Annotated in this window: 38 protein-coding genes and 1 rRNA gene (1 of these 39 running past the window's edge); 23 read left to right on the plus strand and 16 right to left on the minus strand. The window is 64.4% G+C overall.

Going from position 1 to position 57,671, the window contains the following annotated elements; translation table 11 throughout:
• A 16S ribosomal RNA gene (locus FRC96_RS05295) occupies window positions 1-102 on the minus strand; the annotation flags it as partial.
• Window positions 103-1,010: 908 nt separating this feature from the next.
• On the opposite strand from FRC96_RS05295, the gene FRC96_RS05300 reads away from it, so the two are divergent.
• From FRC96_RS05300 to FRC96_RS05315, 4 genes are all read left to right on the plus strand, one after another.
• Window positions 1,011-3,713, plus strand: coding sequence for a bifunctional serine/threonine-protein kinase/formylglycine-generating enzyme family protein (locus FRC96_RS05300; protein WP_146973467.1), 2,703 nt, complete (start codon window positions 1,011-1,013; stop codon window positions 3,711-3,713).
• Window positions 3,714-3,892: 179 nt separating this feature from the next.
• Entirely contained in the window at window positions 3,893-6,358 is a 2,466-nt protein-coding gene (locus FRC96_RS05305; RefSeq protein ID WP_146973468.1) for a hypothetical protein, read from the plus strand.
• A gap of 144 nt (window positions 6,359-6,502) precedes the next feature.
• Window positions 6,503-8,407 (plus strand): PAS domain-containing sensor histidine kinase, encoded by a 1,905-nt coding sequence (locus FRC96_RS05310; protein ID WP_230469903.1) that lies wholly within the window; start codon window positions 6,503-6,505, stop codon window positions 8,405-8,407.
• Window positions 8,408-8,542: 135 nt separating this feature from the next.
• Window positions 8,543-10,651 (plus strand): tetratricopeptide repeat protein, encoded by a 2,109-nt coding sequence (locus tag FRC96_RS05315; protein ID WP_146973470.1) that lies wholly within the window; start codon window positions 8,543-8,545, stop codon window positions 10,649-10,651.
• Between the two features lie 33 nt (window positions 10,652-10,684).
• Here the strand turns inward: FRC96_RS05315 and FRC96_RS05320 are convergent, their stop codons facing one another.
• From FRC96_RS05320 to FRC96_RS05330, 3 genes are all read right to left on the minus strand, one after another.
• The gene (locus tag FRC96_RS05320) at window positions 10,685-11,866 is read right to left on the minus strand and encodes a helix-turn-helix transcriptional regulator (protein ID WP_146973471.1); all 1,182 of its coding nucleotides are present in this window, start codon (window positions 11,864-11,866) and stop codon (window positions 10,685-10,687) included.
• Between the two features lie 217 nt (window positions 11,867-12,083).
• Window positions 12,084-13,934, minus strand: a complete 1,851-nt coding sequence (locus tag FRC96_RS05325) for an acyl-CoA dehydrogenase (protein WP_146973472.1) — start codon at window positions 13,932-13,934, stop codon at window positions 12,084-12,086.
• A 166-nt stretch (window positions 13,935-14,100) separates the two neighbouring features.
• Window positions 14,101-14,874, minus strand: a complete 774-nt coding sequence (locus FRC96_RS05330) for a type III pantothenate kinase (RefSeq protein ID WP_146973473.1) — start codon at window positions 14,872-14,874, stop codon at window positions 14,101-14,103.
• A 230-nt stretch (window positions 14,875-15,104) separates the two neighbouring features.
• Here FRC96_RS05330 and FRC96_RS05335 point away from each other — a divergent pair, with 230 nt between their 5' ends.
• From FRC96_RS05335 to nagZ, 3 genes are read left to right on the plus strand one after another with little or no spacing between them, the layout of a single operon-like run.
• Window positions 15,105-16,034, plus strand: a complete 930-nt coding sequence (locus tag FRC96_RS05335; RefSeq protein WP_146973474.1) for an ABC transporter permease — start codon at window positions 15,105-15,107, stop codon at window positions 16,032-16,034.
• 10 nt (window positions 16,035-16,044) lie between these two features.
• Window positions 16,045-16,914: an ABC transporter permease gene (locus FRC96_RS05340; protein WP_146973475.1), complete on the plus strand. Its 870-nt coding sequence runs from the start codon at window positions 16,045-16,047 to the stop codon at window positions 16,912-16,914.
• Window positions 16,915-16,954: 40 nt separating this feature from the next.
• Window positions 16,955-18,094: a beta-N-acetylhexosaminidase gene (nagZ, locus tag FRC96_RS05345; RefSeq protein WP_146973476.1), complete on the plus strand. Its 1,140-nt coding sequence runs from the start codon at window positions 16,955-16,957 to the stop codon at window positions 18,092-18,094.
• 123 nt (window positions 18,095-18,217) lie between these two features.
• On the opposite strand, the gene thiE is transcribed toward nagZ, so the two are convergent.
• From thiE to FRC96_RS05365, 4 genes are all read right to left on the minus strand, one after another.
• Window positions 18,218-18,895 (minus strand): thiamine phosphate synthase, encoded by a 678-nt coding sequence (gene thiE / locus FRC96_RS05350; RefSeq protein ID WP_146973477.1) that lies wholly within the window; start codon window positions 18,893-18,895, stop codon window positions 18,218-18,220.
• On the minus strand, window positions 18,892-19,923 hold the full coding sequence (lipA, locus tag FRC96_RS05355; RefSeq protein ID WP_146973478.1) for a lipoyl synthase: 1,032 nt from the start codon (window positions 19,921-19,923) through the stop codon (window positions 18,892-18,894). Before lipA ends, thiE begins: the two co-directional genes overlap by 4 nt.
• Window positions 19,924-20,054: 131 nt before the next feature.
• Entirely contained in the window at window positions 20,055-24,872 is a 4,818-nt protein-coding gene (locus tag FRC96_RS05360) for a pre-peptidase C-terminal domain-containing protein (RefSeq protein WP_146973479.1), read from the minus strand.
• A 288-nt stretch (window positions 24,873-25,160) separates the two neighbouring features.
• A complete protein-coding gene (locus FRC96_RS05365; protein ID WP_146973480.1) occupies window positions 25,161-25,658 on the minus strand; it encodes a hypothetical protein in 498 nt (165 codons plus the stop codon).
• 439 nt (window positions 25,659-26,097) lie between these two features.
• Here FRC96_RS05365 and mtnB point away from each other — a divergent pair, with 439 nt between their 5' ends.
• Complete coding sequence (gene mtnB, locus FRC96_RS05370) at window positions 26,098-26,778, plus strand: methylthioribulose 1-phosphate dehydratase (protein WP_146973481.1); 681 nt, start codon at window positions 26,098-26,100, stop codon at window positions 26,776-26,778.
• Window positions 26,779-26,895: 117 nt separating this feature from the next.
• On the opposite strand, the gene FRC96_RS05375 is transcribed toward mtnB, so the two are convergent.
• On the minus strand, window positions 26,896-28,044 hold the full coding sequence (locus tag FRC96_RS05375; RefSeq protein WP_146973482.1) for an acyl-CoA dehydrogenase: 1,149 nt from the start codon (window positions 28,042-28,044) through the stop codon (window positions 26,896-26,898).
• Window positions 28,045-28,457: 413 nt separating this feature from the next.
• On the opposite strand from FRC96_RS05375, the gene FRC96_RS05380 reads away from it, so the two are divergent.
• The 6 genes from FRC96_RS05380 (at window position 28,458) to FRC96_RS05405 (ending at window position 33,024) form a co-directional block, all read left to right on the plus strand.
• On the plus strand, window positions 28,458-28,982 hold the full coding sequence (locus FRC96_RS05380) for a peroxiredoxin (RefSeq protein WP_146973483.1): 525 nt from the start codon (window positions 28,458-28,460) through the stop codon (window positions 28,980-28,982).
• Between the two features lie 189 nt (window positions 28,983-29,171).
• On the plus strand, window positions 29,172-29,810 hold the full coding sequence (locus tag FRC96_RS05385; protein WP_230469904.1) for a carboxymuconolactone decarboxylase family protein: 639 nt from the start codon (window positions 29,172-29,174) through the stop codon (window positions 29,808-29,810).
• 255 nt (window positions 29,811-30,065) lie between these two features.
• Complete coding sequence (gene mtnP, locus FRC96_RS05390) at window positions 30,066-30,950, plus strand: S-methyl-5'-thioadenosine phosphorylase (protein WP_146973485.1); 885 nt, start codon at window positions 30,066-30,068, stop codon at window positions 30,948-30,950.
• Window positions 30,951-31,007: 57 nt separating this feature from the next.
• On the plus strand, window positions 31,008-31,256 hold the full coding sequence (locus FRC96_RS05395; RefSeq protein ID WP_146973486.1) for an anti-sigma factor family protein: 249 nt from the start codon (window positions 31,008-31,010) through the stop codon (window positions 31,254-31,256).
• A 64-nt stretch (window positions 31,257-31,320) separates the two neighbouring features.
• A complete protein-coding gene (locus tag FRC96_RS05400; protein WP_146973487.1) occupies window positions 31,321-31,635 on the plus strand; it encodes a rubredoxin-like domain-containing protein in 315 nt (104 codons plus the stop codon).
• Between the two features lie 39 nt (window positions 31,636-31,674).
• Window positions 31,675-33,024 (plus strand): replication-associated recombination protein A, encoded by a 1,350-nt coding sequence (locus FRC96_RS05405; protein WP_146973488.1) that lies wholly within the window; start codon window positions 31,675-31,677, stop codon window positions 33,022-33,024.
• Between the two features lie 322 nt (window positions 33,025-33,346).
• On the opposite strand, the gene FRC96_RS05410 is transcribed toward FRC96_RS05405, so the two are convergent.
• Window positions 33,347-34,117: a hypothetical protein gene (locus tag FRC96_RS05410; RefSeq protein WP_146973489.1), complete on the minus strand. Its 771-nt coding sequence runs from the start codon at window positions 34,115-34,117 to the stop codon at window positions 33,347-33,349.
• A gap of 279 nt (window positions 34,118-34,396) precedes the next feature.
• Between FRC96_RS05410 and FRC96_RS05415 the strand changes: the two genes are divergently transcribed.
• Window positions 34,397-36,592: a sulfatase-like hydrolase/transferase gene (locus FRC96_RS05415; RefSeq protein WP_146973490.1), complete on the plus strand. Its 2,196-nt coding sequence runs from the start codon at window positions 34,397-34,399 to the stop codon at window positions 36,590-36,592.
• 520 nt (window positions 36,593-37,112) lie between these two features.
• Here FRC96_RS05415 and FRC96_RS05420 read toward each other — a convergent pair.
• The 3 genes from FRC96_RS05420 to FRC96_RS05430 all read right to left on the minus strand — a co-directional run bounded on the left by FRC96_RS05420 (window position 37,113) and on the right by FRC96_RS05430 (window position 40,626).
• Window positions 37,113-38,438: a radical SAM/SPASM domain-containing protein gene (locus tag FRC96_RS05420; RefSeq protein WP_230469905.1), complete on the minus strand. Its 1,326-nt coding sequence runs from the start codon at window positions 38,436-38,438 to the stop codon at window positions 37,113-37,115.
• Complete coding sequence (locus FRC96_RS05425) at window positions 38,428-38,835, minus strand: hypothetical protein (RefSeq protein WP_146973492.1); 408 nt, start codon at window positions 38,833-38,835, stop codon at window positions 38,428-38,430. Before FRC96_RS05425 ends, FRC96_RS05420 begins: the two co-directional genes overlap by 11 nt.
• Before the next feature lie 195 nt (window positions 38,836-39,030).
• Window positions 39,031-40,626, minus strand: a complete 1,596-nt coding sequence (locus FRC96_RS05430) for a hypothetical protein (protein WP_146973493.1) — start codon at window positions 40,624-40,626, stop codon at window positions 39,031-39,033.
• Window positions 40,627-41,178: 552 nt separating this feature from the next.
• Here FRC96_RS05430 and FRC96_RS05435 point away from each other — a divergent pair.
• Both FRC96_RS05435 and FRC96_RS05440 read left to right on the plus strand, forming a co-directional pair.
• Window positions 41,179-43,242 (plus strand): LTA synthase family protein, encoded by a 2,064-nt coding sequence (locus tag FRC96_RS05435; RefSeq protein WP_230469906.1) that lies wholly within the window; start codon window positions 41,179-41,181, stop codon window positions 43,240-43,242.
• 94 nt (window positions 43,243-43,336) lie between these two features.
• The gene (locus tag FRC96_RS05440; protein ID WP_146973495.1) at window positions 43,337-45,109 is read left to right on the plus strand and encodes a hypothetical protein; all 1,773 of its coding nucleotides are present in this window, start codon (window positions 43,337-43,339) and stop codon (window positions 45,107-45,109) included.
• Window positions 45,110-45,726: 617 nt separating this feature from the next.
• Here FRC96_RS05440 and FRC96_RS05445 read toward each other — a convergent pair.
• From FRC96_RS05445 to FRC96_RS05455, 3 genes are all read right to left on the minus strand, one after another.
• Window positions 45,727-48,924 (minus strand): tandem-95 repeat protein, encoded by a 3,198-nt coding sequence (locus FRC96_RS05445; RefSeq protein WP_230469907.1) that lies wholly within the window; start codon window positions 48,922-48,924, stop codon window positions 45,727-45,729.
• Between the two features lie 327 nt (window positions 48,925-49,251).
• Window positions 49,252-49,905, minus strand: coding sequence for an endonuclease III (gene nth / locus FRC96_RS05450; RefSeq protein WP_146973497.1), 654 nt, complete (start codon window positions 49,903-49,905; stop codon window positions 49,252-49,254).
• The gene (locus FRC96_RS05455) at window positions 49,902-50,444 is read right to left on the minus strand and encodes a hypothetical protein (protein ID WP_146973498.1); all 543 of its coding nucleotides are present in this window, start codon (window positions 50,442-50,444) and stop codon (window positions 49,902-49,904) included. The genes nth and FRC96_RS05455 overlap by 4 nt, the downstream gene beginning before the upstream one ends.
• 191 nt (window positions 50,445-50,635) lie before the next feature.
• On the opposite strand from FRC96_RS05455, the gene fumC reads away from it, so the two are divergent.
• The 6 genes from fumC to FRC96_RS05485 all read left to right on the plus strand — a co-directional run.
• Entirely contained in the window at window positions 50,636-52,033 is a 1,398-nt protein-coding gene (fumC, locus tag FRC96_RS05460) for a class II fumarate hydratase (RefSeq protein ID WP_146973499.1), read from the plus strand.
• Between the two features lie 163 nt (window positions 52,034-52,196).
• On the plus strand, window positions 52,197-52,796 hold the full coding sequence (gene aat / locus FRC96_RS05465; protein ID WP_146973514.1) for a leucyl/phenylalanyl-tRNA--protein transferase: 600 nt from the start codon (window positions 52,197-52,199) through the stop codon (window positions 52,794-52,796).
• 242 nt (window positions 52,797-53,038) lie between these two features.
• Window positions 53,039-53,662, plus strand: a complete 624-nt coding sequence (locus FRC96_RS05470) for a macro domain-containing protein (RefSeq protein ID WP_230469908.1) — start codon at window positions 53,039-53,041, stop codon at window positions 53,660-53,662.
• Window positions 53,662-54,579 carry a mevalonate kinase gene (gene mvk, locus FRC96_RS05475; RefSeq protein ID WP_230469911.1) on the plus strand — a complete coding sequence of 306 codons (918 nt, stop codon included), beginning with the start codon at window positions 53,662-53,664 and terminating at the stop codon, window positions 54,577-54,579. Before FRC96_RS05470 ends, mvk begins: the two co-directional genes overlap by 1 nt.
• Window positions 54,580-54,587: 8 nt before the next feature.
• Window positions 54,588-55,628 (plus strand): diphosphomevalonate decarboxylase, encoded by a 1,041-nt coding sequence (mvaD, locus tag FRC96_RS05480; protein WP_230469909.1) that lies wholly within the window; start codon window positions 54,588-54,590, stop codon window positions 55,626-55,628.
• Window positions 55,629-55,816: 188 nt separating this feature from the next.
• Window positions 55,817-57,671: the 5' portion of an ATP-dependent Clp protease ATP-binding subunit gene (locus FRC96_RS05485; protein WP_146973502.1), read on the plus strand. Its footprint extends 764 nt past the window's final position; the window shows 1,855 of its 2,619 coding nt (coding positions 1-1,855); its start codon is at window positions 55,817-55,819; the stop codon falls past the right edge of the window.

Raw genomic sequence — 57,671 nt, forward strand, 5'->3', positions numbered from 1 at the left:
TTCGCCGCTCTACTCAGGACCGAAGTCCCTTTCTCGCTCGACTTGCATGTGTTAGGCACGCCGCCAGCGTTCATTCTGAGCCAGGATCAAACTCTCCAGTTTGATTAGGATCCCCATCACCCTCGCTGCACCTAAGCAGTCGAAGTGGTGTGATGGATTTCGTAGTGCAGGTTGTATCGGTGTTGATTTATTTTACGAACACTTTCGACTTTAGCGACGCGGCCCGATACGACCCTGCCGGATCATAGTGTTGCCGCTTCAAATAAAGCCTCGCGCTCGTGTCACATGCGCTTGACGAGAACCTGTCGTTCGTACGCTCACGTCATGTAACTTCAACCCGCCTGCACAGCATAAGCTCTTGACATTGCTTTGCTTGTAAAAACGCTTGCTGTCCGACAAGGCATTGAACATGCCCTGTCTGGATTCCTATGAACTTTTCAAAGAGCGTCGAGAGCTTGACTCGACTTCGCCTCGCGTTTCGCCGTGTTTCTTTCTGGCGCCCCGTCGAGGGATGCGGAACTTACTGTCCGCGTTTGCGACCGTCAAGTTGTTTTTCGAGAATTTTGAAAGTTTTCAACGTTTCGAAAAACCGTTCTGACGTTGCTCGCTGCGGCCCGTGTTGGCGTCGCGTTGAACGGAGGCGGGCACTAAGCCCGGACCTCGTTGGCGTCAAGCCCGATTTCGAAAAAGTCTCGTCATCGTCGGTGGCTGTCGGCCTCTCTCAGCGAGTGGCTCCGAGGAGCAGCACCGCGTCGAGGAGCCGGAACCTAAGGGGTGGTGGCCTTGATGTCAACGTCTTTTTCGGCAAATTTTGAAGAATGCAGACGCGCATAGAAGTTCGGCGTGAGCTCCTGTCATTTCCGACACGGAGAAGGTCGTGGTGGCATGCGTTGTAAGCTCTCAGAGCCAGCGCAGAGGTGCGCAGGTCGGCCGTCGATGGTAGTTAGATCGCCCACGCATCGCATCGGCCATTTCGAAACACAGGTTCTCCTCAGTAAGCAGTGACGGTTATGGCATCTGAACAACTGGATCTTCGGCTCGGACAGCTGGCGCTCGCCCGCGGCGTTCTCGGTCTCAGCGCCCTCATTGAGGCGGCAACACGCGCCGGTGAGCTGGGTCTCTCGCTTGGTGAGGCGCTCCTGTCGTGTGAGAGCATCGCCCCGGACGATCTTCGAGAATTAGAGCGCGATCTCGCACTACTTACAGAGGATCGGTTCGAAGAGGTGCTCGCGCATGGCGACACATTGATCCTGGAGAACCTTGAGTCGCACCGTGTGGCCCACACCCTCGACCTTATGGAAACCCCCGGGCCACACGCATCTTCCCCGAGTGTGAGTTCGTTTGATGATGGGTCCTCTGCAGTGGATGCTCATGCGGGTCGGACTCCGACGTTGACCAACTTCGGGGGGGCAGAGCTGCAACAGGATGGCACGACGGCTTCGCCCCCCGGTAGTGGAGCGCATGCCGAGGCGCGTTATGACTTTGTCGACGAGCTCGGCCGTGGAGGGATGGGACAGATTCTACTCGCCGGGGATCAGCTCCTGGAGCGAGAGATCGCGCTGAAGACGCTTTTGCCGGATACGGACAATCCGAGCGCCCACTCGCGTCTTCTGGCCGAGGCGAGGCTGACCGGGCGGCTGGAACACCCCAGTATTGTGCCGGTCTATGATGTGGGCTGGCTCCATCACGGTTCGCCTTATTACACGATGCGGGTGGTGCGAGAGCGAAGCCTTGCTGCGATTCTCGACGAGCTTCGCGAAGGTTCCGCCTCGAACTACTCGCTAACGCAGCTGGTGGGTATTGTGCGCCAGGTCTGTCTGGCCATTCAGTATGCCCACGACGCAGGGGTGGTGCACCGGGATCTCAAACCGGACAACATCCTGATTGGTAGTTATGGTGAGGTCTTTGTGATCGACTGGGGCATCGCCAAAGTGCTGCGCGGCGATGATCCTCATACCAGCACCCTGCCCCGTGGCACCCTTGTGGGCACCCCGCAGTATATGGCTCCCGAGCAGGCGCAGGGCCATAACGATCAGGTGGATGAACGCACCGACGTCTATGCGCTCGGCGCCATCCTCTACGAGGTTTTGACGCTGGAGGCGGTCTTTGAGTCTCGCACCGTGCTGAGCCTCTTGATCAGCATCATTCAAGACGAGCCGGTCTCGCCATCACGACGCGCGCCTTCCCGCCAGATCCCGCGAACCATCGAGGAGATCGCGCTTAGGGCGCTGGCCAAGGAACCCCACGATCGCTACGAGAGCGCGCAGGCCCTGGCCGACGAGCTCAACCTCTTTCTGGAGGGCGTCAAGGAGCGGGAGCGCCAGCGGGGTCAGGCGCTGCAGCTCGTGAAGGAAGCCCATCAGAGCCGCGCACTCTATCAGGAGGCGCGCCATGACCTGGCGCAGGCGATCCGCCGGCGTGACGAGCTGCGCCGATCCATTCCCTCGTGGGCGTCTCCACAGGAAAAGTCGGCGCTCTGGGAGCTCGAGGCGCGCGTCGACCAGCTCGGGGTTGAAGCGGAGAAGCGTTTCGGCGAGGTCACCCGTCAGCTCAGCCAGAGCCTTGGCTATGCGCCTCTTAATGAGGCCCACGACGCGTTGGCGGAGCTCTACTGGGAGCGTTTTCTGCAGGCTGAGGCCGCCGGTGATCACGCCACGGCAACCTACTTTGAGTCTCTGGTTCGGCAGCACAACACCGGGGCGTTCGACCAGCGTTTGAGTGGCGAGGCGGCCCTGGAGGTGGACACCCTTCCGTCGTCAGCAACCCTGCAACTCTGGCGGGTCAGCGAATCGCAGCGACGGCTGGTCAGCCAGCCTATCGGCTCTCCGGGCCACGCGCCCGAGGCCTTTGAACATCTGCCTCACGGAGCGTATGCGCTGCATGTCAGCGCCGAGGGCTATGCGCCGCTGGAGCTCCCCCTGGCGCTGGATCGCCTGGCCCATGTTCAGGTGCGCGTACCGATGTGGCCACGGGCGTCGGTGCCCGAAGACTTTGTCGTCATCTCCGCCGGGGCTTTTCGAGCCGGGGCTCACGACGCGCTCTCTCTGGAGCAGGAGGTTGTGGAGCTCGACGCGTTCGCGCTTCAACGCACGCCGGTGACCTGCGGGCAGTACGTCGCGTTTCTCAACGCGATCGCCGACGACGACCCCGATCTCGCAAGACGTCACGCCCCCCGGGTACGCGATGACATGCCCTCGTACTTCCCGCTGGAAGACGGTCGCTACGTTGTGCCCCGTCAGGATGCCGACGGCGATGCCTGGGATCCGCAGTGGCCGATCTGCATCATTAATCGCATCGATGCGCTGGCGTATATCGCCTGGCGCAGCGAGATCGATCAGCGCGCCTACAGGCTTCCCTCTTCCATGGAGTGGGAAAAGGCCGCGCGCGGCGTTGATGGGCGCCTCTATCCCTGGGGCCACCACTTCGACGCGTCGTTCTGTCATATGCGCGAGAGCGCCCCGGGGAAGTCGATGCCCAAACCTGTAGGGTCCACACCCACCGATCGCTCCCCTTACGGCGTGCTCGATATGGCAGGCAACATCGCGGAATGGACCTCCACCCCTGCAGACTCTGCGGCCGGCACCTATGTGCTGCGCGGGGGGTCCTTCAACTCCTTTCCGCTGATGTGCCGGCTCGACTGGCACCAGACCAGCCCGGAGCACTACCGCCACGTCCACTACGGCTTCCGAATGGCCCTGGATCTGCGCCGTTAAGCGGGCTCCGCTCCCGCCCACGGGGCTGTAGCAGCCTGCCTGTAACGCTCGCCTGAGCGATCTTTTGCAACCGCCTGGCCGATCTTCTAGCCTCTCGATGTTGATGACGCTGATGACCTCCGGGCCCTGCCCGGCGCGCTTGAGGTTCCCGCCCGAGCGCCGCCTCCGATGGATGTCTTATGAAACGCCTTAGCTCGAACTCTCCCCTTCGTTTCGCTGATCAAACCCGACAGATCCCCGCCCTGGTGCTCGCGCTCCTTCTCGGAGTCGGTGTCACGGCCTGCTCGGAGGATTTCGGCAACTTCGACGATCGGGAGGTCGATACCCCGGACTCTGGAGCCGACTTTGGAGGCGGTGACGGGATCTGTCTCTATGGTGCAAGCGAAGGCTGCTATCTCGGCGAAGACGCCGGTGAGGGCAGCGGCCTCCCGATGAGCGAGCCTGATGGCGAGTTCTACAGCGGCGCCTTTGTCGGACTCGAGAGCTGCCTGCTCGACGAGTATTTTGTCTGGCCGCAACCCGACGTCCTGCAGAGCGCGCTGTTCGGCGAGGATACCCGCGTTGTGTATGTGGCCCCGCCCTCCCTGCTGAGCAGCGACACCACGTCTTCGGGTGGCGGTCGGATCACCGCCGGCGACGGGAGCTCACCGGCGCGGCCGACCTCCTTTGATGCGCTCGCCACCAGCAGCTTCGACGGGCCGACGATCCTCTCGCTTCTGCCCGGCGAGCATACCATCACGTCGGCGTTAAGCTTCGGAGGGCCCACGATCGTCTCAAGCCCCTGCGCCTCGTCGACGAGCCTGGTGTTGCAAGGCACCGGTGCACTTCGCTTTCACGACAGCGAGCTCGCGCTCCTCGCCGGCGTCAGCGTGCGCGGTCACGAGCAGGCCGTCTCAGCGCTGGTGACCTTCGATAACGTCACCACCGCACTGCTCACATCGTCACGCATCGACGGGCAGCACGCCGACATCAGCGCGGTGGAGTTTCGGCAGACCTCGTTCGCGGTGGTCGGGCAATCGATCATCGAGAACGCCAACATCGGTCTGAACATCGATGGCGGTCAGGCGCTCGTACGCCAGAGCCTTCTCGAGGGTAACGCGCGTCACGGCATCAAACTCGCCAGCTCCCAGGGCCCGGCGCAGGAAGGCTTCGCAGCCGGCGCGCTGCTCGAGCACGTCATTGTCGACGGACGCGGCGCTGCCGCGCCGGAGGCCGCGCGAAGCGGAGTGCGCGCCGAAGGCGCGTTGCTCGGTGTGGTCGACTCGGCGATCCGCTCGCACCACGCCCCCACGCTCAGCGCGTTGGCCTTTGGCGTTGATGCCCGCGCCTCATACCTGAAGGTGCGCGGTGCCTCGAACATCAGCGCCAATCAGGGCCCGGGCCTGCTCGCCATCGACAGCCGCGCCTGGATCACGGGCACCACCCGTATCCACGACAACCGCCGGGGTGTTTTTGCCAGACGCACCGACGCGGGCATCGCCGCCTACCTCAACCCGGCGCTCGGAGTGCCGGAGCCTGAAAGTCCCCTCTTCGTGCCCACGCTGGCCTTTGTAGAGAGCCCCGACCTGAGCGGCTCACTCTTCCCCGGCGATATGTTCTTCCCAGGCGATATGTTCTTCCCAGGCGATATGTTCTTCCCCGGCGATATGTTCTTCCCAGGCGATATGTTCTTCCCGACCGAAGACGTGGTCGCGCAGGAGGATCTCTTCCCCGGAGACATGTTCTTCCCCGGAGACATGTTCTTCCCCGGAGACATGTTCTTCCCCGGAGACATGTTCTTCCCCGGAGACATGTTCTTCCCCGGCGGCACCGCCGGCCCCTTCTCGCCAGCCGCCGACTTCCTCGCCGCAGAGGATGCCTGGTCGATGATCGCGCTTACCGGTGAGGTCAGCGTCAGCGGCAACCTGGAGGCCGGCGTGCAGGTCTCGGGCTCTGGCCTTCTGCTCCACCGGACCTTGATCGCCAACACCCGCCCGATGAGTCTCTCACCCTGGGCGATGACCGTCGGACCGGCGCATGGCGTCGTCGTCGATCAGCCCAGCTTCGCCCACCTGGCGCAGGTTACCCTGGTGGACAACGCGGGCATGGGGCTCTTCGCCAGTCGCGTCCCTGCCGAGCCGGCGGAAGCAGAGCCCGGTGCGGGCATTCGCCTGCTCGTCGACGACTCGATCGTCTTGAGCAACCAGTCCGGCGGTATGCGGGCGCTCAATGGCGAACGTCCCGGCGCGGTAACGCTCGCGCGCTCCAGCTTCATCCGAAACGGCGGCGTCGGCGCGCTGCTGCGCGGGCAGCGCGCGTCGATCAGGGGCTCGGAGTTCCTGCTCACCGCCTCCCGTCCTCATATCGAAGGCGAAGACGCCTCCGCCGACGGGCTTCAGCTGATCGACTCGAGCGCACGCATCAACTCCAGTGAGATCCGCCGCAATCAGCGCTTCGGTTGCTACGTCTCCTCCCAGGAGACGCTCTCGCTGGAGAACATGTTCTGGGGCACCGACACCGCCGATGCGCTGGCCATCGACAGCTCCAACACACCCCGACTCGACTCCGTCAACCTGACCGTCGAAATCGCGGAGCTGCCCGAAGGCGCCAAACTCGACGAAGAAGGAGCCGATCTTGAAGCACCGGCCCCGCTCGACCTGCCCTGACCCATCGGCCTGATACATCCGACAAGGAGCCCGGCGTTTTCGACGCCGGGCTCCTTTGTTTTCAGGCCTTCTCGACGTATGATGGAAGGCGAGCCCGTGTTGCTTCGCGAACCCGAAGTTGTAATAAGCTGTAAAGGAGCTTGTGTGAGTCCGGCCAATAACGATGCACCAGGAGCGGTCGTGCAGACCAGTGGCATGCTCCCCCGGGCCGGTCAGGTGTGGGTCTCCATCTACGAAGATCTCCCACAGCCGACGCTTCTGTTGGACATTCCCGACACCGCTCACAGCACCCGATCGTTGGTGGCGCTGAACCGCTCCGCACGGGCGCTTCTCGGCGAGGCACTGAGCTCCATGCTTCTGGGCTCGGAAAGCTCGGAGGCGCGTGACGCCATCTTCACGGCCTTCGATCAGAACCATGCTCGCCCCGGTCAGCCTCCTGCGCCCTTTGCGCTGAGTCATGAGAGCGGCGCTCTATTCCGCGCCCATTTTACCCCCCTTCCGGCCATCGACACGCTGGATGCCCCCTGGCTCTGCCTGATGCATCCGTATCAGCGCGATCAAGATCTGGCGCTCCAGGAGCTCATCAGCGAGCTGAGCGCCCTCCATCACGAACGCTCCGACCTGGACGCGCTGGGCATGGCCGTGGCCGAGCGCCTGCGCGAAGCGCTCAACACCCCGGCGGTCGCGCTGCTGGCTGCCGAAGGAGAGCGTTTCGCGCCACGCTGGCGAAGTGGCGATGCAACCTTGAGCGAACGTCTGGTCCGGCGGCTGCGCAACGCGGAGATCCCGGCCGATCAGCTTCACCACCTGGCGCTTGAGCCCGGCGACGCCCCGGATGTCTGCGTGCTCAATCTCGGCGGACCTCCCGCCCACGGCGTGCTCAGCTGGATTGCCGACATCCCGCCCGACGCGCGCCCGACGACCCTCTCACTTCTGGCGACCGCGCTCGATCTCCTGCTCTCCACGGCCTACATCCGCGAGTCGTACAGTGAGGAGCGCATGCGGCTACGCGCGGTGCTGGAGCACGTGCCCAGCGCGGTGTTGCTCTTTGATACCGAGGGCAAAGTCGTGATGTATAACTCCCGTGCTCAGGCGATGATCGGACATAACCGCTGGAAGCACCTCGGGCCCGCCGATCACCCCTTCACGATCTGCGATATCGATGGCAACGAACTTCCCGAAGAGCGCTGGCCACTTGTGCGAGCGGTCCGCGAGGGGGTTGGCTGTACCAATGAAGAGTATGTGCTGGACTTCGGCGAGGTCCGTCGCAACGTCCTGATGACCATCGCCCCGGTGGTTGATGAGTCCGGGGTCACGCGCCTCTTTCTGGCCTCCGCCACCGACGTCACCGAGCGCAGCGCACGCGACCGGCGCAAAGATGAGTTCCTGTCGGTAGCGAGCCACGAGCTGCGCAGCCCGCTGACCCCGCTCTCCGGCTTCGTGCATCTGGCGCGCCAGCAGGCCGAGATGGGAAAGCGCGTCGATCCGGAAGTGTTGCGCCGCGCCGAATCCCAGGTGCATCGTCTTCGTCGCCTGGTCGACGCCCTGCTCGACATGTCGCGCATTGAGACCGGACGGCTGCGCCTGTTGAAAAAACCCACCTCATTGCGCGCCCTGCTCAAACGCATCGCCGAGCCCTGGCTCAACGGGCACGAAGGCCACCGCATCATTCTGCAAAACGCCGATGAAGCGGTCTACGCGGTCATCGATCCCGACCGCATCGAGCAGGTCATCAGCAACCTGATCGACAACGCGCTCAAGCACGGTCGAAAAGAAGGCAAGGTTCAGGTTCGGCTGCACACCGCCACCGCGCACGCCGTCATCAGCGTGCGCGACGAAGGCGAAGGCATGAGCGAGGAGGAGGTCGAGCAGATCTTTGAGCGCTTTTACTCCGGGGCGGCCTCGCGCACCACCAAAAGCATGGGACTGGGGCTCTACATCTCGCGCCAGATCATCGAAGAGCACGGCGGCTTAATCGAGATCGAGACCGCGCCGGGTTCATCCACCGAGGTGCGCGTGCTGCTGCCGCTGGGGCGCGACGCCGAGTGAGGCATCCGGCCGGTAAGCGTTGCGCGGACCGGGCCGCCTTGCTAAGCATCTCATGTTCGCACATCACCGTATCGAGCGCGCTGCGCGCGCTACTTTCCGCGCGCCGCGCTGGCCACCAAGCCGGGAGACCCTGATATGTCGCAGATTCACGCGGGCTGGAGAGCCTACCACGAGGGCGACTACCGCAAGGCGCTGGAGCATTTTGAGGCTTCCGAGCAGTGGCCCGAGATGGTCAGCGGCCTGGCGCTCTCGGTCCTCTCCATAGGTCAGGGCTCGGACGCCATCCGCCTGGTCGAGCAACAAGCCCGCGAGCATCGTCACATCGAGCTTGAGGTTCTCCTCGGCGATCTGACCGGGCGCACCGGCAAGCGCGCCGACGCCGAGCGCATGTTGCAGGCAGCGGTCAACGCCAACCCCGATCACGCGCTGGCCCTGAGCCTGCTTGGCGAACAGCGCATTCGACAGGGGCGCTGGGACGACGGCACACAAGACTTCATCGCCGCGCTGGCCGGCGCCGACCCGCGCGCCACGCTGCATATGCGCCGGGTGATCCTCGACCTTATCGACGCGGTGGCCGCGCGTCGCATCCCTCAGGCCGAGGCGATGCGCTTTATCAACCGCATCGACTACTCCATCCCCAACAAAGACACCGCGCTCAACCAGTTCTTCGGTTCGGCGCGACGCGCCGTCAACGCCCAGCAGCGCCTGGACGACATGCCCCGCACCGAGCCCTGGAGCTACAGCGACGCGCCGGTATCACCGGCTCCGCCTGCGCGCCGACCTCAATCGTCGCCACCTCCCCGCCGCCACAGTGACCCCCCGTCTCAGCAACGCTCGAGCTCGCGCTCCCGCACCGCGTCGAGCACCATCGACCTCTCCCTGGATGAAGGCACCTCCTCCACGGACGAGGTATCTCGGTCGCCCTCCCCCGCCCAGAAGCGACGCTCCCAGGCCCGCGAGCGTCGCCAGAACATCGCCCGCGATCGCTCCAATCTGATGGACGCCGGCCTCACCAACATGTCGCGTGTGCTCCGCGAGGAACGCAACGCCAACGAAGCGCTCCAGGAGAGCGTGCCGGCGGCCATCCCCCCCTCCTGGCCCTCCGAGATGGAAGAGCCCATCGACACCATCCCGCCTATCGCGCTGCCGACCCGCGCGGTGCTGGGTCGCGGCGAGGCCATTCGCAAGGGCACCTTCCGACTCACCGGCGGCGATATCGGTGTGGAGATCACCCTGGAGCGCTGCATGCACAACATGCTCGCCAGCATCCAGTCCATCGGCGACGTCACCGTCCCCTTCACGCTACAGGCCCTCCGCCAACTCGAGCTCAACCTGCTCGACGACATCTTCGCGCGCATGCCCGAGCTCAGCGCCCTCTACCGCGATGAGACCGCCGTCGACGACCAGCGCCCGCTCGCCGTGGGCAAGTTTCTGGGCGATTGCCTCGCGCAGGCTTTCGGCGCGGTCTGGAACTACGCCCAGCCCCCCCAGGCCTCCACGATGCGGGTGGGACAGGAAGAGATCGATCCCCTGGGGGTCGCCCGCACCATCCTCGACGCCGACCACTTTGATGCGATCGGTTTTGAGTTGCTTGTCCGACAGTCTGAGAAGGGCACCCGCACCAGCACCGCGATGGTCGCCCGTCACTTCTACGTCGACCCGACCCCGGGCCTCGACGGCGAAGCCTTGCACATGAAGCTCGCCGAGATCTGGGTGGCCTACCGCTTCGTGCTCAACGCCATTCAGACCAACGAGATCGCGACCAGTCTTAAAACCCATCTGGTGCACCGCGACGTCATCGTCTTCTCGATCGACAAGGCCTTCGTGCCCGCCTCATTCCTCGCCCAGGTCGGTCCCGGTGCCCTGTCCTCGGAGGGACGCACGTCCCTGGCCTACGTGCGACGCACTGGCGAGTTCTTAGTGCTGGGAAGCGCGCGCCACTTCGCCCGTTTTCTGGAGGTTGCCCCCTTCGAGCTCAGCTCGAACTCGCTGCCAACGCTGCTCCCCTGGCTGCAGCGCCTCTTTCGCCCGGGCTGGCGCCTGGTCGAGAGCGAAGAGGTTGCGCGCCGCGCCATCGAGCGCACCGGGGTGAGCACGATCGCCGCGCCCAACTTCGCGCGTCAGGGAGATCGTGCCCGGGTCCAGGTCAACTTCCTGGAGCGTTCCACCCCGCATGTCATGCGCCTTTATGACAACCCCGACGCCCTCATCCCCTTTGAGATCGAGATTCAGGCGATCGGCTAAGTCCGACGTGCGCTCTTCGACAGGGCGCGGGCTTCAGCCCTCAAGCCAGCTGCGCGTCGCCTCTTCGAGGCGCGCCTGCAGTGAGGCCGGCTTGAGCACCTTCACCTCCGGCAACATCCCGAGCACAAAGGACGTAAACTCCGGGCAGATCGCCAGTTCAAAGCGCACCTTAAGCCTCCCGCCCGCCAGATCCTCATTCTCCTGGGACGCATGCACCCGGTAGCGCCGCAGGTACGTCGCCCAGCTCGGTCCCACCTCAAGCTCCACCTCCTCCACCGGCCCGCTGTAGGCATAGATGCCAAAAGCGTGCTCGAAGTAGGCATCTTCCTCCTCCGGGCTTCCGAGTTCGATCTCCCGCTCGACTTCTTCGAGCAGCGCGGCTTTGAACGCCTCTTCCCGCGCTCGGGCGTAGGCCTTCTTCGCGACGGGATCGATGACCGACTCGCCATCATCGCCGACCTCGCCAGTGCCTCCCTCCGAGATGTAGAGCGCGGAGCGATCCCCCTCAAACTCAAAGGCTTCAAGCTCATCCTGACGCTCCGAGGCCAGCCGATCGACAAAGCGATCCAGGCTCATCGTCTCCGCCTTTAGGATGCCCGCCACATCAAAGAGCTTACGCTTCTTGTCCTGATACGCCTGCATCCAGAGGCGGCCCTGGTACCAGATCAGCCGACGCGGCACGGCCAAATACTGTTTGCTGTCGCCATCCGAGGAGCGCTCATACTCAAAGCTCAGCCCCTTTCTGCCCCGATGAATCGCGTCGAGCACCGTCTCGAGCATCTCCACCAGGCGCTCGCGATGCACCGGCAGCCAGTTGCGCCGCAGTCGCAGCGCCTGGCCCACGCGGCGCAGCCCCTCCTGCTGGTTCTGCGCCAGGGAGTTTCGCTGATCGTGGGCCAGCGCGTCGATGTACTCCCCGTAGGGGGTCTCCCGAAAGATATCCAGCGCCACCCCGCCCAACTCCAGCGCCGCGGCGGTGCCCACCACCGCCTCTTTGGTGGAGATGCCCGGCCACTGCCAGTACTTGATGCGCCCCTCACGTCCCGTCTCCAGCTCGTAGACCTCTTCGAGCAACTTCAGATCTTCGCGCGCCTGGGGGTACTGCACCCCGAAACGATCGCTGACGTCGGCGATCGTCACGCGCTGACCACTCCGCAACCACCCCATAATCTCATGTGAACGACGCGTAGCAGCGAAGGTATTGCGAGCGGACATAACAACTCCTCAAGAGCGCAAACGCGCTAAAACCAGCTCCGACACCGGACCTTCCGGCCGCCGGCGCCACAATTGTCGAGGGCGCCCTGCCCCCTGTCAATCTGCATAGTTTGCGCCCACATACGCCCGCTCCCCCCGGTGCGGCGCCGACACAAAAACGCCCGCCCTCCGCAAAAGCGGAGGGCGGGCGCCGTTTAACCATCAACGCTCATCAACCTTAGAGCGCCACGTCCAGCGCGCTGCGGTCGCCCGACTGAATGCTCTTCAGGATCGCCCGCGCTTCCGGCAGGATCTGGTAGATGAAGAAGCTCGCCGTCTTGACCTTGTTCTCGTAGAAGCGCGCGTCATCATTCTGCTCGATGAGCGCCTTGCGCGCCTCGTCGTCGCCGGAGCTGACGCCCTTCTCGGCCCAGATGGCCTCGAGTTTGGTCTGAGCGATCGAGGCCTGCTTCAGCAGCAGACGCGCCGACTCCACGAGCCCGAACATGCGCAGGTAGGGCGTGGCGTGCAGCAGCGGGTACTCCGGATCTTTCTTGCCGGTGGCGGTGAAACCGAAGGCCGCCTCACCCAGCGCGTTCTTGGCCGCGTCGACCTGTTTGGCCATCTCACCGAGGGTCTCGTCCTCGGTCAGCTCGGCCAGAAACTCGTTGGTGTCCTGCAGCCAGGTCAGGAAGAGACCACCGCTCTTCATGCGCATCTTACGACCCAGCAGGTCAAGCGCCTGAATGCCGTTGGTGCCCTCATAGATCGAGGCGATCTTCACGTCGCGCATCTTCTGCTCGACGCCGTACTCCTTGATGTAGCCGTAGCCGCCGAAGACCTGCATGGCGATCTCGGTCATCTTAAAGCCCATATCCGAGCAGAAGGCTTTGCAGATGGGCGTGAGCAGGTCGAGCATATCCTGCGACTTGGTCTTGACCGCCTCGTCTTCGTTGTACATGGCGTGGTCGCTGAGGAAGGCGGTGTTGATGAGCATCGCGCGCAGCGCCTCACCGTAGGCCTTCATCGTCATCAGGTTACGACGCACATCGGGGTGCTCGATGATCGCCACGCTCTTAGGGCTCTCGCTACGATCGGTGACCTTGGGGCCCTGGGCGCGCTCTTTGGCGTAGGCCAGCGCGCTCTGGTAGGCGGAGTTACCGATCGCCACGCCCTGAAGGCCGGTGACCAGACGCGCCTCGTTCATCATCTGGAACATGTACTGAAGGCCACGGCAACGCTCGCCCACAAGCCAGCCCCGGCACTCGTCGTTGTCGCCAAAGGAGATCGAGCAGGTCGGCGAGGCGTGGATGCCCATCTTCTCTTCAAGACCGGTGACGGCCACGTCGTTGGACTCCCCGATGGAGCCGTCGGCGTTGACGCGCTCGCGCGGCACGATGAAGAGGCTGATGCCTTTGGAGCCTTCCGGGTCGCCGGGCACACGCGCCAGCACCAGGTGAATGATGTTCTCGGTGAGGTTCTGATCGCCGGCCGAAATGAAGATCTTGTTGCCCACGATCTTGTAGAAGTCTTCGCCCTCAACCGGGGTGGCCGTGGTGCTGAGGTCGCCCAACGCCGAGCCCGCCTGCGGCTCGGTCAAGCACATCGTGCCGCCCCACTCCCCGGTGTACATCTTCTCCAGGTAGAGCTCCACGTCCCGCTCGGTGCCATGCACCTCGATGAGGTGGCCGGCCGAGACCGTCAGCCCCGAGAAGAACATAAAGGAGGGGTGCGCCGCGATGAACGCCTCAATCGCCGCCATCCCCACCGACTGCGGCAGACCCTGGCCGCCGTAATCCGGGGTGTGCACCGGCGCAAACCAGCCGCCCTCACAGAACTCTTTGTAGAGAGGCGGGTAGCTCTCCGGCAAAATCACCTTGCCGTCTTCCAGACGCACGCCCTCGGCGTCGGCCTGCTCGTTGGTCGGGGCGAGCTTGCCACCGGCAAACTTCACCGCCTCACCAAGGACCATCTCGAAGAGCTCGCGGCTAAAATCCTGGTAGCGCGGAAGCTTCACCAGGTTCTCGACCTCCAGCTGGTCAAAGAGGACAAACTCCACGTCGCGTCGATCGAAAAGAAACTCGCTCATACTCGGTCTTCCTTATGCTTCGGGGGAGGTTTACGGCCGCGGAGGCCGCAGCGTGAATGAATCCTCATTCATTCTCGCAAATGACGCGAAAAGTTCAAGTCCTACACGTCAATTCCTCCCCGGATGGGATCGCTAGCGCTCCGGCACTCGCCGGAGCGCGAGACGCTCAAGCTACGCTGGCCTCATCAAAGATAAGGCGCAGACCTTCGAGCGTCAGAAAATCGTCCACTTCATCAATGATATCGGTCTCTTCGGCAAAGAAGCTGGCCAGCCCACCGGTGGCGATCACCGGCACGTCGTCGGCGCCAAGCTCGGCCTTCATGCGCGTGACGATCTCACGCACAAGCCCGATGTAGCCGTAGAGCAGCCCGGCCTGAATCGAATGCACGGTGTTTTTGCCGATCACCGAGGGGGCGCGCGCAAGCTCGACCCGCGGGAGCTTGCTGGCGGCGTGAAAGAGCGCCTCACTCGAGATGGTGATCCCCGGGCAGATCGCCCCGCCCAGGTAGGCCCCCTCCGCGCTGATGGCGTCGAACGTGGTGGCGGTGCCAAAATCGACCACGATCAGCGCCTTTTTGTGACGCCGGTAGGCCGCCACGGCGTTGACTACCCGGTCGGCGCCCACCTCGCGGGGATTGTCGTAGGCAATGGGCATGTTGGCCTGAATGTCCGCGCCGACCACGGTGGGATTGCAGGCGAAGTAGTCGCGCACCATCTTCACCAGCATCCGCTCCATCGGGGGTACCACGCAGCTGATGATGGCGTGATGCACCTCGGCCACCGCCAGGCCGCTGAGCTCAAAGAGCTGACGCAAGAAGATGCCGTGCTCATCGCTCGTTCGCCCGTGATGCGTCTGCAGGCGCCAGTGCCTCACGAGCTCCTCGCCGCGGTAGACGCCCAGGACGGTGTTGGTGTTGCCGACATCGATGACCAAAAGCATAGCGCGCTCCTGCCGCGTGCGGGCCGCCGCGCCTTTTTGCGAGCGCGCCCGGGGTTGAAATCGGCGCCAAACTTCCAGATCCCCCCGACCTTGTCCAGCCGGGCCGAAAGCGCGATTGCGGCCCCTACGAAAACCCTTTATTTTGGCCACCCTCGGCGTTCGCTCGCTGCGTCTGAAGAGCAAGCGAGCCATTCGGGGCCGCCGAGCCTTCCCCAACCCGATCGGGCTTCATGATCACCTTCCTTCTTCGAAGACTCTTTACATCGATCTTCGTGATCATCGGCGTGGTGACGCTGGTCTTTTTGATCCTGCGCGCGGTGCCCGGCGATCCGGTCGAGTCGATCCTTGGCGAGCAGTCGCTGGAGGTCGACAAAGAGGCGCTTCGCGAGTGCCTTAACCTCGATAAGTCGCTCGGCGAGCAGTACCTGCTCTTCTGGGGCGATGTGGCCTCGGGCACCCTGGGTGAGCTCTGCGATGAGCGCGGCGTCACGGTGATGGACAGGCTGGTGGCCAACATCCCGGCGACCTTTGAGCTGGCGCTGGCGGCGATGTTTTTTGCGCTGATCTTCTCGCTGCCGCTGGGGATCGCCGCCTCATTGAGGCCCTACTCCTGGGTGGATAACTCGTCTGCGGTCATCGCGCTGCTGGGCATCTCGATCCCCAACTTCTGGCTGGGGCCGATGCTGCTGATCCTCTTCAGCCTCACCCTGCAGATGCTCCCGAACCCGGGCAGTGAGGTCGCCGGGCTGACCGCACTCTTGTTGCCGGCGGTCACCCTGGGCACGGGTTTGAGCGCCAAGCTGATGCGCATGACGCGCTCGGGCATGCTCGAAGTTCTGAACCTGGATTATGTGCGCACCGCGCGCGCCAAAGGTCTCCCGCGCCATCTTGTGATCCTCAAACACGCCCTTCGCAACGCCCTGTTGCCCGTCATCACGATCGTGGGGCTGCAGTTCGGGGCGCTGCTCACCGGCGCGATCATCGTCGAGAAAGTCTTCGCGCGCCCCGGCGTGGGCATGCTCTTGCTCGACGCGATTGAGGCGCGCAACTACCTGATCGTGCAGGGGTGTGTGCTCTTCATCTCGTTCACCTACGTGGTCGTCAACCTCGTGACCGATGTGGTCTACGGCCTCATCGACCCCCGTATCCGCTACGACTGAGCCCCGGCCCATGAACCTTCTGCGACTTCCACAGCTGAGGCTTCCGCGCGCGGGCAACGGCGCCAACCACTTCGGGCCGCTGGCCTACCTGGGCATGGCGATCCTCGCCATGGTGGCGTTTGTGGCGATCTTTGCGCCCTGGCTTGCGCCTTATGAGCTCACGCATATGGACGTGACCCGCCAGCTTCAGGGGCCCTCTGCCGAGCACTGGCTGGGCACCGATGAGAACGGCGCCGATGTGCTCACGCTGCTCATCTACGGCACGCGTGTGGCCGCGGTGGTGGGCATCTCGGTGGTGGGCATCTGCTCGACCGTCGGCGTGATTCTGGGGGCTATCTCCGGCTATTTCGGCGGCTGGATCGACGAGGCGCTGATGCGCCTGACCGAGATCCTGATGTCCTTTCCGGGCATCCTGCTGGCGATCTTGTTGATCTTCATCACCCAGGAGCCCAGCATCCCGGCGGTCATCGGCGCCCTCTCGGTCTCGGGGTGGTCGAGTTATGCACGCCTGGTGCGCGGGCAGGTGCTGGCGGTGCGCGACCAGGATTATGTGGAGGCCGCGCGCGCCTCTGGTCTCCCCACCTGGCGCATTTTGCAGCGTCATGTGGTGCCCAACACCTTCGCGCCGGTCATCATTCAGGCCACCTTCGGGGTGGCTGGCGCCATCCTGGCTGAGGCCTCGTTGAGCTTCCTGGGGCTCGGCCCGCAGGATATGCCCAGCTGGGGCGGGCTGCTCGACCAGGGGGCGAGTTACTTTTTGCTGACGCCGCACCTGGCCTTTGTGCCGGGGCTGGCGATCATGTTCACCGTGCTGGCAGTCAACTTCGTCGGCGACGGGCTGCGCGACGTGCTCGACCCCCGCAAACTCGCCAGCCATTGAGACTCAAAACCACCCGATTCCCCAATAAATTGGAGCACTTATGAGCGACGAAGCGCAGCTGCGCGCCGACGCCGGCCAGATGTTGATCGTGGGCTTTGATGGCCCTCACACCCGCGCCCCGGAGCCCGTGGCGCAGGCGCTACGCGATGGCGAGGTGGGCGGCGTGATCCTCTTTCGCCGCAACGTCGAGAGCATCGAGCAGCTGGTCGCGCTGACCACCGATTTGCACGCGCAGGTCGAGGGCGATCTGCCCCCCTGGGTGGCCGTCGACCAGGAGGGCGGGCGCGTGGTGCGGGTGCGCGAGCCGCTCACCCCCATCCCCCCGATGCGCGCGCTGGGTCGGGCCGCCAATCAGCGCGCGGTGGCGCGCGTGGCCGAGGTGCTCGCCACCGAGATCTCCGTGCTGGGCTTCAACCTCAACTTCGCGCCGGTGCTCGACGTCGACACCAACCCGGACAACCCGGTGATCGGCGATCGCGCCTTCTCCAGCGATCCGGAGCGCGTGGCGCGCGCAGCCGCAGGCCTGATGGTTGGCCACCACACCGCCGGGGTGGTGCCCTGCGGCAAGCATTTCCCCGGCCACGGCGACACCCTCCAGGACAGCCACCACACGCTCCCGCGCCTGATGCACGACGAGAAGCGCCTGCGCGGCGTGGAGCTCTTTCCTTTCATGCGCGCGGTGGGCGCGGGCATCCCCATGATCATGACCGCGCATATCGAGCTGCCGGTCATCGACGCCTTTGCCCCGGCGACCTTCAGCCCGCGCATCCTCCAGGGCATCCTGCGCGAGGAGATGGGCTTTGAAGGCGTGATCATCACCGACTGTCTGGAGATGAAGGCCGTCTCGGAGCGCTACACCATCGAGGAGATGGTGGATCTGGGGCTGGACGCCGGGCTCGATATCTTTCTGATCTGCCACACCGAGGCCAAATGGCGCGCCGCGTTTGAGCGCATCGTACAAAAAGCCAAAGCGGATCCGGAGATTCGCCAGAAGGTGGCTGCCAGCGCCGAGCGTGTGCGCAAGCTCAAGCGCGAGCTTCTGGGGCACTGGCCGCGGCCCTATCAGGCGCCGGCCGACCTGATGGACATCCTGGGCTGTGACGAGCATCGCCAGATCACCGCCCCCTTCTTTGAGGATGGCGAGGTGGCGGGCGTCGATCCCACCGAGCCGGGGGCGTAACGCGCGGGCGATGCGCCGCACCGAGTCTCACTGCAGAAAGGGCGACCTCCGGTTGGAGGCCGCCCTTTCTGGCTCTGCGGGGTGTTGAGGCGCGGAGCAACGTCTGGTGTTGGTGCACAAGGTCTATCGCGAGCGCCGGCGCTCAAGCCCTCGCTCGAAGGCGTCTCGGAGCTGGGAGGTCGCTGCCGCCGGGTCATCGGCCTGACACAACGCGCGAATCACCGCCACCCCGCTCGCGCCGGCTTCTGCCACCTGGCCGGCGTTCTGCACATCGATGCCGCCAATGCCCACCACCGGCAACGCGCCACCGACCTGCCGGCGCACCGCTCGCAAAAGCTCGGGGCCCTGCGGCGCCGAAGCATCGCTTTTGACGGCGCGGGCCTCAAAGATGGCGCCCACGCCCAGGTAATCCGCGCCTTCGGCGACCAGCGCGGCGGCCCGCTCCGGGGTGCCGGCCGACGCGCCCAGGATCAGGCGATCGCCCACCACCCGGCGCGCTGCCGCCACCGGGACATCGTTGGGGCCCAGGTGCACGCCGTGGGCCTCGGCCGCCAGCGCCACGTCCAGGCGATCGTTGATGATGATGAGCGTCTTCGTTTCCCGCGCCGCATCCACCAGCGCGCGCCCGAGCTCAAAGGTCCTTCGGGCGTCGCCCCGCTTATCGCGAAGCTGCAGCACGCCTACACCGGCAGCCATCAGGGCGCGGGCGCGCTCCAGGGCGTCCCCTTTCACAAAGTCCGGATCGAGGATGGCGTACACTCGCCAGTCCACCTCACTGAGCCCGCGCCCTGCTCCACTCACGACGCCGCGCCTTTATCCGACGTATTGGCAAAGGAGGAGCCGCAACCGCCGAAGGCGCCCTGGTCTTTCTGTGCGATCTCTTCGGCCTGCAGATCCGCGCGATAACTCGAACGCACCAGCGGCCCCGACTCGATATGCTTGAACCCCATCTTCTCGCCCTCTTCTTTGAACATCTCGAAGTCTTCGGGCTTCACCCAGCGGCGCACCGGCAAGTGGCGCGCGCTCGGGCGCAGGTACTGCCCCAGGTTGAGAACTTCGACGCCGTGGGCCACGAGATCTTCCATCGTCTCCAGGATCTGCGCGTTGGTCTCACCCAGGCCCAGCATCATGCCGCTCTTGATGAGCGCGGTGCCGTGCTCGCGGGCGTGCTTGAGCACCGCCAGGCTGCGCTCATAGCGCGCCTGAGGGCGAACTTCGCGGTGCAACGCGCCGACCGTCTCGATGTTATGCGAAAAACAGTCGGGGCCGGCGTCCATCACCACATCGACGTTCTCAAGGTCGCCCTTGAAGTCCGGGGTGAGCACCTCCAGCCCAAGGCCGGGGCAAGATTCTTTGATGGCCCGGATGGTGTTGGCCCAGGCCAACGCTCCGCCGTCGGCGAGGTCGTCGCGGTCGACGCTGGTGATGACCACGTAGTTGAGGTTGAGCCCGGCCAGGGTCTCGGCCACGCGGCGCGGCTCGTCTTCATCGACAAGGCCGGGGCGGCCAGTCATCACGTCGCAAAACCCGCAGCTGCGCGTGCAGATGTTGCCCAGGATCATGAACGTCAGTGATTTGCGCGACCAACACTCGGTGATGTTGGGGCACTGCCCCGACTCGCAGATGGTGTTGAGCCCGGCCTTTTTGACCAGCTCCTGCGTCTCAAAAAACTCTTTCTTGAGCGTCAGCCGCTTGCGAATCCAGCGCGGGCGCGGGCCGGCCTCATCGGGCTGAAACTTCAAGTTAGGCCGGGCCGGGCCGGAGTTACGCTCGGATTGGGGCGCTTCGGGCTGGCGGTTGGCCAGGGGCAGCGGGATCTTTTCAGCCATCATCACTCCCTTCGTCGGGGGTCGGGGTGCGCGAAACTCGCGTTCTCACTCGCGCTATAAACAGGTCGCCGGCGAGGAACCTTCCTGCGCCGGCGATGGTGTTGCGGTAGTAGATCAAAGACGGTGACGCATCAAGGCGTGGCGTCTTCGATGGTCAGGTAGTAGGGGCCACGGGCAACCACACCGTTGACCAGCTGCGACTGAATATCGAAGCGGTAGTAATGCCCCTCGACCACATCAAACTCAAAGGTGCGGCGGTTGGTGGGGTTGGGGCCGACGGCCTCGGTGATGATGCCGATCGACGAATACGACGCATCGTACTCACGGATCTCCCAGCCCAGGGCGTGGCGATCGCGGTTGAACTTAAGCTCCGCCTTCACCCGCCCGCTCTGCGGCGCCACCCAGTTAAAGTAGGCGCGGTCGGCACACTGACCAAGGGGCTCAACGAGCGGCAAGATCGAGTTAAGATCTGCAGCCAGCGCCGGGGTGCTGTTGCCTGCATAGCCGTAGTCGGGGCAACGCGCGCCATCCTGATACGCCTCCGTTTCATAGATGTGCAGGAAGTATGGGATCGCCTCGGTGCTCTGTTCGCTGCGCACCACGACAAGGAACTCCGTCGTCGCCGACACGGCACGGCTCATCGCAAGGTCGCGGCCATCATCGCCGGCCTCCGCCGTCTCCAGCACCGTGGTGCCGTCGAGTGCGCGGAGCTCCATGGTCATGGTGGCGCCGGCCTCGTTGTTGAAGACGGCGGCGATCTCGTGGGTGCGACCACCCACCAGTGAGACGCGGTACCAGTCTTCATCTTCGGCGCAGGCGATGGGCTCCATAAAGGCCTGACCACTGGAGTTGAACGCGCCGAAGCGGTGCGCCAGCGTCGCCTCATCGTTACGCTCATAAGGATCAGCACAATAAGGCACCGCAGGCTCGCTGGCGCCGATGCTCGCCCACAGGTCGTAGGCGGTGCGGATGAAGAGCCCGTCGCGCGGCATCACGCGCAGGTAGACGGTCTCAGCCGCTGCGGCGGTGTAGGTCAGTGTCTTGAGGTGCGCGTCGTCGCGCACCGACTCAAGGACGGTGCCCTCGTCGTCGCTCAGCTCCAGGTCGATCTTCCCGAACACATCGTTGAACTCCACCTCGGCGCGCAGCTCCTCGCCAGCGCCGAGTGCGACCTCAAACCAATGCTCAGTCTCTTCGCAGAGGCTCAGCGCGTTGTAAGCCTGGGCCACCAGAGGTTCAGCCTGCTCGCGGGTCAGCCCCACGTTGAGCGGCGAGTCGCAGGTGTCGGCGAACTCCAGCCCGACGTTCAAGGTGTAGTAGTTGCGCCATTCCGAGGTGCCGTTCACCGCGCCATCGCCATCGACGAAGATGCGGTAGTCGCTGCCCTGACCGGAGTTGGTCACGCTGATCGACTCGTTATCTTCAAAGGTGTTGGCGCTGGCGGCGGGAAGGCCCTCATCGCCGCGGAAGACGCGCATCAGAAGGTTGCCCTTCGCGTGCGTGTAGAGAAGATCGACGTTCAGGGTGGCGCCGGCGGGCACAAAGACCTTGTAATGATCGTCGTCATTGGGACCGCCATTGCAGATCAAAAGATCCTCGTAGCTGCCCGCAGCGATCGTCGCGGCCTCCCCGGGGTTGTCATTGTCCTCAAAAGGATCGGGGCAGAGGCGGTCGGCGGGCCCTTCCAGCACACCATTGTCATCGGTGTCGGCGTAGAGCAGCAGATCGTAGTCCATGCGCGAGGGCTCATCGGCGGTGATCTGCGCGTAGTAGGTGCCGCTCACGTTGGCGACGAAGTCGACCTCCGCCCCCTCATTGATGCTCACGGAGCTCGCAAGTGGCGCGCCCTCGCCGGGGGTGGGTGAGGCGGGGCCCCAGATGTTGATGCCCAGCTCACCATCGGCTTTGCGGAAGCGGATGAAGGCCTGCGCGTCGGTGCCGGCATTGAGGTCAAACTCGAACCAGTCGTCGTTGCTATCACAGGTCTTCAGGCGGTTGGTCACGCCGGGGATCGGGGCGACCACGGCGCTGGCGGCGCTGGTGTTGCCCGCGAAGCGGTCATCGGCGCAGGCGCCGGCCGCCTCGAGCTCGACGGTCATCGAGAAGACATTGCCGTCAACGACGTCATTGCGCGTGCGAGCACGGATGAAGACGTAACGCGACTGGCGCGCCGTATAGGCCGCCTGCCGCACATCACCAGAGGCTGCCGAGACCGCCAGGATGCGCTGCGCGTCGCGAAGTTCAAGGTCGATGCGCCCCTTCGACTCGTCGAACATCAGGGTCACGTCGAGCGTCTCACCGGCCTCCACCCAGATCTTGTACCAGCCATCGTGGTACTCCAACGATCCGTTGGGGGCGGTGGGAAGTTGGCCGCACACAAGCAGGCTCTCGTAGGTGCCCGCCTCGATCTCGGCAGCTGCGGCCTGGGTGATGTTTTTGCCAAAGCGGTCCGGGCAGGCCGGGTTCGCATTGCCCACGCCGTTGAGCGTGGTCAGAAGGCGGTAGTTCACGCGGGAGGGGAACTTCTCGACAACTTCCAGATAATAGGTCCCGTCGGCGTCGGCGGTGGTGCTCACCACCTTGCGCTCACCCGTGCCCTCATCGCTGTCGAGCACGGTGCTGCCATCGGGGCCAAGCAGGCGAAGATCAAGCTCGCCCTCCTCGCTGGCGAAGAGGATCTCCCATTCGATGGTGTCGCCCGCGCTCAGGTCGATGCTGTAGAAGTCGCTCTCCAGCTCACAGGCCCGAAGCCCCACAAGGCCGCTCTGCTCCCCGGAGAGGATGCCCTCTTCGGTGAGTTCATAGGCGCTGGCGGTGCTGCTGTTCTCGCCAACCCAGTCCGGCTCACACACCGGACCGTCCTCCACCTCAATATCGAGCTGGTAGGGCACGTTGAGGCCCTGGAAGAGCGAAGCCGAGAGGTAGTAGGTGCCCCCCTGCGTGGCGGTGTAGGTGAGGCCGTCGCGCAGCAGCCCGTCGCCCTGAGGCTCCGCCTCAACGCCGGCTTCCACCAGCACCAGACAGTCACGCGGACCAAAGAGGAAGATGTCGAGCTCGCCCGCCGCCTCGGCCGCGTCGTAGGTCGTGGTCACGGTGAGCGCCTGCTGCGGGAGCAGCTCCACCGCGTAGAAGTCCGGATCGGCGCAGACCACAAGGTTATCGTAGCTACCGGGCGCAATGGGTGAGGCCGCCCCGCAGCTCTGGTTGGGGGAGTAGACGTCGGAGCATTCGTTGGGACGCTGCGTCCACTCGAGCGCGTAGGTGCTGCTGCCCACGCCCGAGAAGGGGCTCACGCGCAGGGTCATCACCTGGGGCTCGCGGGTCACCAGCTCAATGACCTGAGCGTCGGCGCGCTCACGCGCGCTCTCAACGACCTGACCGTCGGCGTCGTAAAGATCAAGCGCCACGCCGCCGCGGCGACGCTCCGAGGTCGCCGCAATGCGCACGACCTGGTTGGCGGCCATCTCCAGCGTATAGAAGTCGGGGGCCTCTCCGCAGGTGCTCAGCGCGCTGTAAGGCGTCGCCGCGGCAAGCGCTGCAGGCTCGGCTTCGGTGGCCGGGTCGAGCTCGTCGCTCGCGCAGGCCTCCGGGGCGCCCACATCAATGGAGAGCTGGTAAGGAGCGTTGGCGTCGAGGATCGCGCCGCGCACCTGAATGAAGTAGGGCGCGCCCTGGGCGATGCCAAACTTCAGGCTTTCCTCACCACCATCGACCCCGGGCGGGTCACCCGAGAGCACCACCAGGTCGCCGTTGGCCTGCACCAGCGCCAGATCCAGGTTGCCGATGCCCTCATCGTACTCAAGCGTCGCGCTCACGACCTGGCCGCTCTCGACCTGGATCTCGAACCAGTCGCCGCCGGTGTTCTCGCGGCAGAAGAAAAGATCGTCGTCACCGCCACGCTCAAAGGGAAGCGCGCCGGCCTCAACCTCATAGGCGTCCTGAAGGCTATGGTTGTTGCCCAGACCATCGTCGGGGCAGCTCGGCGGACGGTTCACACAGAGCCCGACGGTGGGGTCTTCGGCCTCGTCGGTGGTCGCGCCCAGCGTGAAGTCGCAGAGCTGGGAGGCGGCGCACTCATTGTCGCTCACGCAGCCGCGGCAGGTGCGGGGCTGGCCGGCGCAGACCTGTCCGACGACGTTGCACTGATCGACCGACTCACAGACCGGCACGCAGACCAGATCTTCGCACAAGAATTGCTGCTCGGAGCCCGGGATCGCGCAGTCGGAGCTGGTGCGGCAGCCGGCCACACAGACCGAGCCCTGCTCCAGCGAGCAGACCTCATTGTCGCGGCAGTCGGCGTTGGCGCGGCAGCCCTCCCGACACACGCCGGGCTCCCCGTCGCCGGGGGTCTCACAGATCTCATTGCCGCGGCAGTCGCCGTCGTTCTGGCAGGGCGGACGCTCCACGCACTCCCCGAGCACGGTATTGCAGATGTAGTCTTTGCCGTCGTCCTGCTGCTGGCCGAAGGCCTGGCACTGGGTGTTGTTGGTGCAGCTCCCGGTGAAGACGCAGCGCGAGGGCTGCTGCGAATCATCGCAGCGCTGAATGTCGGGCTGGCACGAGGTCGGAGTGCAGCCGGCGTCTTCGCAAAGGCGAGTGCGCTCGTTGCAGACCTGCCCCTCGCCACACTCGTCGCGGCTCGGCTCACAGCCGGCGCGGCAGAGGCCCTCATCGCAGACCGCGCCCGCCCCGCAGCTCTCGCTGCTCTCGCAGGCTGCCGGCGCGCACACGCCCTCCTGACAGAACTCATCGAACGCGCAGTCGAAGTCCGTCGCGCAGCTGAGCGTCTCGGCGGTACACACGCCCTGGTCGTTGCAACGCTCACCATCGGAGCAATCCGCAAGCGAGGTGCAAGCCTCGGCCTGATTTTCATCGTCGGGGCCGCAGCCCGAAACCAGCATCGCCACCAGGGCAAACGCCAGCAACTGGAGTGCGCTAAACCTGTACATAGGACTTCCTCGTTCGTGGATGAACTCGCCCGTCAGGAGGGGGGACGGGGGGTGGGACGGCGGCAAGGCTAGAGAGTTTTGCCTTACAAAGCAACGATCTAGGCGTCGTCGCGCTCGCCAGGGGGAACCTGTTCGACACGCAGAGGGGGCGCGATCAGGCTGGCGATAAAACAGGTAGGACAGGTCAAAACAAGGGGCGCGCTGCGGACACGATCATCGACTCATGGCAGCCGCCGAATGCGGCGCGGCGCCGACCTGAGCGGGCGCCGCGCCGTCGTTCATTCGCGCTCAGGAGGAGGCTTCATCCTGGGCGTCGGCCAGGCGCAGCAGCATCTCGTCTTCGCTCATCATCTGCGAATTGGCGTTGCCCCAGATATTGTTGACAGCCACGAGCTCGCCGCGGCCCAACTTCTCGGTGAGGTAGACCGCGTAGAAGTCTCCGCCATCGTCGGTGGCCATCCCCGGGATGCGGTCCAGGGGCTTGCCGGAGACCGGGCAGAAGAGCTCGCAGGGTTTTCCAACCTCAAAAGGCTCGCTGGAGATCTTACTTGAGTCGCCATAAAAGGGGCTCAAGATCACGTCTTCTTCAAGATCACCCTGTTTGACGCGAATCTTCACGCCCGGCTCACCGCTGAAGCGGGGGCCGTCGTGAGCGATGATATCTTCACCGGTCGGACCGAAGGCTCGCGTGACCACGACCAGAAACCCTCGGGTCGAGAGGTCGTCGAGGCGAGTGTCGGTGGGGTTCTCGCGGTTAAACGGGTTCGTTCGCTGGTTGTCGGACATCGCGACGGCTCCCTTGTGGCAGTGAAACCGGACCATTCCGGCCCGTTTCTCCTACCGCAAAGAAAAAGGCCTGACAAGGACTTGGCCTCATCGCCGGACCAGGCGTCGGCCCGGGCTTCAGTCGGACGTCCTCCCGGGGGCGATGACTTGGTGAGGCGGCATGCGTGTTTTAGATTGTCCCCCACTCCCAGCTCCGATAGGCCTTCGGCGCCAACGCGAAGCGCCTTAAGCCCCGGGCCGACCTTCTCCCTGCTGTCGCACTGCAACGCTCGTCGAAACGCCATACTTCACGAGCTGACCTTCACCGCGCTTCGTCCCATCAACACCCGTTGACGTGCTCGCCAGGCCTGACGCAGACCTTCTCTTCATGTTGCCCGGGCGCCGTACGTTTTCGACATACGTCCCGCTCTCTTCGCCACTCCACTCTTGAGGTGCTCCCATGCCGCAATCCTCCACCGCCGCTCTCCCCTCCCGCGACGACGCCACCGCCGAGATGATCACCGCGGCCGGCGACTTCTACCGCTTCGGCTGGTTGCACGGCACAAGCGGCAACCTGAGCACCCGCCTCTCCGACGAGGAGGTGCTCATCACCGCCAGCGGCAAGTCCAAAGGTGCCCTCACCCCCGACGACTTCCTCATCGTCGACCCGCAGGGCAAACCGGCCTCCAAAAAAGGTCCTCGCCCCTCAGCAGAAACCGGCGTGCATATGGCGATGTATAAGGCGCTGCCCGAGGTTGGTGCCGTTTACCATGTACACCACCTTCACGCCGCTCTCTGCGGAAAACGCGACTTCAAGCAGGGCTACACCTTCATCAACGACGTCGAGATGATCAAAGGTCTGGGGCTGTGGGAGCCCGAGGCCAGCGCGCGCATCCCGATCGTCGAGAACCACCACGACCTCGATGAGCTGGCCCGCGCCATCGCCGCCCACCTCAACAGCGAGGACTTCGACGCCACGGTGCCCGGCATCAACCTGCGCAACCACGGCGTCTACGCCTGGGGCAAGACCCCGGCCGAAGCCCGCCGCCACATCGAGACCTTCGGGTACCTCTTCGAATACAGCTGGCTCTCGCCCATGCACGACGCCGAGAGCCAGGCGGTGCGCGGGTTTGCCCGCTGACTCATCGCCTCGCGCCAGCCCCCGAGGCCGACGCCCTCACATGATCCCTGAACGAAAAAACCCCGGGAGGTTTCCCGGGGCTTTTATGCCTTCAAAGGCGGTCTGCGAGGGGAGGCCTCAGCGCACGAGCATCTTCGCGATGGTCTGCAGCTGCATGTTCGAGGTGCCCTCGTAGATCGCGCCGATCTTGGCGTCGCGGAAGAACTTCTCGGCCGGGTACTCGGTGGTAAAGCCCACGCCACCGAAGAGCTCCAGCGCTTTAGAGGAGACGCGCTCGGCGACCTGGCTGCTGTAGAGCTTGGCCATCGCGCTCTCTTTCACAAAAGGCAGCCCGGCGTCTTTGAGGCGAGCGGCGTTGTAGACCATGAGGCGGGCGGCCTCGATCTCGGTGGCCATCTGCGCGTACTGAAACTGCACACCCTGGAAGCTGGCAATCGACTTGCCGAACTGCTCGCGCTCCTGGATGTACTCCAGCGCGGCGTCGAGCGCGCCCTGAGCAAGACCCACCATCTGCGCGCCGATGCCGATGCGACCTTCGTTCAAGGTCTCAATCGCAACCTTGTAGCCCTTGCCCACTTCGCCGAGCACGTTCTCTTTGGGCACTTTGCACTTCTCAAAGAGCAGCTCGACGGTGGAGGAGGCGCGGATGCCCAGCTTGTCTTCCTTCTTGCCGACCGAGAAGCCCTCGAAGTCGCGCTCCACCAGAAACGCGGTGATGCCGCGGTAGCCGGCGTCCGGGTCGATGTTGGCAAAGACGATGTAGAGGTTGGCCTCCGCGCCGTTGGTGATCCAGAGCTTGGAGCCGTTGATCTCCCAGTGGTCGCCGCGGTCGATGGCGCGGGTCGAGAGCGCAAACGCATCGGAGCCGCTGCCCGACTCGCTAAGCGCGTAGCTTCCCACCCACTCCGAGCACATTTTGGGAAAATACTTCTGCTTGAGCTCCTCGTTGGCCCAGCGCAGGATCGCGTTGTTCACCAGCGTGTTCTGCACGTCGACAAAGACCGAGACGCTCGGGTCGACGGTGGCCAGGGCCTCAATGGCGAGGATCGCGGTCATGATCGAGCTCCCCGCCCCGCCGTACTCCTCGGGCACCTCAATGCCCATCAGCCCCATCTCAAAGCACTGCTTGATGAGCTCCTGGTCGAGCTGCTGGGCCTTATCCATCGCGTGGACCTTGGGAGCGATGGCGCTTTTTGCAAACGACGCCACGGCGTCGCGAAAGATCGCCTCATCTTCGGAGAGGTGGGTCAGGGGCATATGCGTCATAGGGTCGCCTCATCGGTGGAGGTTGAAGGGGGGCGTTCAAAGCCGTGAAAACCTGCGCACACACTTAGTCACCACGCTGCAGTTGCGCAAGCGCGCCGGGTAACCCTGAGGGGTCCGCCTCTTAGCTCGCGCGTGCGATGGCGCGGTAACACAAGCGCGCGAACGCCCCACAAGCAGCGCACACATTCCCTTTATACATCAATAGCTTACGCAATCTTTTCGCGCAAAGACTGCGCCTTAGCGCGCTGCGACGATCTGCCCGAGGTGCATTCGTCTCAGATCCCTCGTGTGGGGGTTGACAGCCCCCGGTGCCTTCCTTATCTAGTCGCCAAGTTCGCGCCCCGGCCGCGTTTTTTAAAACCGCCGGGGCATCAGCCCGCACCACACCACTTTGCTCTTTATGGAGTTAGATCATGCTCAAGCTCGGACAGAAAGCCCCCGAATTCACCACCAGCGCGCTCGTTGGCCGTGAGATCAAAGAAATCAGCCTGGCGGACTACGCCGGCCAGTGGGTCGTGCTCTTCTTCTACCCGATGGACTTCACCTTCGTGTGCCCGACCGAGCTGGTGGAGTTCAACAACGCCATCGACGAATTCGAAGATCGCGACGCCGTGCTGCTGGGCGGCTCCACCGACACCGCCTACAGCCACCTGGGCTGGGTGAAGAGCCACGATGACCTGGGCGACCTGAAGTACCCGCTCTTCGCTGACGTCACCAAGAAGATGGCCGCCGATTACGGTGTGCTGCACGAAGGCGACGGCGTGGCCGAGCGCGGCACCTTCATTATTGATCCGGAAGGCAACGTGCGCTTCCTCAACATCAACGACCGCAACGTCGGCCGCAGCGTCTCCGAGACCCTGCGCGTGCTCGACGCCCTGCAGACCGATGAGCTCTGCGCCTGCGGTTGGGAGAAGGGCCAGGACACCATCAAGCTCTAATCCCGCCGCGCACCTGCCGCGACGCGTCAAAGGGCGGCCTCTTGTGGGGCCGCCCTTTTTCTTAAGATTCAAACGCCCCACCCGGGTTGACCGCCCCGCTGCGGTCCCCACCTTGCCCCGAACCTGAGGTTCCAACCTGCCCGCGCCCTGCCCCATCTCGGCGCGCGCCACCACCCCCCGGAGATGATCATGAGCTGGCTTCCCGTACTGAGCGATGAGGCGATGAGCGACGACCAGAAGAAGGTCTTTGATCGCGCCCTGACCAAGCTGAACATCGAGGGCGACGCGCCGGACTGGCTGCGCGTGCTGGCCAACGCGCCGCTCTTCTTAAAAGACGTCTTTATGAACCTGGACAAAGGCGTCTTCTCCGAGGGCGGCCTGCAGCCGAAGACCAAGGTGCTGCTGGCGGCGGTGGCCGCGGCGCACTGGGGCAACCAGGATGTGGCGCAATTCTTTGCCGATCGCGCCCGCGCCCAGGGCTTTAGCGACGAGCAGATCCACGAGGCGCTGGGGATCGCGGCGACCTCCACCTCGTTTAACCTCTATTATAAGTTCCGCTCGCTGGCGGCGACCGACGCCTTTGAGGGGCTCAACCCCGGGCTGCGCGCCACCCTCTTTATGCGCCCGACGCTTGGCAAAGCGTTTGCCGAGCTGGTCAACCTGATGATCAGCACCGCCAACGGCTGCTCGAGCTGCGTCTCCGGGCATATCCAGGAGGCCGTCAATCAGGACGTGACCAAAGAGCAGATCGATGAGGTGATCCGCACCGGCGCTATCGTCGCCTCGATCTGCCAGTTCGTGAACAGCTCGGAGCGCTACACACGCTAACGCGCTCAGCTGAGGTGCACAGGCCGCGCAAGTCGCCACTTTTCGACCATCGCTGCCTGTTGTAAGTACCGAGGCGACCGGCTGCTTGCGCAGCTGGTCGCCTCGCGCGCTCTGCACGCGTTGAACAACGCGCCACACGTTGCGAAGGCATCGAAAACTTTGAAACGCGCCTCCGGCGCTTCGCATCTCAACGGCGTCGCGGTGCTTGTTACGGGCGACACCCACCGCGACCTCTCACCGTCTGAAGGGAGCATCATGTCTACGGGCACCAACGATCCTCGCGTCCCCATCGCCATCATCGGCGGCAGCGGCCTCTATGAGCTCGACGGCCTCAAGGTCATCGAAGAGCGCACCATTGAGACCCCCTTCGGCATGCCCAGCGCGCCGATCCTGATCGGTGAGCTCGACGGCCGTCGCGTGGCGTTTTTGCCCCGCCACGGCAAAAACCACGAGTACAACCCCTCGACGGTGCCCTACCGCGCCAACATCTGGGCGCTCAAGAGCCTGGGGGTCTTCTGGGTGGTCACCGTCAGCGCGGTGGGCTCGCTTAAAGAAGAGATCGTGCCCGGCCATGTGGTCATCCCCGACAACATCATCGACAAGACCTACCGCCGCGCCAACACCCTCTTTGATGAGCTGGCGGTGCACGTCAACCTGACCTACCCCTTCGATCCGATGCTGCGCGAGGTGCTCATCGAATGCGTCAAGGCCGAAGGCGTGCCCTGCCACACCGAGGGCACCTACGTGTGCATGGAAGGCCCGGCCTTTAGCACCCGTGCTGAGAGCGAGCTGCACCGCTCCTGGGGCGCCTCGCTCATCGGCATGACCGCCATGCCCGAGGCCCGGCTGGCGCGCGAAGCCGAGCTCTGCTACGCCACCATCGCCCTCTCCACCGATTACGACTGCTGGAAGGATGACGACGAGGTGGACGTTACCAACGTGATGGCGATCATCAAGCAGAACGTCGCCAACGTGCGCCGCATCCTTCAGCGCGTCATCCCGGCCATCCCGCTGGAGCGCGAAGAGGAGTGCGAAGCTGGCCGCGCCTTGCAGTTCGGTATCATGACGCCGGCCCACGCCATCCCCGAGGAGGCCCGCAAGAAGCTGGGCATCTTCCTCGATAAGTACCTCGATCAGTAGCCTGCGACGGCATTGTTCAGGGGCCGTTAAGGCCCTCTTTTGCCAGGGAGTCGACCTATGAAGTGTCAAAAGCTCGTGGATCTTTTGACGGATTACCTCGAAGGCGAGCTCGCCGACGACGAGCGCGCCCACCTCGAGGAGCATCTGGCGTTTTGCCCGCCCTGCGTCGACTTCCTCAACAGCTACAAACGCACAGGCCCCATGTGCAAGAAGGTGCTGGAGGCGAAGATGCCCGACTCCATGCAGCAGGCCCTTTCCACATTCCTGCGTTCCAGATTAGACTGCCCCGACTCGCCAGGGGAGTGACTCCCCCCGGGCGGCGCCACCCTTTGTGTTTCAACGAATTCAACGCTTTGACGTAGGTGTGACCGTGACGAGCTACCAGCCCTTTATGCAGGCGCTTTTGTGGACCTGTAAGAACTGCGCCTTTGTGTACGAAGGCGGCCAGCCCAAGCAAAACTGCCCGATGTGCGAGTCGTACAAGACCTCGTTCATCGACTTGCCGCAGCACCTGGAGGCGAAGGTGCGCGAGGCGCATCCCGATCTTCCTTTCAATCACGCCGACTGCCGCGCCACGCGCAAGAAGCTGATGGAAGAGCACGGCGTGCTCAAGAGCTACCGCGTCTCCGGCCGACAGCTGCCCACGGTCTCCGGCGGCAACATCTCGCCAGCCAAGAGCGTCTAAGACGCCCTCCCCTCTTTCCTATTGCCATCGAGCAACGCGATGAGCAGCCCCAACGCCCGGCGCCCGCTGGCCGAGCGCATGCGTCCGTCCACGCTCGAAGAGTTCGTGGGCCAGCGCCACCTTCTGGCCGAAGGCAAACTTCTGGCCAGCGCGCTCTCCCGGGGCCGCCTCCCCAGCCTGATTTTGTGGGGGCCCCCCGGCTGCGGCAAAACCACCCTGGCCAAAATCTTAAGCGACGAGGTCGGCGCGCAGCTCGCACCGCTCTCGGCGGTCAGCGGCGGGGTCAAAGACATCCGCCAGGCCGTGGAGCAGGCCGGCGATCTGCGGCGGATGCTCGGCCAGACCACGGTGCTCTTCGTCGACGAGATTCACCGCTTCAACAAAGCCCAGCAAGACGCGCTCTTGCCGCATGTGGAGCAGGGCACGGTCACGCTGATCGGCGCCACCACCGAGAACCCCAGCTTTGAGGTCAACGCCGCGCTGCTCTCGCGCTGCCGCACGCTCGTGCTCGAAGCGCTCGACGAGGCCGCGCTCGAGCGCATCCTCCGCCAGGCCCTCACCGACAGCTCCCGTGGCCTGGGCCTTGCGCCCGAGGCGCTCAGCGACGACGCCCTGGGCGCGCTGCTCAACGTGGCTGAGGGCGACGCCCGCGCCGCGCTCAACACCCTGGAGCTGGCCGCCACCTTCGCCGCAGCCCGAAACAGCACCACCATCGCGCACCCCGACGTGGAGGAGGCCGCCCAACAGCGCGTCATCCGCTACGACAAGGCCGGCGACGCCCACTACAACACGGTGAGCGCCTTTATCAAAAGCATGCGCGGCTCCGACCCCGATGCGGCCGTCTACTACATGGTGCGCATGTTGGAGGGCGGCGAAGATCCGCTTTTTGTGCTGCGCCGCATGGTCATCTTCGCCAGCGAAGACATCGGCAACGCCGACCCGAACGCTCTGCGCGTGGCGCTGGACGCCGCCGAGGCTTTTCGTTTTATGGGCATGCCCGAGGGCGTGCTGCCCATGACCCAGGCCGTCATCTACTTAGCCTGCGCCCCCAAATCCAACAGCGCGCTGACCACCTACGCCGCCGCCCGCAAGGCGCTCCAGCAGAGCGGCAACCTGCCGCTTCCCAAACACCTGCTCAACGCCCCCACCAAACTCATGGCCAACCTGGGCCACGGCCGCGGCTACAAATACCCCCATAACTTTTCGGGAAACTATGTGGCCGGGGAGTCGTATCTGCCCGACGAGCTCCAGGGCCAGCGCTTCTACCAGCCTGGCGAGAACGAGGTTATCCCGCGACCTCCCGGGCTTGATGCGGAGGCTGAAGCGCGGCGGAAAGCGGCGCAGGCACAGGGGCCGTCGCCGAATCCTTATCATAAGAATGCGACGTGAGTTGGGGGGTTCGCGGTGTAGGGAGGTTCGGGTGGGGCGTGGGGGTGCGCGTTTTGTGGTTGGGTGGTTAAGGGGTTAGGTGGTTGTGGGGCGCCCGGGTTCGCGCTGTGGGGAGGTTCGGGTGAACCGCCGTCGAGTACGAGCCACCAGTACGAGTACGAGCTACCAGTACGAGTACGAGCCACCAGTACGAGTACGAGCCACCAGTACGAGTACGAGCCACCAGTACGAGTACGAGCCACCAGTACGAGTACGAGTCACCAGTACGAGTACGAGCCACCAGTACGAGTACGAGCACCAGCCCCCCACCTATCCTCGAAAATCACCGGTACGTGATGTGATACGGAAACCGAAAGTTCCCCTGCACATAAAACTGCCCGATATGCCAGATCGAACCTTCGTCGAAGCTCCCCATCTCCAGCACCGAGCCCCCCACCGGCTGGGGCAGGTGCACCATCGACGACCACCCAAAGCTCAGCCCGAAGTCACGCGCGGCCTGAATTTCAAAGTCCAGGGTGATGTCGATGCCCGGGCGCACGAAGAAGGTCGGCGAGGGCAGCGTGTCGGAGTGCATAAACAACGCGGTGCCGATGAGCGAGGCGCCCAGGCTCACGCGAAAGGGGCTGGGGCTGAGCGCCAGCCCCGCACCCAGCAGCGACCAGGTCGCGCCGTACATTCCGGTGTCCCAGATTTTTGGCGAGAAGTAGACCGAGCGCGGCAAGATCGCGGCGATCCCCGGCCGATAGCGCACCTCGCCGGCTGCCAACAACTGATTGCGATACTGCCTCGGCACCACCTTCGGATGCTCCCGCACCAGATCCGAGGTAATCACCGCCTCCAGATCGATGCGCACCCCCAGGTGAATGGGCTGATCGTCATACACATCGCCCCCATAACCGCTGGAGAGCGAGGGAGAGCCCACCATCACACCGGCCGGCCCCACGCCGATCTGCACCGGGATGCTGGCGCGGTTGGGGGCCTTCCAGCCCTTGTAGCCCGAGCGGGCCTGCTGGGCCGCGGCCGGCGCGCTCATCGCCAACAGGCACACGCCTGCCACCATCGCCATCATCTGCACTGCACCTGCTCGTCGCACCGGACACCTCACTACATTGCTCGCCAGTCAGTCGGGGGAATGATTCATGTGGATCGTTGACGTTGGAGCGTAGTGGGAATTCAAGGGCGGGGTAAAGGCGATATCGGGCTCGCCGGGGAGCAACGAGCGCACCGTGCTGGCGAGTCGCCCCGGTTTCACCACAAAACTCGGGACATCGCCGCCGCCCTTTCCCTGCCCCCCCTTCCTGCGCTATGCCATGCGCCACCTTGTTTCTGTGCCGAGCTCGCCATCTTCTCCCCACCGCCCCACCGACGTTTTATGCGCACCGACACCTCCCGCGTTGCTTTTCTCTCGTTGCTTCTTGCCGGCGTGATCGCGCTGAGCGTGGAGACGCTGGCGCTCACGCTGAGCGAGCCGACCGTGGCGTTGTGGATGCTGCCGACGCACGTGGGCGTGGTCGGGCCGCTCGTCCTGCTCGGCGCCGCCCTGGGCGTGGTGGTCGCGCGGAGCTGGGGCGGGCTCTGGAGCGAGCGCAAACCTGAAGCGCTCAACGTGGTCGCCTGGCTCGTGAGCGCGCCGGTGCTGCTTGGCGCCTGGCTGGCCATAACGACCCTTATCAGCCTGAAGCTCGACGGGCGCATCGCCACCCCCTGGATGGGCGCGCTGCTCGGCGCGCTGCTCTCGGCCTGCGCCGGAGCTGCGATCCTGGCGATGAGCTCGCCAGGGGTCCTGCTCGTGCGTCGCCTGATCGCCAGGGTGACGAAGCACCCGGTGGGTCGCTTTGTGCTGCGCGCGGAGCTCTGGGTGCCGGCGTTACTGGTCTGTGGGGCGCTCGTCGCCCTGATCATGCCGCTTATCGGCCCGGGCGCGCTCAAGGTGCTCCCCTGGAGCTATGTGGCGACCGGATGCGCGGGGCTGGCCGCCCTCCCCCTCTCGTGGAAACTCCTGAACGCACGGCCGGAGCTCAAGACCCCGCTGATGCGCGCGCTCCCCGCCTCGCTTGTGCTGCTGAGCCTCTTTTCGCCCCTGATGCCGCGGGCAATGGAGCGCGCACGCAGCTCCTTTAGCGACAAGCCCGCAGTCGCCAGCCACCTTTACAGCGCGCTGGCCGGCCCCCTGGATTTTGATGGCGACGGCGCGCTCTCGCTCTACGCCGGCGGCGACTGCGCCCCCTTCGACGCCGCCCGCGGCCCCCACCAGGTCGAGACGCCTAACGACGGCATCGACCAGAACTGCTCCGGCGCAGACCTTACCTACGATGTGGCCGACTTCGGCCCGGGCCCCAAACGCGTGGCGCCCCCCGAGGGCATCTCGCGCCGCCCGAACATCATCCTGGTGACCACCGACGCCCTCTCCTTCAAACACACCACCGCCGGCGGCTACGAGCGCGACACCACCCCCAACCTCGCTGCATGGGCCGAGCGCGCCACTGTTTTTGAGACGGCGTTTTCCAACAGCACCTCCACGCGTCTGTCGATGCCGGGGCTTGTCACCAGCAAAATGAACAGCATGGTGCGCATGACCAACCGCCGCGTGCACCCCTACCCCTACGCCACAGACGAGGTCACCCTGGGCACGATGCTGCGCGACGCCGGCTACCGCACCGTGCATATCCCCGGCGACCGCTATTTTGTGCGCTGGCGCGGCTACGCCCTGGGTTTTGAAGAGTTTGATACGCAGACCTACAAAAAAGCCGACGATCGCGGCCACACCTCCCCCGCCCTCACCGAGCGCGCCATCGAGATCATCGAGCAGCACGACGACGAGCGCCCCCTGGCCCTGTGGATCCACTACTACGACCACCACGGCCCCTACGACATCCCCGAAGGCGCCCGAGTATTCGGTGAGGGCAAGAGCAATATGGAGCGCTTCGAAAGCGAGCTGTGGTTCGCCGACCAGAGCTGGAAAAACCTCTTTGAAGCCGTTGAGGCCCGCTGGGAGCCGGAGGACTACGTGATGGTCTTCACCTCCGATCACGGCGAAGCTTTTGACAAAAACCATCCCCGCGAGCACCACGACTTCTCGGTCTACACGCGCCCGACCCACATCCCGCTCATCATCCAGGCCCCCTTCGGCCGCGGCGAGCGCATCGACGGGCTTACCGGCCACATCGACGTGCTGCCCACCCTGGCCAACCTTCTGGATCTGGAGCCGCAGGAAGACTGGCTCGGAGAGACCCTGGTGCCCGCGCTGGTCGAGGGGCAGTCGCCCCAGAAAGACGTGATGCACTCGCTCTTCTACATCCCCGAGGCGGCCAAACGCGGCGAGGAGACCTTTAAGATGATCGGCACCCGCACCGACGATCTTTATTACTTCGACGACCGCATCCACGGCGTCCGCCGCCTGGTGCGCTGGCGCGAGGATCCGATCGACGCGGTGGATGTTTCGGGGGAGGAGCCGGAGACGGCCGAGATTTTTCGATACATCACCGGCCAGCGTCTGCAGTGGCTGCGCGAGCGCGAAGAGGCGCTGACCGCCTACGCCCCCGACGCTGAGAAGGCCGACGAGGAGTGAAAAAGCGCGCGTCGAGCGTTCTCGCAGCTGAAACTGGCGCGTCGGACCGAACGTCGCGCCTCTCCCCACTTGAAACTGCCGCGTCGGACCGAACGACACGCCTCTCCCCACTTGAAACTGGTCCATCGGACCGAACGACACGCCTCTCCCCACTTGAAACTGGCCCGTCGGACCGAACGACGCGTCGCTCCCCACTTGAAACAGGCGCGTCGGAGCAAACGGTACGCCGCTTTCAATCCGAATATGAGGCGTCGGAGCCAACGATACGCCGCTTTCAATCCGAACATGACGCGTCGGACCGAACGACTCGCCAGTTTCAATCTGAACAAAAGGCCCGGGGGCGGACGACACGACTCTTTTAACCGGCGGATCGCACGTCGGGCGCTCCGATACCCCTCTTTCAATTTGAAAGAGAGGCGTCGGGCGCTCCGACACACCTGTTTCATTTTAAAACAGAGGCGTCGAAGCGCATAAAGACTGGGCGATCGGGGATTTGAGGGGTTGGATATCCAAGAAGCGCTCAACTGCTTTTGAGCGCCTCCCGAATATGCTCCAGACTCCAGATACTCGGAGCATCCCCCTTCAGCGAGGCGACCTCCTCCTGGCTGCGTCCCAGGATGGTGCGCAGCTCCAGCGGGGCGCGCTCCTCGAGGTCTTCGACCACGATCTCGAAGCGTCCCGTATCGAAGGGCTTGCCGCTGGCGCCCTCCACCTTCACGACCCGCTCGCGCTGGCCGCGGCGCTCAAAGTCCATGGCGCGGTGGATGCAGTAGGGGTTGTTGCCGGTCTTGCCCAGCAGGCTATGCGAGGTCCAGGAGCAGCCCGCCTTGCACTCCGCCGCGTAGTAGCAGGTGCGACAGTAGCCCCAGAGGTCTTCGACGGTGCGCTCGCGCAGGTACTTGAGCTCCGGCGTGGTCGCGACCGTCTCGGCGATGCTCAGGTCGCGTACATTGGCGCCGGTATAATGCTGGGTGGGAAGCGAGGGGCAGCCCTTGATCTTGCCGTCCGCCTCCAGTCCAATCGACCACTTGCCCGCCGAGCAGCCGCTCCAATGCACGCCCTCCTCGCCGCGAAAGCGCAGCAGCTGCTCGTAGGGCCCGAAATACCCGATGTTGTTTCCCGGATAGAGCCCGATGCCATTGGGTGTGAGTTTGGTGGACTTGAGGTAGGCCAACAGCGGAAAGACCTCCAGCAAGTCGTAGGGTTGCAGCAGAAGCTCGGGGCGGTCGGCGGCGCGCCCCATCGGCACGGTGAGCTGAATCTGCCAGGCGTTGATGCCGAGTTCCACCAGCACATCCACAAGCGCCGGGAGCTCCGGTAAGGAGAGGCGATTGATCTGGGTGTTGGCGCCCAGGCGAATCGGTGAGTCGGCGATGCGTTTGGCCGACGCCAGCGCGCTCTCAAAGGCGCCCTTTCGACCCCGCAACGCGTCGTGGGTCTGCTGCAGCCCGTCGAGCGACACCGAGATGAGCTTGATGCCCGACGCCACGGCCTGCTCCACCCGCTCCGCGCTCAAATCACGACCGCCGGTGGTCATGCTGCAGACCATGCCCTGGCGGGTGATCTCCGCCGCAATCTCGGGCCAGTCCTCCCGCAAATAGGCTTCACCGCCGATCAGCGTGACCTCGCGAATGCCGAGCTTCGCGAGCTGGTCGACGACCTCCAGGCACTCCTTGGTGCTGAGCTCGTCGGGACGCGCTTTGCCGGCGCGCGAGCCACAGTGTCGGCACCCAAGGTCGCAGGCGAGCGTGATCTCCCAGACGCAGTAGAGGGGGGTGCCGCGCTCCAGATCTTCGGGGGTGACCGCGCGAGTCGGTCGCCGGACCTGCTGGACTTCACTCCCCATCGTCGATCTCACTGACATCTTCCTCGACATCCGCAATCTCCTCACCCAGCGGAGCACCGTAGACATCCTGAGCGACATTATCGTCTGGGGTATCCCATGTATCGCCGGCGTCGCCGACGTCTTCCTGGTCAACGTCTTGCTGCTCGACGTCCGGCGAGGGATCCTCAATATCTTCGCCGCCGCAGGCCCCGAGAAGGGTGAGGCTGAGCGCGGACGCCGCAGCAATCCCGGTGGACCGTTGTGCCAGACGCGCGACCGTGCCACGCGACTGACGCGACGCTTGCGGTCCAAAGGTGGTGGCGCAGAAGGGGCACTCGGCCTCAGGGGCGTCGCGCTCCACGCGCACGTGCGACATGCACGAAGGACAGGTGGCCAGAATCGTCAGTTTTTCGTTCATGGTGGCGCTCCTCCAAAAAGAATTCAGTGAACATCAGAGATCGAGGTGGTCGGTCCCCACGACCGACGCGAGGCGTAACCCCACCCGCTCGGGGTCACCGGTGCGTTGCGATGGGAGGACCCTAGAAAGGGGTAGAGGGCAAAAGCAAATGTTTTATTTGAGGGGCAGCACAGGGTTGTGACGGAGGCTTCCGCGTCAGGAGTCCATGCCCGCATCGCGCCAGCGCTCGACGAGGCGAACGAACTTTTGCTGATCGTTTTTGCTCACGCCGGGCTTCATCTGGCTCACGCCCCAGGCACTCCCCGCCGCGATGACGATGGCGAGTGTGGTGGTGGCCAGCGCCTTCTGCCAAACAAGCTCCTGCTGCCAGCAACGGGCCGCCATCAGCATCGCGGCGAGTAGCGCGATGAAAATGGGAAACATCGTCCACATCGAGGCGGTGCCGAGCGAAAGTGAGAGCACGTTCTCGCTCATAAAGCCCTCGCGCAGGAGCGGCACGACGATGTCGGGCAGAGGATTCTTAAATTTGGGGGGCAACTCCGGCATCGTGGCCGCCACAAGCTGACAGTAGATGACGCCCCACGCCACAAGCGTGAGCGTCAGAATTCGCCCGCCAACATGGCGGCGGCACACAGCAAACCCCACCGCGCTCAAGATCGCCCAGGCGCCCAGCGAAGGCACCAGCAGGCGCGGACCAAAACCCCAGCCCGCAAACCACATGTTGGCGCTGGAGACGACCGCAAGATAAGCGAGCGCGGTCGCGCTGAGCAGCAGCGAAAGTGCCGGGCGACGGCGAAAAAGTGCGACCGCGCCGGGGATTGCCAGCAGCACCCAGGGTGACGATGGCAGAAGCCCGCGGTGCATGCTCAGCGCGATGCCCGAAAAGTACTCCCACTTCGGGAGTGTCACCCCGCCCACACCCTGCGTGTGCAGATCGTTGAGATGGTCGTTGACCAGGTGGTGGTAGGAGAGCTCCAGCGGGCCCCCGAAGGCCGCGTTGTTATAAACGAGCAGTAGGATGAGCGGACCGAGCGCGCCCAGACCGAACCCCAGCCAGATGGGCCATCGCCTCAGGCGAGGCTCAAAGACCACGTAGGCGGAGAGAAGCAGGCAGGCCACCCCGGCCTGAAACTCGATGAGCCCGGCCACTCCGGCGGCAAGCCCCGCGCCAAAGGCCAGCATCCCACCTCCCGGCTTCGATACACCGCTCTCTGTCCCCCCCCCCTGAAGAATCTCAAGCTGCCAGAGCGCCACCAGCAGCGCCACGGCCACGGCGTGGTGACCAAAAAACGCGCCGGCGTAATGAAAGGCCGCGCTCCCCAGCATCCACGCTACGGTCGCAAGTTCGATGCTTCCCGGCGAAACCTGCAGCCGCTGCAGAATCCCTCGGAGCGCCACCATCCCCAACGCCGCCAGCGGCAACATCACGCCCAGGCGAAAGAGCATCAGAAGCGACTCAAACTCCCAGTCGCCCGCCCCGAAGAGCATCGCGATGGCGTAGACCGGCAGCGCCAGAAAGCTCAGCCCGGGCGCCTTATCCGTAAAATGCTGACCCTCGAACGCTGCGAGATCAAAGACGCGGCCGAAACGCTCCATCGGCACGTCGATGGCCAGCGTGCCTTCGTGCAGCATAGCCCAGGTCAGGTAGATGCGCGTGCGCTCGTTCGGAGCGCTGACGTCGAGGAAGAGCCAGGCGTAGCCCATGCATAAGAGCACCAACGCGATCATGATCCACGGGCGTCGATCCGACGTGCTGGCAGGTGGTGTCGTCGGGGATTTCGCGTCGCTCACTTCATCTCCTCGGGGTATCTCCGGCTGCGAAGGGCGGGAGCGTAGTGGTAGCGAGGGGGTGATGCAAGACGGCCCAATACACCGGTGGGTGACATCACTTCCATGTGCCAGCCCCAGGGTACGGCCGCTCGGATAACCCATCTCGCGCACGGCCAACCTGGGGCGCATGCCCTCCTCCCCTTACCCCCTAACGTCCCCAAGGATGCTGGAATTTGGTCGGCATTAGGGCTAAACCTGCGTGGTACGTGCTCGCCACATCTTTATCCCATCTCCCGCGCCACGATCTGCTCCATGCTGCGACGACTTCAACGCTATCTCGACCCCGCCGGGCTGCGCTTTTTACTCTTCACCGCGCTTCCCCTGCTCCTTCTCTTGCTGGTCCTCAAGCTCGCCCGCGTCGCCGCGCGCGGCCAGGTTGAGGGCATGCTCGGGGCGGTGGATCTCTTTAAATCCGAGCTGCTCTTTGGGCTGGGGTTCGCGTTGGTCGGTGTCTCGCTACTGGGTTGGATAAAAAACAGCCGGGCGCGGGCTGGCGTGAGCGCGGGACTCTCGGTGGTCGCTGCGCTCGTGGCGGGCGTTGACATCATCGCGAACCATTTTTACCTCTCCACCGGCTCCACTCTGGATGCCTCGCTCTTCATGTTCTCGCTGCAAAACTTCAGCGAGACTTGGAACGTCATCTCTAGCGAGGTGCCCATCTGGACCCTGGGAGGCCTCTTCATCGCTCTGGGATTTTTTGCTCTGGGACCGGTGCTGCTGGGCCCGCGCTTTTCCCCCAATGCCCCCCTGGCGAGCGACACCAGCCCGGGCGCGCTTGCTGCCCCGGCGATGTTCGCCAGCGCAGCCTTTCTCATCGCGCTGGCCTGCACCCCGCCGCTCGCTGAGCCCTACGCCCCCTTTGCGCGGGCCTCGGTGGTAAACCTGGGGCTGAGCGCGCTCGACCTCGGGAGTGATGAGGACGTCGCCATCATTGAGCGCCCCGACCTCACCCAGGCCTCGCTCACGCTTGCAAACTCCGCCAAGGGTGATGCCCCCAGACATCTCGCATTCATCATTCTGGAATCTACTCGCGCCCGCTCCACCTCAGTCTACAACCCGGAGCTCAACACAACGCCCTTCCTTGCAGAGCTGGCCGAGAAGAGCCTGGTGGCCGAGCGCGCTTATGCGGTGGTCCCGCATACCTCCAAGGCGCTCGTCGCAATGCTTTGCGGCATTGAACCCCAACTCAATATGCCGATCACCGAGGCCTTTCCGGGCGCTATTCCCGCCCCCTGTCTAGCCGACTTACTCCGCGATCAGGGATATGCAACAGCCTTCTTTCAGTCGGCCACCGAGCATTTCGAGGGCCGACGCCAACTCATCGACAATATGGGCTACGATTATTTTTTACCGGTTGATGAAATGAGCACCCGCGGCTTCGGAAAGGCGAACTACTTTGGCTATGAAGACGACGTCATGCTTGCTCCAAGCGAGTCCTGGCTTCGTCGCAATTTAGACAGCCCTACCTTCACGACCTATCTGACGCTGACACCCCACCATCACTACGTGATTCCGGATCGTTATGGAAAACACAAGTTCGACGCAGATAAAGAGCTCAACAAGTACCATAACGCCGTACGCTACGTGGATCACTTTGTGGACAACATCATAAAACAATACAAAGAGCTGGGTCTTTATGACGACACCCTCTTTGTGGTCGTCGGCGACCATGGGGAGGGCTTTGGGGAGCATGGCCGCCGCCAGCATGACAACGTCATCTACGAAGAAGGCGTGCGCGTCCCAATGATGCTCTACGCTCCCCACAACCTCGAACTCGCAGGTCGCATAGAAGAACCAATAAGTCATATTGACCTTTTGCCAACCCTGGTCAATCTGCTCGGTTTCGACCTCTCAAAACGGTTTCCCGGGTTTGATATTCGCGAGATTCCCGAAAACCGCGCGGTGTTTGCTCAGTGCTGGTACGAGCGCCGCTGCATGGCCAGCATCCGAGGCGATGACAAATACATCCATCACTTCGGCACTCAGCCCGATGAGCGCTTCAACCTCAACGACGACCCCCTCGAAGAGCGTTCCGTGATTAACCTTCATGACGATAATCATGTCCGCGTTAGGGAGTTAGTCACGTGGCGCGCCTCGGTTAACGCCTGGCATGAACACGAGAACGCGATATTGCTCGACAAAGTCGTTTACGACGAGCTTCCCCCTATCGCCAATCAGGTGAACGTGAAGTTAGGTGACTTTGCGCGCATCCGTGGTTTCGACGTCTCCACGGATGTGATGCGACCGGGGGAAAACGTCACCTTTACGTATGTGTTTGAGGCCCTCTCGGAGATCCCAGAAGGCTGGGGACTCTTTGTGCACGCCGAAGGGCCGGGCCGCACGAAATTCCTCGACCATGTCACCGCCAGCGGTTTGTATCCGTTGCAGGTATGGAAGCCCGGGGATCTCGTCGTCGATCAGCACTCCTTCGTGGTGCCCGGACACTGGAAGGATGGCGAGTTCAATCTGCGCATCGGCATCTACCACCGTAAGAAAGGTCGAGTGGAGGTGAGCGGTGATGTGCCCATCACCGACGATAAGCGCGCTACCCTCATCACCTTGCCGGTCGAGCGCTGACGGGTGCGCCGTCCCCTTGCATCGCACCTGCGCGCTTGCTAGCAGAAGCCCCGTGACTTCCCACACCTGCACTCCCCCTCCCTACGAGGCTTTTATGAAGTTGAATACCTGGGCATTGGCGGCGCTCGGCACCTTATTGATCACCATGGGCTGCGAGGGCGACGACGACCCCACACCCGCCCCCATCACCGAGCATGAGGAGCTTCGCCTGGAGCGCGTCTTCCCCACGGACGCAAACCCCGGCCAGGAGTTTGAGTTCTGCGTCTTCGCCTCACCCATGCACTTCAACGATGGCGAGCAGGACTGGGTCATCGCGATGGTTGGAAACGGCGAGCTCGCTGCGCACCATCCCGAAACAGGTGCCGTCGAGTGGTCGGTGGCGTTGCCGGCCCCCGAAGGAGAAGGTGTGTTTGCGCTGGCGCAGCCCGCCTGGCTCGACGACTCACGTCTCGTCGTGGCCTACCACACGGTGCCTGCCGATCATGAAGCGCCCTACGACGCCAACGTGCAGCGCTTGAGCCACCGTGTGGTGGTGGTCGACCTGATGGCGCGCGGGCTGGACGAAGGCTTTGAGCCGGTGGAGCTGGAGGCGACGCTTCCCGCCAATGATGACGCCACCGTGAGCTTCCGGCCCGATCGGGCGCTCAGCCGCAGCGATGTGGTGATTGGCCGTTCGGCCGACGCCACCCTGGGCCGCGCCTACGTCACCCTGGGCAACACCCGCGACATTCAGCCCTGGCATGGTTGGGCCTTTGAGATCGACCTGGACACCTGGGCCGACCAGGGCCCCGACGCCGCCATCAGCGCGGTGTTCAACTCCACGCCGGAGCCCGATGAGAACTGTGGGCCTGAAGGAACCTCTGGCTCGCGCGACCGCCGCTGCGGCGGGGGTATGTGGGCTCCGACCGGTCCGCTGCTCGTCGAGGAAGAGGGAGGCGGCTACCACCTGATCGTGGGAACCGGCAACGGCCAGCTCGACCTGGCGCGCAACGACTACGCCAACACCCTGATGCGCCTGGGCCCGGGCCTCGACTTTAACCCGATGTGCGACGCCGAGGCGTGTGCCGACTTCAACCCCGACGACCCCTCGCTGGCCTGCGTCGAGAGCTGCCAGGATCTCTTCATCCCGCGCCTGCTCGAAGGCCAGAACCCGCCGCGCCCTGCTGACGGTCGCTGCCCCGACGACATGACGCTTTTCGAATGCTGGCAGGAGATGGATTACATCGGCGGCAGCACGCCTGTGCGCGTCGAAGTTGGCGAGGATGCCGTGCTGGTGTACCCCACCAAGGATGGCCACGCCTACATGGTCGATGCCGACCATATGGGCACGATGCATGACCGCCACAAGCTCGTCGATCTCTGCGGCACCGAGGACGACGAGTGCCGTAAGACCTGGGCGGGCATGGCCGTGACCCAACCCCTGGTGATGGATGGCGAGGAGGGCCCGATGGTGCTCATCCCCACGTTTATGCCCGACCGTACCCACGCCGCGGGCGTGGTGGCGCTCAACCTCATCGAAACGGAAGATGGCCCGCGTTTTGAGCGTCGCTGGGAGTTCCCGAGCTTCGACGACCCCTCGGCGATCACGCGCTTCCGCGAGCATCCGGGGCGCGTCGTGGCCGCGCCGATTGAAGAAGGTGGCGATCCCGTCGCCTGGCTAGTTGAAGTCGGCGATCCGGGCTCGACAGGTCGGTTGATTGCCCTCGATCCGCTCACCGGGGAATCGCTTTTTGACGCCGACCTGGCCGGCCGCGGCCAGCGCTACACCTCGCCATTGCGCGTGGATGACCGCATCTTCGTGTCGTCGTGCCCGGGCGACAAAGCCGCGAGCCGCCTGGAAGGTTACCAGTTGGTGCCGGTCGATTAAGCGCATTCCGCGCTACCTGCAAAAAACCCCGACTCGCCACAGCGAGTCGGGGTTTTTTATTGATAGGTTCGGCGCTCGGAGTTCCGGGCGGGCACACGACTCGCCACTACGACATGGGTGGGGTTTGCAAACGCGCCGCACGTGGATATGCGCCTCTTCTCCAGGCCAGGTCACCTCCCCCAAAACCGGTTCCCCACCCCCAAAATCCGCGTCGACCTCCCTCCGACATCGGTCCCCGACCCATTTCCGAGCCAGGTGACCTTCCTAAAAACCGGTCCAACCGTGACATCCTGTCACACTCACCTCCCCCAAAACCGGGTTCTATGTGGTGTTTTACTACGGTGACCTCCCCCGAAACCGGTCGACATGTGCCATTCTGTCACGGTGTGGCTCATCAAAATGGGTCGATCACCGATTTCGACGAGCCTCACCCCCTTCGCGGCCGCTCCCGACCCCTTTTCCACGCGCCGGTGCTCAGAGTTCGCCGGTCGCGCACCGCCGGGAGCGCTGCTGGGGGCACATCCACAGGGGGTATAAACGAAAAAGCCCGGGAGCAAAGCTCCCGGGCTTTTTAAACGCGTGCGGTCAACACGCAGGCCTAACTGATCCGGCTCCGCTTATGCGGCCATGGAGCGGCGGCGCCGGCGCAGGGCCAACATGCCCACCAGGAGCAGGAGCAGGCTCGCGGAGTTCGAGGGGCCCGAGCTCGCGGAGCAGCCGCAGCCACCGCCGCCACCGGAGACCTCGCCGAGGTCCTCATCGCAGGCATCGCCGATGCCGTTGTCGTTGCCGTCGGCCTGGTTGGCGTTCTCGATAAGCGGGCAGTTGTCGGCATCGTTCTCAACGCCGTCGCCGTCGATATCGGTGTCGCAGGCGTCGCCGATGTCGTCTTCGTCGAGGTCGGCCTGGTCGGCGTTCTCGATAAGGGGGCAGTTGTCGGCGTCGTTCTCGACCTCGTCGCCGTCGATGTCGGGGTCGCAGGCGTCGCCGAAGCCGTCTTCGTCGAGGTCAGCCTGGTCGGCGTTCTCGATGAGCGGGCAGTTGTCAGCGTCGTTTTCAACGTCGTCACCGTCGATGTCGGAGTCGCAGGCGTCGCCGGTGCCGTCTTCGTCGAGGTCAGCCTGGTCGGCGTTCTCGACAAGGGGGCAGTTATCGACGTCATCCTGCACATCATCGCCGTCGGCGTCATGATCGCAGGCGTCGCCAATGCCGTTGCTGTCGGTATCGAGCTGGTCGGTGTTTTCGACCAGGGGGCAGTTATCGTCAGCGTCGGCGATGGTGTCGTCGTCACTGTCGGTATCGCGGTAGTCGGGGGTGCCGTCTTCGTCGGTGTCGATCGGCGGCGTGGCGAGGTCCTCGTCGCCGGCCTCGTCGCTGTCGAGCAGGCCGTCGGCGTCGGAGTCCTCATCGAGCGCGTCGATGGTCTCGTCTTCGTCCGTATCGATCGGGTTCTCCCAGTCATCGCCGAACTCCTCGCCATCGGCGATGAAGTCGCCGTCGGTGTCGGGGTTACGCGGATCGAGCTCGAATTCCTCTTCGAGGGCGTTGGGCAGGCCGTCGCCGTCGATATCTTCGTCGCAGACGTCGCCCTGCCCGTCCTGGTCGAGATCAGCCTGGTCGAGGTTTTCGACGATGGGGCAATTGTCCTCGGCGTCGAGAACGCTGTCGTCGTCGCTGTCGGTGTCGCGGTAGTCGGGGGTGCCGTCGTCGTCGGTATCGACGGGCGCCGTGGTGAGGTCTTCGTCGCCGGCTTCGTCGCTGTCGAGCATCCCATCGTTGTCGGAATCCTCATCGAGCGCGTCGATGGTCTCGTCCTCGTCGGTGTCGCGCGGGTTCTGCAAGTCACCGCCGACCTCATCGAAGTCAGAGATGAAGTCGCCGTCGGAGTCGGCGGTGGTCGCATCGAGGCCGACGGACAGCTCCCAGGTGTCGGGCAGGCCGTCCTGGTCGACGTCGGTGAAGGTCACATCGATCGCGATCTGACGGGTCGTACTGAGCTCGCCATCGCTGACTTCCAGGGTGAGCATCGGCACACCTTGCCAGCTCGGCGTCCAGCTGAACGCGCCAGTTTCGCTATCGAAGTTTGCCCCGGCGAGTGCTGGCGAGACGGCGTAGCTCAGCTCGGTGCTGTCGATATCCGCGGCGGCAAGCTGGAAGCTGACGAGCTGACCTTCGACAGCGGCAATCGTGGCGGCGTCGTCGGGGGTAGGCGCGATGAACTCAGGCGCGTCGTTGACCGGGTTTACCGTGACATTGACCGTGGCCGTGTCGGTGAGCTGACCGTCGGTGACCGTGTAGCTGAAGGCGTCGCTGCCGTCGAAGTTCGCGTCCGGCGCGTAGCTGATGGTGCCGTCGGTGTTGAGGAGAGCCGCGCCGTTGGTGGGCTGCGCGACACTGGCCACGCTGAGAGTGGCGTTATCGATGTCCGTGTCGTTGATGAGCACGTCGAGCGAAGCCACGTCGTCTTCATCGACGCTGAGTACGTCGTCTGTGGCGACGGGCGCATCGTTGACGGGATTCACGGTGATATCGACCGTGGCCGTGTCGGTGAATTCGCCGTCGCTGACCGTGTAGGTAAAGGTGTCGCTGCCGTTGAAATTCGGGTCCGGGGCGTAAGTGATCGTGGACTCCGTGTTGATGGTGACCGTGCCATGGGTGGGCTGGGTCACGGCGCTCACGCTGAGTGTCGCACTATCGATGTCGGTATCGTTGATGAGCACATTGAGGGGATCGGCGCTGTCCTCGTCGACGCTGAAGTCGTCATCCGTGGCGACGGGCGCGTCATTGACCGGAGTCACGGCGATGGCGACCGTCGCAGAGCCTGTGAACTCTCCGTCGCTGGCTTCGAAGGCAAAGGCGTCCTGCCCGTTGAAGTCTGCGTCCGGCGAGTAGGTCACCGGGTTGGAGGTGACCTCGCCAGTGTTGGTGTTGACGCCTGTGAGCGTTCCGTGGGCGGGGAACTCGGTGACGCGGAAGGTCAGTGGCAGCCCCCCTTGGCTGGACCCGCTAAGCGTGACGTCGAGGGCGACGTCTTCTTCGGTGGAGACGGACTGGTTGTCGGCACGAACCGTGACGGCCCAGGCGACGCTGTCGATGTAGAGCTGCTGAATGTCGGCATTGCAGAGGGTGTGGTACGACGTGCCAACGTCGTAGTTCCCGGCATGGTTGAAGTTGACGATGCGACCCTGGCCGAATTCGCGCACGAGCACGGCGGGGTTGCCGACGCTATCGGTCATCAAGACCAGCGAGGGGTTCTGAGCAAAGGTGCGAGCCGGGCCCTGGTTGCGCGCGCCCTCGAAGCTAAAGCTCGCGGGGATGTTTGCTAAGATGGGGTGGGCGCTTTGCGCTGCCACCTCCACGTAGCTATGAGGGCCTTCGGAGCCACCGGTGCGCTCCAGAAGGATCAGATCGCGCATCGCCTGCAGGTTACCGACTTCGTAGGCGTTCCACTCGCTCGCAACAAAGCCGCCGCCGTTTTGAACGTGAGCGACCAGCGCATTTTGGCCAGCCAGGGGCATCGCATTAGAATAGGTCATACCGTTGAGGTGGACGGCGACGTCAAACGCATCCAGGGAGGGGTTAGTGCCGTCCCATTGCGTCTCCGGGGCATCCGAGAGCGTCACGTCATAGCCGGCATCTTCCAGCGCCGTGCGAAGCGCCGGCGTGCAGGCGCCCTGCGTATCGTAGATCAGCAAAACGGACTGCGCGCTGGCCAGGGTCGGAACAAGCATCATGATGAGCAGGAGACACATGAGCCCCAGGGCCTGGCGAGGAGCGGATGCTTTGCGGCGCTCCGGTACGACGGAATTGTTCATGAATGGACTCTTTGCGTGGGATTGGCGGGGCTTAAGGAGGGGGCTAAATAGCGAGCGTATCGAGCGCTGCCGGGCCAGCGTCGCGGAGGCGGCCGGCCGGCTCCAAGTGCACCGGTGGGGCACCCAAGGCGGCATAGACTCTTCACAATCGGGACGACAAGAGAACCTATTTACTACCGAAAGCTATCGAATAGTTAAAGAGACAAGGCCCAGCCCCGGAGTTCTGGGCGGGCACAAGACCCGCCCCTGCGGCGCGGGTGGGTTGTGCGAAGCGCCCTATCATAAAAGAGGCCTCCGACACCGGCCGCCCCCACCCAAATCTCCGGTTTAAAGCTCCCCGGCCTCAATCTTCCCGCAGATCACACACGTCTCCAGATCGTGGCCCCGCGCCGGGCAGTATTCGCGGCCGTAGAAGATGATCTGCAGATGGCGAGCGTTCCAGGTGGACTCGTCAAAGAGCTCGCGCAGGTCGTCCTCGGTCTGGCGGACGTTTTTGGCTTTGCTTAAGCCCCAGCGCTCGGCCAGGCGGTGGATGTGGGTGTCGACGGGGAAGGAGGGAACGTCGAACCACTGCGAGAGCACGACCTGGGCCGTTTTGCGCCCCACCCCCGGCAACTTCGTGAGTTCTTTCAGCGTGCCGGGCACCTCGCCATCGAACTCATCGACGAGCAGATGCGAGAGCTTGAGGATGTTCTTGGCTTTGGTCGGCGCGAGCCCGCAGGAGCGGATGGCGTGCTGGATGGTCTCGACCGGGAGGCGCGCCATGTCATGGGGGTTGTCGGCCAGCGCGAACAAATCGGGCGTGACCATGTTGACGCGTTTGTCGGTGCACTGGGCCGAGAGCAGCACGGCGACGAGCAGCGTGTAGGCGTCTTTATGATCGAGGGGCACCGGCGTGGTGGGGTAGAGCTCGTCGAGGATCTGGCCGATGGTCTCGGCGCGGGCTTTTTTCGCCTTCTTACTACGCAACGTCTTGGTCACTTCTTAACCTCAATGAAACGAAAGAGTCGCTCACCCAGAGGGCCGAGCGCGGCCTGGCCGGCTTCGACGCCGGCCGAGGCGCGGTAAATACCAATCAGGGCAGGGATATAAGCCAGCAGCGCCAGCGGCAAGAAGAGCGCGCAGTTGAGCGTGGCCAGGAGCACAAAGGCGTAACACAGAAGGTAGATGGCGCCGGCGGCTTTGGCGTGGTGCAGGCTGAAGGGGTTGTTGCGCAGTACGAGCGGCACGATAAAAAAGGGTACGCCGAAGAGCACCGAGCAGTAGCTGAGCACGGCCAGCGCCGCGCCCTTTTCGCGATCGAAGTAACGAAAACGCCGCGGGCGCCGCGGCTCCTCATCGGTGCTCTCGGGCGACTGCGCGTCGAGTGTGGAGGAGGGGAGCGGCCGGAGCTGGGTGTGGCGCAGCGGGCGCTCCTCCAGCTCCGCCTGAAGGCGGCGCATCGCCGCATCGGTGGGATCTTCGGCCCCGGTGGTGGGCTTGCCCCGTCTCCCCCGGTCCTTAACTGCATCGTCGCTCATAGATGTCTCGTGCGCGGGCCTCTGAGCACATTATGGCCACGCCGGCCACGGTGACCACCGCCTAAAAGGTTCGGGCTGATGGACCTGGCGCGCATCTCACGGCTTGAGTTTGACGCGCTGAACCCCATAATGCAGGCGCCAAAACGACCGATGTATGGCTTCAAAACGCTCAACCCAAAAGGATCAAAAAGATGTCGACTCGCACCGAATACGACTCGATGGGCGCGGTGGAAGTGCCCTCCGACGCCTACTGGGGCGCGCAGACCCAGCGCTCCATCCAGAATTTCAAGATCGGCGGCCACCGCATGCCCCGCCCCATGATCAAGGCGCTGGGCATGGTCAAGCACGCCACCGCCGAGGCCAACTGTGGCCTGGGGATTTTGAGCGAAGAGAAGAAAAAGGCGATTCAGGCCGCCGCCCAGGAGGTCATCGACGGCAAGCTCGACGAGCACTTCCCGCTGGTGGTCTGGCAGACCGGAAGCGGCACGCAGACCAACATGAACACCAACGAGGTCATCGCGAACCGCGCCATCGAGATGCTCGGCGGCGAGTTGGGCTCGAAGAGCCCGATTCACCCGAACGATGATGTGAACAAGAGCCAGTCGACCAACGACAGCTTCCCCACGGCCAGCGCCGTGGCGATCGTCGACCAGTTTGAGAGCGCGCTGCTTCCGGCGCTCGCCCACCTTCGCGACGCGCTCGACGCCAAGGCCGAAGCCTTTGCCGACATCGTCAAAGTCGGCCGCACCCACCTGATGGACGCCACGCCGCTGACCCTCGGTCAGGAGTTCTCGGGCTACTCCGCGCAGCTCACCTACGCCGAGCGCGCCATCCGCCAGTCGCTGGAGCTTCTGGTGGAGCTGGCCATCGGCGGCACCGCGGTGGGAAGCGGCCTGAACACGGTCGAGGGTTACGATAAGGCGGTCTGCGACGCCCTGGCCGCCATGAGCGGCTACGCCTTTAAGCCGGCGCCCAACAAATTCGCGCTGCTCGCCGGCAAAGAGGCGATCGTGGAGGCCCACGGCGCGCTCAAGACGCTGGCGACCTCGCTCAACAAGATCGCCAACGACATCCGCTGGATGGGAAGCGGCCCGCGCTGCGGGTTCGGCGAGCTGATTCTGCCGAGCAACGAGCCCGGGTCTTCGATCATGCCGGGCAAGGTGAACCCGACCCAGTCCGAAGCCATGACGATGGTCTGTGCGCACGTGTTTGGGAACGACGCGGCGGTGGGCTTCGCCGCGGCCAACGGCAACTTTGAGCTCAACGTCTACAAGCCGATGCTCGTGCATAACGTGCTGGAGTCGACGCGCCTGCTCACCGACGCGATGCACTCCTTTACCGACAACTGCGTGGTGGGCATTGAACCGGACCGCGAGCAGATCGCCGACTACCTGGAGCGCTGCCTGATGCTCGTGACCGCGCTCAACCCGGTCATCGGCTACGACAAGGCCGCCGAGGTCGCCAAGAAGGCGTATAAAGAAAAAACCACGCTGCGCCAGGCGATCACCGAGCTCGGGTATTTGAGCGGCGAGGAGTTCGATAAGGCGATCAACCCCAGAGCGATGACGCATCCGAAGGCGAAGGCATAACACCCGAACTATTCATAAGACGCCGTCGCGAGGTAAAGTCAGCGCTTCAAGCCCGAATTCGAGCCCCGCAGGCGATGCTAAAAGCATCGTCGAGGCGTGAGAAGAAGGGATTGATGCACTGACGAACCGCAGCAGGCGACCTATGAATAATTCGGGTGACACTATGGATGTCACGCGCCCCTCCGCACAGCTTTTGCTCTCGGCCTACGCCCAGGGGATTTTCCCGATGGCGCATCCCGAGGAGGAGGGGCGCATCTACTGGTACGCGCCCGATCCGCGCGCGATTTTGCCGCTCAATGGCATGCGAATCTCCCGGCGTTTTCGGCAGACTCTGCGTAAGAAACCCTTTGAGGTTCGTTTCAACACGGATTTTGAGGGTGTCATCGAAGCCTGCGCGGAGCCGCGGCCCGGCCAGCCGCAGACGTGGATCTCGGAGGGTATCAAGGAGGTCTACACCGAGCTGCACCGGCTGGGCTTTGCCCACTCGGTCGAAGCCTGGGAGGGTGAGCGGCTTGTGGGCGGCCTGTATGGCGTGGCGCTGGGCGGGCTTTTTGCCGGGGAGTCGATGTTTCACCGGGCGACCGACGCCTCGAAGATCTGCCTTGTGCACCTGGTGGAGCGGCTCAACGCTCGGGGGTTTAGCCTGCTCGATGTGCAGTTTCAGACCTCGCACCTGGAGCGGCTGGGGGTGATTGAGATCCCCCGCGAAGACTATGAAGCGCGGCTGGTCGAGGCGCTCAAGCTCGACTGCACCTTTGATTGAGGGCGGGGCATGTCGGGCCGACGGTTTGCTTGCCTCTGGCCAGATGCGCTTAGGTTGGCGCACCAGCCGCACATACGAGCAGCATCAGGTCGGGACATCCACTCCCGGGCACCCGCGCCGCCTTGCTGCCCCGGCCTCAATCACCTAGAAAGGGCGTTTGGCCGCCCGCGTCGGTGGGCCAGCCCCACCTTTTTGTTCGATCCCAAAATCGCACACTGACTGACCCCATGCAGGACACCTTTATGGAAGATTCCAAACGCCATCTCATCGTCACCCAGGGTGACATCACGCTGATCTCGATGCCCGAGGGGGCGCTGGTCAACCCGTCGAACACCGGGCTGATCCTCAACAGCGGCGGCAACAGCGACAACACCGTGAGCAACGCGATCGCGCGCCGCGGCGGGCCCTTTATGCAGCAGACGCTGCATATGACGCGCAGCGGGCTGCGCAACAACCGCCTGGAGCCGGGCCGCGCCGTCGACACCGAGGCCGGACAGCTTCCGGTCAAGCGCCTGATCCACGTCTCGATCGTGGGCGCCAAAAAGATCAACGCGCGCCTGGTGTCCAACGCCATCCTCAACGCCTACGACCTGGCCGACGAGCTGGAGCTCAAGGAGCTGGCGTTTCCGGCGATCGGCCTGCAGATGGGCGGCATCACGTTGGAAGAGTTCATGGAGATCTTCTGGCGCATCACCGCCGAGGAGCTCCCGCGCCTCAAACACGTGCGCCAGGTCTACCTCTGCCTCTTCAGTGGCGAGGAGTATGAGGCCGGCAGCGCGTACGCCGAGCAACACGTCGATGAGCTTCCGGAGTCGATCGACCTGGAGATCAGCGAGTCGGGCTTTGCGCGCGGAATCTTTGGTTGATGGGCTATGTGGCTGAGGGGCGCGGACGAGGCAAGCTGATCCTCTTCGGGGAGCACGCCGTGGTGCACGGCTATGCGGCGGTGGCCTGCGGGCTGCCGCTGGGCGCGGTGGCGTGTGTGCGCCACGGGCGCTCGGAGTCGTTTCGCGTCGATCATCCCGCCGGGAGCTTTGAGGCCGAGGGCAAGGTGCTGGAGGCCGCGCGCGGCATTGTGGCGCGCTTCGGGCTCCAGCTCGAAGAGCTCGACGGCTTTGTGCGCCTGGAGGTCCCGGTGGGGGCGGGGATGGGAAGCTCGGCGGCGCTGGCGGTGGCCCTGGCCCGCGCCGCCCAGAAACTCTCGGGGCGCAAGGATGCGCAGACCGTCGAGGAGGCGGTGAGCTTTGCCGAGGGTCTCTTTCATGGCAGAGCCTCGGGCATCGATCAGAGCGCGGCGCTCGGCGGCGGGGTGTTTGCGTTCAGGCGTGACGCGGCCGGAGGCCCCCCCACCCTCGAGTCGGTGCGCACCCCGACGCTCCGGCTGGTGGTGGCCCAGGTGGCCCCTTCGGCCTCCACCGCCGAGATGGTGGCCGGCGTGAGCGCGCTGGCCGAGCGCCGCCGCTCGACGGCGGCCGTCTTCGAGGCCATCGGCCAGGTGGCCGCCGAGGGGCGCGAGGCGCTGGAGGCCGGCGATCTTTCGGCGGCCGGGGAACTTATGAACGTCAACCAGGGGTTACTCGCTGCGCTGGGTGTCTCGATCCCGGCCATCGACGAGGCCTGCCACCTGGCGCGGGAGGCCGGAGCGCTGGGCGTAAAGCTCACCGGCGCCGGCGGCGGCGGGTGTGTCGTGGCGCTGGGCCCCGATGAGGCCACAACCCGGGCGATACGGGAGGGCTGGGAGGTGCGCGGCTGGCCCGTCTACACCTTCACCCTCGAGAGCTAAAGGACATCATGTTTGCCTTCCCCCCTTACAACACCTCCACACCTCCGATGGAGGCGACGGCCTTTGCCCACCCCAACATCGCGCTGGTCAAGTACTGGGGCAAACGCGACACCGAGCTCAACCTGCCGGTCGCCGGGAGCCTCTCACTGACCCTGGGAGGCCTCTCCACCACAACGCGGGTGCGTTTTCGCGACGACATCAACCGCGACATCGTCATCCTCGACGGCAAAGAGCTGCGCCAGGGCAGCCGCGCCTACCAGCGGGTCGTCGATTTCATTCGGCTGGTGCGCCACGAGTCGAACCACGACTATTTTGCCGAGGTGGAGACGGCCAACGACTTCCCCACCGCCGCCGGGCTGGCCTCGTCGGCCTCGGGTTTTGCGGCGCTGGCGCTGGCAGCCACCTCGGCGGCCGGGTTGCATCTTCTCGATGAGCAGCTCTCGGCGCTGGCCCGGCGCGGCTCGGGCTCGGCGGCGCGCTCGATCTACGGCGGCTTTGCCGAGATGCGCCGCGGCAGCCGCAAAGATGGCCACGACGCCTTTGCGGTGCCCATCGCCGGGCCGGAACACTGGGATCTGCGCTGCGTGGTGGCCGTGACCACCCAGGGCGAAAAAGACGTCAGCTCCACCGAGGGCATGCTACGCACCCAGGAGAGCTCGCCGCTCTTCAAACCCTGGGCCAACACCGTGGCCGGCGACATCACCGAGGCCACCGCCGCCATCCACGCCCGCGACTTTCAGGCGCTGGGGCGCGTGGCCGAGCGATCCTGTCTGGGCATGCACGCCAGCGCGATGGCCGCCGACCCGGGCGTCATCTACTGGAACCCCACCACCCTGGAGCTGATTCACCGGGTGCGGCGCGCGCGCCGCGACGGGCTGCAGGTCTTCTTTACGATCGACGCCGGCCCCCACGTCAAAGTCTTCTGCCCGGCCCGCGAACTCTCAGCGGTTCGCTCCGTGCTGGGACAAATCGGCGGCGTCACCGACCTGATCGTCGCGCGCCCCGGCGAGGGCGCCGCGCTGGTCGCGGCCGACGCCGTCAACGCCTGAGTCGACCGGCCGGGCGTTCGACGCCCCCCAATCGCTCGGCGACGCAATAAAGGGGAGCCGGCCCCCGGTTGACACCGGCCGGCGGCGAGGGTCAGATTGCCGCCACCTGAACGTGCCTTATCTGTTGTGCGACTCGCCATTCTGGCGAGCGTTGTGGACTGGATGTACCTGTCGCCCCGAGCCTTACGATGCCCCAGAAATTCGACCTGTCTCGCTTCACTCAAAAAGCCCGCAAAGCGCTGGAGCGCGCCCAGGGCCTCGCCAGGACGCTTCGCCACGATCATGTGGAGGTGGAGCATACGCTTCTGGCGATGCTCGAGCAGGACGACTCGGTGGCCACAAGCCTGTTGGAGAACCTGGGCGCCAACCCCAAAGCCCTGGGCCGAAAGCTCATCGAGGAGCTGGAGCTCCTGCCCAAGACCTACCGAAACCAGGAGCAGCCCTTTATCAGCAAAGATCTGCTCACCGCGCTCCAGGAAGGCGGGGAGCTGGCCAACGCCCTGGGCGATCAGTTCACCAGCAGCGAGCATCTGCTGATTGCCTTTGCGCGCCGCACCTCAAGCTACGCCGGCAAACAACTTCGTGAGGCCGGAGCGAGCGCCGAGAAGCTGGAGGAAGCGGTCAAGAAGGCGCGCGGCGGCCAGAAAATCACCAGCGCCGAAGGCCCCGTCTCCGAGATTCTTGGCAAGTACGCCCAGGACATCACCGGCATGGCTGAGCGCGGCGAGCTCGACCCGGTCATCGGCCGCGACGCCGAGATCCGGCGCGTGATGCAGGTGCTCACCCGCCGCACCAAGAATAACCCGGTGCTGCTCGGACACCCGGGCGTGGGCAAGACCTCGATCGTTAACGCCCTGGCCCAGCGCCTGGTCGCCGGCGACGTTCCCACCGGACTCGCCGGACGACGCCTGATGCGCCTGGATCTGGGCGCGCTGGTCGCCGGCACCAGCCTGCGCGGTCAGTTTGAAGAGCGCATCAAGACCGTGGTGCAGGAGGTGGTGAACAGCCAGGGGCGCATCATCCTCTTCATCGATGAGCTGCATCAGCTGGTGGGCGCCGGCGGCAAAGACAGCTCAATGAACGCCTCCAACATGCTCAAGCCCGCGCTGGCGCGTGGCGAGCTGAGCGTCATCGGCACCAGCACCGTCGAAGAGTACCGCCAGCATGTGGAAGCCGACGCCGCGCTGGAGCGCCGCTTTCAATCGATCCACGTGGAGGAGGTCTCCACCGATGGCTGCGTCTCGATCCTACGCGGCATCAAGCAGGGCTTTGAGATTCACCACGGCGTGCAGATCGACGACAGCGCGCTGGTGGCCGCCGCCCAGATGACCGCGCGTTATGTGCAGGATCGCTACCTGCCCGACAAAGCCATCGACGCCATCGATGAGGCCGCCAGCCGCCTGCGTCTGGAGATCGACAGCAAACCCACCGAGCTCGACGCTCTGGAGCGCCGCATGCACGCGCTCGAGATGGAGCGCCAGACCATCGCCGAGTCCACCAACCCCGAGACGGTCGAAGAGCGCACCGAGCTTGAAAATCGCATCGAGAGCCTGCGCGAAGAGGCCGCTCGCCAGCGCGTGCGCTGGGAGACGGAGAAGGTGGTGCTGGATGAGATCACCTCCATCAAAGAGGAACTTGAGGCCACCGAGAAGACCTCTCAGGAGGCCCAGCGCGCTGGCGAGCTGGGGCGCGCGGCCGAGATCCGCTACAGCGTGCTGCCCAAACTCAAGCAAAAGCTGGAGGCGGCCCAGGCCCGCATGAGCGAGCTGCACAAAGAAGAGCGCCTGCTCAAAGATTACGTCGACGCCAACGACATCGGCGAAGTGATCGCGGATTGGACGGGCATTCCGGTGAGCAAGATGCTGGAGTCGGAGCGCGAGAAGCTGCTCAACATGCCCGATCGCCTGCGCCAGCGTGTGGTCGGGCAAGATTCGGCCATTGAGACCATCTGCAGCGCCATCTGGCGCTCGCGCGCGGGCCTTCAGGACCGCAACCGCCCCATCGGCAACTTCATGTTTGTGGGCCCCACCGGCGTCGGCAAAA

This window comes from Lujinxingia vulgaris, assembly GCF_007997005.1.
GTDB lineage: Bacteria > Myxococcota_A > Bradymonadia > Bradymonadales > Bradymonadaceae > Lujinxingia.

What these genes read in the sequence shown, in the direction of transcription:
- FRC96_RS05300 (WP_146973467.1), top strand. Translation starts at nt 1,011, where the DNA reads ATGGCATCTGAACAACTGGATCTTCGGCTCGGACAGCTGGCGCTCGCC.
- FRC96_RS05305 (WP_146973468.1), top strand. Translation starts at nt 3,893, where the DNA reads ATGAAACGCCTTAGCTCGAACTCTCCCCTTCGTTTCGCTGATCAAACC.
- FRC96_RS05315 (WP_146973470.1), top strand. Translation starts at nt 8,543, where the DNA reads ATGTCGCAGATTCACGCGGGCTGGAGAGCCTACCACGAGGGCGACTAC.
- FRC96_RS05320 (WP_146973471.1), bottom strand. Translation starts at nt 11,866, where the DNA reads ATGTCCGCTCGCAATACCTTCGCTGCTACGCGTCGTTCACATGAGATT.
- FRC96_RS05325 (WP_146973472.1), bottom strand. Translation starts at nt 13,934, where the DNA reads ATGAGCGAGTTTCTTTTCGATCGACGCGACGTGGAGTTTGTCCTCTTT.
- FRC96_RS05330 (WP_146973473.1), bottom strand. Translation starts at nt 14,874, where the DNA reads ATGCTTTTGGTCATCGATGTCGGCAACACCAACACCGTCCTGGGCGTC.
- FRC96_RS05335 (WP_146973474.1), top strand. Translation starts at nt 15,105, where the DNA reads ATGATCACCTTCCTTCTTCGAAGACTCTTTACATCGATCTTCGTGATC.
- FRC96_RS05340 (WP_146973475.1), top strand. Translation starts at nt 16,045, where the DNA reads ATGAACCTTCTGCGACTTCCACAGCTGAGGCTTCCGCGCGCGGGCAAC.
- nagZ (WP_146973476.1), top strand. Translation starts at nt 16,955, where the DNA reads ATGAGCGACGAAGCGCAGCTGCGCGCCGACGCCGGCCAGATGTTGATC.
- lipA (WP_146973478.1), bottom strand. Translation starts at nt 19,923, where the DNA reads ATGGCTGAAAAGATCCCGCTGCCCCTGGCCAACCGCCAGCCCGAAGCG.
- FRC96_RS05360 (WP_146973479.1), bottom strand. Translation starts at nt 24,872, where the DNA reads ATGTACAGGTTTAGCGCACTCCAGTTGCTGGCGTTTGCCCTGGTGGCG.
- FRC96_RS05365 (WP_146973480.1), bottom strand. Translation starts at nt 25,658, where the DNA reads ATGTCCGACAACCAGCGAACGAACCCGTTTAACCGCGAGAACCCCACC.
- mtnB (WP_146973481.1), top strand. Translation starts at nt 26,098, where the DNA reads ATGCCGCAATCCTCCACCGCCGCTCTCCCCTCCCGCGACGACGCCACC.
- FRC96_RS05375 (WP_146973482.1), bottom strand. Translation starts at nt 28,044, where the DNA reads ATGACGCATATGCCCCTGACCCACCTCTCCGAAGATGAGGCGATCTTT.
- FRC96_RS05380 (WP_146973483.1), top strand. Translation starts at nt 28,458, where the DNA reads ATGCTCAAGCTCGGACAGAAAGCCCCCGAATTCACCACCAGCGCGCTC.
- FRC96_RS05385 (WP_230469904.1), top strand. Translation starts at nt 29,172, where the DNA reads ATGAGCTGGCTTCCCGTACTGAGCGATGAGGCGATGAGCGACGACCAG.
- mtnP (WP_146973485.1), top strand. Translation starts at nt 30,066, where the DNA reads ATGTCTACGGGCACCAACGATCCTCGCGTCCCCATCGCCATCATCGGC.
- FRC96_RS05395 (WP_146973486.1), top strand. Translation starts at nt 31,008, where the DNA reads ATGAAGTGTCAAAAGCTCGTGGATCTTTTGACGGATTACCTCGAAGGC.
- FRC96_RS05405 (WP_146973488.1), top strand. Translation starts at nt 31,675, where the DNA reads ATGAGCAGCCCCAACGCCCGGCGCCCGCTGGCCGAGCGCATGCGTCCG.
- FRC96_RS05415 (WP_146973490.1), top strand. Translation starts at nt 34,397, where the DNA reads ATGCGCACCGACACCTCCCGCGTTGCTTTTCTCTCGTTGCTTCTTGCC.
- FRC96_RS05420 (WP_230469905.1), bottom strand. Translation starts at nt 38,438, where the DNA reads ATGGGGAGTGAAGTCCAGCAGGTCCGGCGACCGACTCGCGCGGTCACC.
- FRC96_RS05425 (WP_146973492.1), bottom strand. Translation starts at nt 38,835, where the DNA reads ATGAACGAAAAACTGACGATTCTGGCCACCTGTCCTTCGTGCATGTCG.
- FRC96_RS05440 (WP_146973495.1), top strand. Translation starts at nt 43,337, where the DNA reads ATGAAGTTGAATACCTGGGCATTGGCGGCGCTCGGCACCTTATTGATC.
- FRC96_RS05445 (WP_230469907.1), bottom strand. Translation starts at nt 48,924, where the DNA reads ATGAACAATTCCGTCGTACCGGAGCGCCGCAAAGCATCCGCTCCTCGC.
- FRC96_RS05455 (WP_146973498.1), bottom strand. Translation starts at nt 50,444, where the DNA reads ATGAGCGACGATGCAGTTAAGGACCGGGGGAGACGGGGCAAGCCCACC.
- fumC (WP_146973499.1), top strand. Translation starts at nt 50,636, where the DNA reads ATGTCGACTCGCACCGAATACGACTCGATGGGCGCGGTGGAAGTGCCC.
- aat (WP_146973514.1), top strand. Translation starts at nt 52,197, where the DNA reads ATGGATGTCACGCGCCCCTCCGCACAGCTTTTGCTCTCGGCCTACGCC.
- FRC96_RS05470 (WP_230469908.1), top strand. Translation starts at nt 53,039, where the DNA reads ATGGAAGATTCCAAACGCCATCTCATCGTCACCCAGGGTGACATCACG.
- mvk (WP_230469911.1), top strand. Translation starts at nt 53,662, where the DNA reads ATGGGCTATGTGGCTGAGGGGCGCGGACGAGGCAAGCTGATCCTCTTC.
- mvaD (WP_230469909.1), top strand. Translation starts at nt 54,588, where the DNA reads ATGTTTGCCTTCCCCCCTTACAACACCTCCACACCTCCGATGGAGGCG.